The sequence below is a fragment of the Pantoea sp. X-Soil-MYKO-1289 genome, from assembly GCF_059730625.1.
In genome coordinates, this window is the sequence record NZ_AP036004.1 from 3,330,651 (window position 1) to 3,388,180 (window position 57,530).

50 protein-coding genes, 1 riboswitch and 1 other annotated feature (1 of these 52 only partly in view) are annotated in these 57,530 nt (G+C 59.5%); of the genes, 23 read left to right on the plus strand and 27 right to left on the minus strand.

The annotated features are described in order from the left end of the window. The 4 genes from sgrR to thiQ form a co-directional block, all read left to right on the plus strand. Positions 1-60, plus strand: the final stretch of a protein-coding gene (sgrR, locus tag AC6I7Z_RS15900) for an HTH-type transcriptional regulator SgrR (RefSeq protein ID WP_497814914.1). 1,602 nt of this gene lie to the left of the window's left edge; the window shows 60 of its 1,662 coding nt (coding positions 1,603-1,662); its start codon lies off the left edge, out of view; its stop codon occupies positions 58-60. Positions 61-95: 35 nt separating this feature from the next. Beyond that, positions 96-188, plus strand: a riboswitch (TPP riboswitch). Positions 189-232: 44 nt separating this feature from the next. Beyond that, the gene (thiB, locus tag AC6I7Z_RS15905) at positions 233-1,219 is read left to right on the plus strand and encodes a thiamine ABC transporter substrate binding subunit (RefSeq protein WP_497814915.1); all 987 of its coding nucleotides are present in this window, start codon (positions 233-235) and stop codon (positions 1,217-1,219) included. Next, a complete protein-coding gene (gene thiP, locus AC6I7Z_RS15910; protein WP_497814916.1) occupies positions 1,195-2,805 on the plus strand; it encodes a thiamine/thiamine pyrophosphate ABC transporter permease ThiP in 1,611 nt (536 codons plus the stop codon). The genes thiB and thiP overlap by 25 nt, the downstream gene beginning before the upstream one ends. After that, positions 2,789-3,511 (plus strand): thiamine ABC transporter ATP-binding protein ThiQ, encoded by a 723-nt coding sequence (thiQ, locus tag AC6I7Z_RS15915; RefSeq protein ID WP_497814917.1) that lies wholly within the window; start codon positions 2,789-2,791, stop codon positions 3,509-3,511. Before thiP ends, thiQ begins: the two co-directional genes overlap by 17 nt. Here thiQ and AC6I7Z_RS15920 read toward each other — a convergent pair. Beyond that, entirely contained in the window at positions 3,488-4,252 is a 765-nt protein-coding gene (locus AC6I7Z_RS15920; protein ID WP_096072562.1) for a DedA family protein, read from the minus strand. The two genes, thiQ and AC6I7Z_RS15920, sit on opposite strands and share 24 nt — an antisense overlap. A gap of 154 nt (positions 4,253-4,406) precedes the next feature. Between AC6I7Z_RS15920 and polB the strand changes: the two genes are divergently transcribed. The 3 genes from polB (at position 4,407) to rluA (ending at position 10,706) form a co-directional block, all read left to right on the plus strand. Beyond that, positions 4,407-6,767: a DNA polymerase II gene (gene polB, locus AC6I7Z_RS15925; RefSeq protein ID WP_497814918.1), complete on the plus strand. Its 2,361-nt coding sequence runs from the start codon at positions 4,407-4,409 to the stop codon at positions 6,765-6,767. A 156-nt stretch (positions 6,768-6,923) separates the two neighbouring features. Beyond that, positions 6,924-9,830, plus strand: a complete 2,907-nt coding sequence (gene rapA, locus AC6I7Z_RS15930; RefSeq protein ID WP_497814919.1) for an RNA polymerase-associated protein RapA — start codon at positions 6,924-6,926, stop codon at positions 9,828-9,830. Between the two features lie 222 nt (positions 9,831-10,052). After that, positions 10,053-10,706 carry a bifunctional tRNA pseudouridine(32) synthase/23S rRNA pseudouridine(746) synthase RluA gene (rluA, locus tag AC6I7Z_RS15935; protein ID WP_497815464.1) on the plus strand — a complete coding sequence of 218 codons (654 nt, stop codon included), beginning with the start codon at positions 10,053-10,055 and terminating at the stop codon, positions 10,704-10,706. Positions 10,707-10,719: 13 nt separating this feature from the next. On the opposite strand, the gene djlA is transcribed toward rluA, so the two are convergent. Beyond that, on the minus strand, positions 10,720-11,523 hold the full coding sequence (djlA, locus tag AC6I7Z_RS15940) for a co-chaperone DjlA (protein WP_033793462.1): 804 nt from the start codon (positions 11,521-11,523) through the stop codon (positions 10,720-10,722). Between the two features lie 182 nt (positions 11,524-11,705). Between djlA and lptD the strand changes: the two genes are divergently transcribed. The 6 genes from lptD to apaH are packed head-to-tail and all read left to right on the plus strand — an operon-like array spanning position 11,706 to position 18,525. Continuing rightward, on the plus strand, positions 11,706-14,084 hold the full coding sequence (gene lptD / locus AC6I7Z_RS15945; protein WP_497814920.1) for an LPS assembly protein LptD: 2,379 nt from the start codon (positions 11,706-11,708) through the stop codon (positions 14,082-14,084). Between the two features lie 55 nt (positions 14,085-14,139). After that, positions 14,140-15,435 (plus strand): peptidylprolyl isomerase SurA, encoded by a 1,296-nt coding sequence (gene surA / locus AC6I7Z_RS15950; protein ID WP_033749453.1) that lies wholly within the window; start codon positions 14,140-14,142, stop codon positions 15,433-15,435. After that, positions 15,425-16,417: a 4-hydroxythreonine-4-phosphate dehydrogenase PdxA gene (gene pdxA / locus AC6I7Z_RS15955; RefSeq protein WP_497814921.1), complete on the plus strand. Its 993-nt coding sequence runs from the start codon at positions 15,425-15,427 to the stop codon at positions 16,415-16,417. The genes surA and pdxA overlap by 11 nt, the downstream gene beginning before the upstream one ends. Further along, positions 16,410-17,231, plus strand: a complete 822-nt coding sequence (rsmA, locus tag AC6I7Z_RS15960; protein ID WP_497814922.1) for a 16S rRNA (adenine(1518)-N(6)/adenine(1519)-N(6))-dimethyltransferase RsmA — start codon at positions 16,410-16,412, stop codon at positions 17,229-17,231. The genes pdxA and rsmA overlap by 8 nt, the downstream gene beginning before the upstream one ends. 3 nt (positions 17,232-17,234) lie before the next feature. Further along, positions 17,235-17,612 (plus strand): Co2+/Mg2+ efflux facilitator ApaG/CorD, encoded by a 378-nt coding sequence (gene apaG, locus AC6I7Z_RS15965; RefSeq protein WP_497814923.1) that lies wholly within the window; start codon positions 17,235-17,237, stop codon positions 17,610-17,612. A 58-nt stretch (positions 17,613-17,670) separates the two neighbouring features. Then, a complete protein-coding gene (apaH, locus tag AC6I7Z_RS15970) occupies positions 17,671-18,525 on the plus strand; it encodes a bis(5'-nucleosyl)-tetraphosphatase (symmetrical) ApaH (protein WP_497814924.1) in 855 nt (284 codons plus the stop codon). Between the two features lie 220 nt (positions 18,526-18,745). Here the strand turns inward: apaH and folA are convergent, their stop codons facing one another. After that, complete coding sequence (gene folA / locus AC6I7Z_RS15975) at positions 18,746-19,225, minus strand: type 3 dihydrofolate reductase (RefSeq protein WP_033749447.1); 480 nt, start codon at positions 19,223-19,225, stop codon at positions 18,746-18,748. A gap of 264 nt (positions 19,226-19,489) precedes the next feature. Here folA and AC6I7Z_RS15980 point away from each other — a divergent pair, with 264 nt between their 5' ends. Continuing rightward, on the plus strand, positions 19,490-19,867 hold the full coding sequence (locus AC6I7Z_RS15980) for a DUF805 domain-containing protein (protein WP_497814925.1): 378 nt from the start codon (positions 19,490-19,492) through the stop codon (positions 19,865-19,867). Between the two features lie 40 nt (positions 19,868-19,907). On the opposite strand, the gene AC6I7Z_RS15985 is transcribed toward AC6I7Z_RS15980, so the two are convergent. From AC6I7Z_RS15985 to ribF, 9 genes are all read right to left on the minus strand, one after another. After that, positions 19,908-21,047 (minus strand): porin, encoded by a 1,140-nt coding sequence (locus tag AC6I7Z_RS15985; protein ID WP_033749446.1) that lies wholly within the window; start codon positions 21,045-21,047, stop codon positions 19,908-19,910. Positions 21,048-21,285: 238 nt separating this feature from the next. Beyond that, positions 21,286-24,510, minus strand: a complete 3,225-nt coding sequence (gene carB / locus AC6I7Z_RS15990; protein ID WP_497814926.1) for a carbamoyl-phosphate synthase large subunit — start codon at positions 24,508-24,510, stop codon at positions 21,286-21,288. Positions 24,511-24,524: 14 nt separating this feature from the next. Continuing rightward, positions 24,525-25,673 carry a glutamine-hydrolyzing carbamoyl-phosphate synthase small subunit gene (carA, locus tag AC6I7Z_RS15995; RefSeq protein WP_497814927.1) on the minus strand — a complete coding sequence of 383 codons (1,149 nt, stop codon included), beginning with the start codon at positions 25,671-25,673 and terminating at the stop codon, positions 24,525-24,527. 468 nt (positions 25,674-26,141) lie between these two features. Continuing rightward, positions 26,142-26,957, minus strand: a complete 816-nt coding sequence (dapB, locus tag AC6I7Z_RS16000; protein ID WP_497814928.1) for a 4-hydroxy-tetrahydrodipicolinate reductase — start codon at positions 26,955-26,957, stop codon at positions 26,142-26,144. Between the two features lie 213 nt (positions 26,958-27,170). Continuing rightward, on the minus strand, positions 27,171-28,124 hold the full coding sequence (gene ispH, locus AC6I7Z_RS16005) for a 4-hydroxy-3-methylbut-2-enyl diphosphate reductase (protein WP_276723683.1): 954 nt from the start codon (positions 28,122-28,124) through the stop codon (positions 27,171-27,173). Next, a complete protein-coding gene (gene fkpB, locus AC6I7Z_RS16010) occupies positions 28,105-28,575 on the minus strand; it encodes an FKBP-type peptidyl-prolyl cis-trans isomerase (protein WP_497814929.1) in 471 nt (156 codons plus the stop codon). Before fkpB ends, ispH begins: the two co-directional genes overlap by 20 nt. Before the next feature lie 3 nt (positions 28,576-28,578). Beyond that, positions 28,579-29,082 carry a signal peptidase II gene (gene lspA, locus AC6I7Z_RS16015; RefSeq protein ID WP_048782340.1) on the minus strand — a complete coding sequence of 168 codons (504 nt, stop codon included), beginning with the start codon at positions 29,080-29,082 and terminating at the stop codon, positions 28,579-28,581. Further along, on the minus strand, positions 29,082-31,901 hold the full coding sequence (ileS, locus tag AC6I7Z_RS16020; RefSeq protein ID WP_497814930.1) for an isoleucine--tRNA ligase: 2,820 nt from the start codon (positions 31,899-31,901) through the stop codon (positions 29,082-29,084). Before ileS ends, lspA begins: the two co-directional genes overlap by 1 nt. Positions 31,902-31,929: 28 nt before the next feature. After that, entirely contained in the window at positions 31,930-32,853 is a 924-nt protein-coding gene (gene ribF, locus AC6I7Z_RS16025) for a bifunctional riboflavin kinase/FAD synthetase (protein ID WP_497814931.1), read from the minus strand. Between the two features lie 317 nt (positions 32,854-33,170). Here ribF and rpsT point away from each other — a divergent pair, with 317 nt between their 5' ends. After that, the gene (gene rpsT / locus AC6I7Z_RS16030; protein ID WP_033749434.1) at positions 33,171-33,434 is read left to right on the plus strand and encodes a 30S ribosomal protein S20; all 264 of its coding nucleotides are present in this window, start codon (positions 33,171-33,173) and stop codon (positions 33,432-33,434) included. 118 nt (positions 33,435-33,552) lie between these two features. On the opposite strand, the gene nhaA is transcribed toward rpsT, so the two are convergent. The 3 genes from nhaA to dnaK all read right to left on the minus strand — a co-directional run bounded on the left by nhaA (position 33,553) and on the right by dnaK (position 38,057). Then, positions 33,553-34,725: a Na+/H+ antiporter NhaA gene (gene nhaA / locus AC6I7Z_RS16035; protein ID WP_497814932.1), complete on the minus strand. Its 1,173-nt coding sequence runs from the start codon at positions 34,723-34,725 to the stop codon at positions 33,553-33,555. Positions 34,726-34,900: 175 nt separating this feature from the next. After that, positions 34,901-36,046 (minus strand): molecular chaperone DnaJ, encoded by a 1,146-nt coding sequence (dnaJ, locus tag AC6I7Z_RS16040; protein ID WP_033749431.1) that lies wholly within the window; start codon positions 36,044-36,046, stop codon positions 34,901-34,903. 100 nt (positions 36,047-36,146) lie between these two features. Next, positions 36,147-38,057 carry a molecular chaperone DnaK gene (gene dnaK, locus AC6I7Z_RS16045; protein ID WP_033793446.1) on the minus strand — a complete coding sequence of 637 codons (1,911 nt, stop codon included), beginning with the start codon at positions 38,055-38,057 and terminating at the stop codon, positions 36,147-36,149. 548 nt (positions 38,058-38,605) lie between these two features. Here dnaK and AC6I7Z_RS16050 point away from each other — a divergent pair. Genes AC6I7Z_RS16050 through AC6I7Z_RS16060 form a run of 3 tightly spaced genes read left to right on the plus strand, consistent with a single transcriptional unit; the run spans position 38,606 to position 41,048 of the window. Then, positions 38,606-39,016, plus strand: a complete 411-nt coding sequence (locus AC6I7Z_RS16050) for a GNAT family N-acetyltransferase (protein WP_497814933.1) — start codon at positions 38,606-38,608, stop codon at positions 39,014-39,016. A 24-nt stretch (positions 39,017-39,040) separates the two neighbouring features. Next, positions 39,041-39,730 carry a helix-turn-helix transcriptional regulator gene (locus AC6I7Z_RS16055; protein ID WP_497814934.1) on the plus strand — a complete coding sequence of 230 codons (690 nt, stop codon included), beginning with the start codon at positions 39,041-39,043 and terminating at the stop codon, positions 39,728-39,730. Between the two features lie 19 nt (positions 39,731-39,749). Further along, positions 39,750-41,048, plus strand: a complete 1,299-nt coding sequence (locus AC6I7Z_RS16060) for a cytosine permease (RefSeq protein WP_497814935.1) — start codon at positions 39,750-39,752, stop codon at positions 41,046-41,048. A gap of 19 nt (positions 41,049-41,067) precedes the next feature. Here the strand turns inward: AC6I7Z_RS16060 and AC6I7Z_RS16065 are convergent, their stop codons facing one another. The 3 genes from AC6I7Z_RS16065 to tal form a co-directional block, all read right to left on the minus strand. Beyond that, positions 41,068-42,369 carry an MFS transporter gene (locus AC6I7Z_RS16065; RefSeq protein ID WP_497814936.1) on the minus strand — a complete coding sequence of 434 codons (1,302 nt, stop codon included), beginning with the start codon at positions 42,367-42,369 and terminating at the stop codon, positions 41,068-41,070. Positions 42,370-42,479: 110 nt separating this feature from the next. Continuing rightward, positions 42,480-43,067: a molybdopterin adenylyltransferase gene (mog, locus tag AC6I7Z_RS16070; protein WP_497814937.1), complete on the minus strand. Its 588-nt coding sequence runs from the start codon at positions 43,065-43,067 to the stop codon at positions 42,480-42,482. Positions 43,068-43,182: 115 nt separating this feature from the next. Then, a complete protein-coding gene (gene tal / locus AC6I7Z_RS16075; protein ID WP_033749420.1) occupies positions 43,183-44,136 on the minus strand; it encodes a transaldolase in 954 nt (317 codons plus the stop codon). A gap of 207 nt (positions 44,137-44,343) precedes the next feature. Here tal and yaaA point away from each other — a divergent pair, with 207 nt between their 5' ends. Beyond that, a complete protein-coding gene (yaaA, locus tag AC6I7Z_RS16080) occupies positions 44,344-45,120 on the plus strand; it encodes a peroxide stress protein YaaA (protein ID WP_497814938.1) in 777 nt (258 codons plus the stop codon). 41 nt (positions 45,121-45,161) lie between these two features. On the opposite strand, the gene thrC is transcribed toward yaaA, so the two are convergent. From thrC to thrL, 4 genes are all read right to left on the minus strand, one after another. Continuing rightward, positions 45,162-46,448, minus strand: a complete 1,287-nt coding sequence (gene thrC / locus AC6I7Z_RS16085; protein ID WP_497814939.1) for a threonine synthase — start codon at positions 46,446-46,448, stop codon at positions 45,162-45,164. A 3-nt stretch (positions 46,449-46,451) separates the two neighbouring features. Further along, complete coding sequence (gene thrB / locus AC6I7Z_RS16090) at positions 46,452-47,381, minus strand: homoserine kinase (RefSeq protein WP_497815465.1); 930 nt, start codon at positions 47,379-47,381, stop codon at positions 46,452-46,454. A 2-nt stretch (positions 47,382-47,383) separates the two neighbouring features. Next, positions 47,384-49,846 (minus strand): bifunctional aspartate kinase/homoserine dehydrogenase I, encoded by a 2,463-nt coding sequence (thrA, locus tag AC6I7Z_RS16095; protein ID WP_497814940.1) that lies wholly within the window; start codon positions 49,844-49,846, stop codon positions 47,384-47,386. Between the two features lie 25 nt (positions 49,847-49,871). Continuing rightward, positions 49,872-49,989 (minus strand) — a sequence feature (Thr leader region). After that, a complete protein-coding gene (gene thrL, locus AC6I7Z_RS16100; protein ID WP_071997498.1) occupies positions 49,928-49,999 on the minus strand; it encodes a thr operon leader peptide in 72 nt (23 codons plus the stop codon). (Overlaps the previous feature by 62 nt.) Here thrL and AC6I7Z_RS16105 point away from each other — a divergent pair. Next, positions 49,968-50,183: a hypothetical protein gene (locus AC6I7Z_RS16105; protein WP_497814941.1), complete on the plus strand. Its 216-nt coding sequence runs from the start codon at positions 49,968-49,970 to the stop codon at positions 50,181-50,183. The genes thrL and AC6I7Z_RS16105 overlap by 32 nt on opposite strands. An 11-nt stretch (positions 50,184-50,194) precedes the next feature. Here AC6I7Z_RS16105 and AC6I7Z_RS16110 read toward each other — a convergent pair whose 3' ends face one another. Beyond that, a complete protein-coding gene (locus AC6I7Z_RS16110; protein WP_497814942.1) occupies positions 50,195-50,890 on the minus strand; it encodes a tRNA/rRNA methyltransferase in 696 nt (231 codons plus the stop codon). Between the two features lie 609 nt (positions 50,891-51,499). Here AC6I7Z_RS16110 and arcA point away from each other — a divergent pair. After that, on the plus strand, positions 51,500-52,216 hold the full coding sequence (gene arcA / locus AC6I7Z_RS16115; protein ID WP_123798056.1) for a two-component system response regulator ArcA: 717 nt from the start codon (positions 51,500-51,502) through the stop codon (positions 52,214-52,216). Positions 52,217-52,350: 134 nt separating this feature from the next. Here arcA and creA read toward each other — a convergent pair whose 3' ends face one another. Beyond that, positions 52,351-52,827 (minus strand): protein CreA, encoded by a 477-nt coding sequence (creA, locus tag AC6I7Z_RS16120; RefSeq protein ID WP_033749411.1) that lies wholly within the window; start codon positions 52,825-52,827, stop codon positions 52,351-52,353. Positions 52,828-53,020: 193 nt separating this feature from the next. Between creA and robA the strand changes: the two genes are divergently transcribed. After that, on the plus strand, positions 53,021-53,899 hold the full coding sequence (robA, locus tag AC6I7Z_RS16125) for an MDR efflux pump AcrAB transcriptional activator RobA (protein WP_497814943.1): 879 nt from the start codon (positions 53,021-53,023) through the stop codon (positions 53,897-53,899). A 34-nt stretch (positions 53,900-53,933) separates the two neighbouring features. Here the strand turns inward: robA and gpmB are convergent, their stop codons facing one another. Further along, positions 53,934-54,581: a 2,3-diphosphoglycerate-dependent phosphoglycerate mutase GpmB gene (gene gpmB / locus AC6I7Z_RS16130; RefSeq protein ID WP_033749409.1), complete on the minus strand. Its 648-nt coding sequence runs from the start codon at positions 54,579-54,581 to the stop codon at positions 53,934-53,936. 51 nt (positions 54,582-54,632) lie between these two features. On the opposite strand from gpmB, the gene yjjX reads away from it, so the two are divergent. Further along, positions 54,633-55,151, plus strand: coding sequence for an inosine/xanthosine triphosphatase (yjjX, locus tag AC6I7Z_RS16135; RefSeq protein ID WP_497814944.1), 519 nt, complete (start codon positions 54,633-54,635; stop codon positions 55,149-55,151). Here the strand turns inward: yjjX and trpR are convergent. Both trpR and sltY read right to left on the minus strand, forming a co-directional pair. Further along, positions 55,126-55,473, minus strand: a complete 348-nt coding sequence (trpR, locus tag AC6I7Z_RS16140) for a trp operon repressor (protein WP_497814945.1) — start codon at positions 55,471-55,473, stop codon at positions 55,126-55,128. The genes yjjX and trpR overlap by 26 nt on opposite strands. A 45-nt stretch (positions 55,474-55,518) precedes the next feature. Then, positions 55,519-57,438 (minus strand): murein transglycosylase, encoded by a 1,920-nt coding sequence (gene sltY, locus AC6I7Z_RS16145; RefSeq protein WP_096072547.1) that lies wholly within the window; start codon positions 57,436-57,438, stop codon positions 55,519-55,521. Positions 57,439-57,530: the final 92 nt, after the last annotated feature.

Below are 57,530 nucleotides of genomic sequence, written 5' to 3' on the forward strand. Positions count from 1 at the left end.
CTCAATACGCTTGGCTGGTTCGACTTTAAATCCGCCTGGTTCGCGCCGCCGACGCTGTGACGCTTTCCCCCTGGCGGCGAAATGTCTAGAATGAGCCGTTCTCAACGGGGTGCCTGCGAAAGGCTGAGAAAAACCCGTCGAACCTGATTCGGTTAATACCGACGTAGGGATTTGAGAGGCTGCTACGCTCAGATCCTTTGCGACTCATAACAACTCTCCCCAGGAGCGCAAAGTGGTTAAACAGATTCTCCCTCTGCTGATGTTGCTGTCCGTGCCGGCGCTGGCGGCAAAACCTGCCCTGACCGTCTACACCTACGACTCCTTCTCCGCCGAATGGGGCCCCGGCCCGGCGGTGAAAAAAGCCTTTGAAGCGCAGTGCGGCTGCGAGCTGCGCTATGTGGCGCTGGAAGATGGCGTCTCGCTGCTGAACCGCGTGCGCATGGAAGGCAAGAACAGCAAGGCCGACGTGGTGCTCGGCCTCGACAATAATCTGCTGCAGGCGGCGCAGCAGACCGGCCTGTTCGCCAAAAGCGCGGTCGATCTCCATAACCTGACGCTGCCGGGCGGCTGGCAGGATCAAACCTTCGTGCCCTTCGACTACGGCTACTTCGCCTTCGTCTACGATAAAACGCGCCTTAAAAACCCGCCCACCAGCCTGAAAGAGCTGGTGGAAAGCCCGGAGAAATGGCGCGTAATCTATGAAGATCCGCGCACCAGCACGCCGGGTCTGGGCCTGCTGCTCTGGATGCAGAAAGTCTACGGCGACAGCGCGCCGCAGGCCTGGCAGAAGCTGGCGCAGAAAACCGTTACCGTCACTAAGGGCTGGAGCGAAGCTTACGGCCTGTTCCTGAAAGGCGAAGGCGATCTGGTGCTGAGCTATACCACTTCGCCCGCCTATCACCTGATCGAAGAGAAAAAAGAGAACTACGCCGCCGCGCCGTTTGCCGAAGGCCACTATTTGCAGGTCGAAGTCGCGGCGCAGCTCGCCGGCAGCAAGCAGCCGAAGCTGGCGCAGCAGTTTATGCAGTTTATGCTGACGCCCGCCTTCCAGAACGCCATTCCGACCGGCAACTGGATGTATCCGGTCATTAAAAGCGAGCTGCCGGCGGGTTTCCAGACGCTGAGCGTGCCGCAAACCGCGCTGCAGTATAGTCCGCAGCAAGTGGCGCAGCAGCGCGCAGAGTGGATTAACGCATGGCAACGCGCCGTCAGCCGCTAATCCCGCTGTGGATGGCGCCGGGCAGCGCCGCCGCGCTGCTGCTGTGCGGCGTGGCGCTGCTGGCGTTCGGCGCGCTCTGGGCCAGCGCGCCGGCGGGCGACTGGCGCGGGCTGCTGCATGACAGCTATCTGCGCCACGTGGTGCGCTTCTCATTCACCCAGGCGCTGCTCTCCGCCCTGCTGTCGCTGCTGCCCGCGATACCGCTGGCGCGCGCCCTCTACCGCAGGCGTTTTCCCGGCCGTCAGCTGCTGCTGCGCCTTTGCGCCATGACGCTGGTGCTGCCGGTGCTGGTGGCGGTCTTCGGCCTGCTGACGGTCTATGGCCGCGTCGGCTGGCTGGCGCAGCTCTGTCAGCTGTTCGGCATCGACTACCGCTTCTCGCCCTATGGGCTGCAGGGCATTCTGCTGGCGCACTGCTTTTTCAACCTGCCGCTGGCGACGCGCCTGATGCTGCAGACGCTGGAGAATATTCCTGGCGAACAGCGTCAGCTCGCCGCCCAGCTCGGGCTGCGCGGCTGGCACTTTTTCCGCCTGCTGGAGTGGCCCTGGCTGCGCCGACAGCTGCTGCCGACCGGCGCGCTGATTTTTATGCTCTGCTTCGCCAGCTTCGCGACCGTGCTCTCGCTGGGCGGCGGCCCACAGGCCACCACCATCGAGCTGGCCATCTTTCAGGCGCTGAGCTACGACTACGATCCCGGCCGCGCCGCGCTGCTGGCGCTGATCCAGCTTGCCTTCTGCCTGACGCTGGTGCTGCTGAGCCAGCGCTTCAGCAAGGCGATTCCGGCAGGCAGCGCGCAGCTGCGCAGCTGGCGCGATCCGCACGATTCGCGGCGCGCGCGCATCGGCGACGGCCTGCTTATCGCGCTGGCGCTGCTGCTGCTGCTGCCGCCGCTGCTGGCGGTGATCGTTGACGGGCTGCGCGGCGTCTCGGGCGGCGCGCTGGCCCAGCCGGCGCTGTGGCAGGCGACGCTGACCTCGCTGCGTATCGCCCTAGGCGCGGGCGCGCTCTGCGTCACGCTTACCCTGATGCTGCTGTGGAGCAGCCGCGAGCTGCGCCTGCGTCAGCGCCTGCTGCCTGCGCAGGTGATGGAGACCAGCGGCATGCTGATTCTGGCGATGCCGGGCATCGTGCTGGCGACCGGCTTCTTTTTACTCTTCAACGCCACCACCGGCCTGCCCGACTCGCCCGACGGACTGGTGATCTTCGCCAACGCGCTGCTCGCCATTCCCTATGCGCTGAAGGTGCTGGAAAACCCGATGCGCGACAGCGCAGAGCGCTATTCGCACCTGTGCGCGTCGCTGGGGATCGCGGGCTGGAACCGACTGCGGCTCATTGAGCTGCGCGCGCTGAAGCGCCCGCTGGCGCAGGCGCTGGCCTTCGCCTGCGTGCTCTCTGTCGGCGACTTCGGCGTGGTGGCGCTGTTCGGCAGCGCCGACTTCCGTACGCTGCCCTTTTATCTTTATCAGCAGACCGGCGCCTATCGCGGCGCGGACGGCGCGGTTACCGCTCTGCTGCTGTTAGCGATCTGCCTGCTGCTGTTTACCCTGATGGAAAAATTACCTGGCCGCCATGCTGACACTGACTAATCTGACCTACCTCTACCAGCATCTGCCGATGCGTTTCAGCTTCAACGCCGAACGCGGCGAGCGGCTGGCGGTGCTCGGCCCCAGCGGCGCGGGCAAAAGTACGCTGCTCAGCCTGATCGCCGGCTTTCTGCCGGTAAGTCAGGGCGCGCTGCGCATCGACGGCGCGGATCACGCCCATAGCGTGCCGTCGCAGCGTCCGGTGTCGATGCTGTTTCAGGAGAACAATCTGTTCCCGCACCTCAGCGTGCAGCAGAACATGGCGCTGGGTCTGCACCCGGGCCTGAAGCTGAACGCCGCGCAGCGGCGTCAGCTGGAGGAGATTGCCGATCAGGTGGGGTTAAGCGATCTGCTGACGCGCCTGCCGGGCCAGCTCTCCGGCGGCCAGCGCCAGCGCGCGGCGCTGGCGCGCTGTCTGCTGCGCGACCGGCCGGTGCTGCTGCTGGACGAGCCCTTCTCGGCGCTCGATCCGGCGCTGCGCAACGAGATGCTGCAGCTGGTGCGGCGCGTCTGCGAGGCGCGCGCGATTACCCTGTTGATGGTGTCGCACAGTCTGGAGGATGCGCAGCAGATTGCGCCGCGCAGCCTGGTGATCGTCGATGGCCGCGTCTACTGGGACGGCGCGACCGAGACGCTGCTGTCGGGCAGCACGCGCGAGGCCGACGTGCTCGGCGTCGCCCGCGCGTCAGGCAAAGAACACCTGCCATAACAGCTGGCGGAACAGCGGCATCATCGGATGGAACTGGATCGCCGCGAAGGCGGCGACCGCGATAACGATGCCCAGCGGCGCCAGCCAGCGCAGGCGCGCAGGCGGCAGATATGCCGTCGCCCAGTCGCGGCTTTTGCCGCTGCGCCACCAGCGCCAGCCGAGCCAGCAGCCCAGCCAGACCAGCAGCGCCACCAGCAGTAGCAGCCATTTAAACGCGCCGCTCTGCGCGTCCTTCGGCACGTCGATCGCCACGCCCGCCAGAATGCCCGGCAGCAGATAGAGCGGCGGCCACAGCACGCAGCCAATCAGGTTCGGCGGCAGAAACTTGCGCACCGGCAGCTCGAGCATGCCGGCCGCCAGCGGGATCAGCGGACGCGTCGGCCCGACGAACCGTCCGACCAGAATGGTAAACATGCTGTGCTGATGCAGCGCGTGCTCGGTTTTATCCAGCAGCCCTTTGTATTTCTGCAAATATTTCCAGCGGTGCAGCGGTCCCTGAAACTTCCAGCCGATGCCGTATGAGATCCAGTCGCCCAGCAGACACCCCACAAAGCCCGCCGCCCAGGCGGGATAAAGCCCAATCTGTCCGCTGCCGACCAGCGCGCCCAGGCTCGCCATCATCACGGTGCCCGGCAGCAGCAGGCCGACAAAGGCCAGCGATTCAAGAAAGGTCACCAGCGCAACGGCGATCAGCGCGTACTCCAGCGACTGCGTAAACAGATGTTGAATCCAGGCTTCCATAACCTTCCTTACTCACACTTTGGATGCTGGATTGTCCAGAGGCGGCGCGACAGCGTCAAGGTAAGAATTGTAGGGCGATATTGACAAAAGCGCGCCGCGCGCACTGGATAAATAACCATGTTATACTCTGGCTGTTTTTTCGTCTGGAGCCGATGTGAATACGCCCCGCGCAGGATTCCTGCTTACCCGCCACTGGCGCGACACCGCCCAGGGCATCGAAATCGTTTTCTGGCTGGCGACGGACAGCGGCCCGCAGCGTCTGGCGCTGCCGGCGCAGGAGTCAGTAGCCTTTATTCCGTGCGACTATCAGCCGCAGGTGGAAGCGCTGCTGCGCGACGAGCGTCAGGTGCGCCTGCAGCCGCTGGCGCTGAAGGATTTCCGCCGCCGCCCGGTCTTCGGCCTTTACTGCCGCCAGCATCGCCAGCTGCAGCGGCTGGAAAAGCTGCTGCGCGAACAGGGTATTCCTGTGTTTGAAGCGGATATCCGCCCGCCAGAGCGCTTCCTGATGGAGCGCTTTATCACCGCGCCGGTATGGTTCAGCGGCGAGCCGCAGGGCGACACGCTGGTCAACGCCCGCCTGAAGCCCCATCCCGACTATCGTCCGCCGCTGAAGTGGGTGTCGCTGGATATCGAAACCACCCAGCACGGCGAGCTTTACTGCATCGGCCTGGAGGGCTGCGGTCAGCGGCAGGTCTTTATGCTGGGGCCGCCCAACGGCGACGCCAGCGCGCTCGACTTCGAGCTGATCTATGTCGACACCCGCCCGCAGCTGCTGGAAGCGCTCAATGCCTGGTTCGCCGAGCACGATCCCGACGTGCTGATCGGCTGGAACGTGGTGCAGTTCGACCTGCGCGTGCTGCAAAAACACGCCGATCGCTACGCCATTCCGCTGCGTCTCGGGCGTGAGAGTACGCCGCTGGAGTGGCGCGAGCACGGCTTCAAGCCCGGCGTCTTTTCCGCCAGCGCGGCTGGCCGCCTGATTATCGACGGCATCGAAGCGCTGAAATCCGCCTTCTGGACCTTTCCCTCCTTTAGCCTGGAGGCGGTGTCGCAAACCCTGCTGGGCGAAGGCAAAGCGATCGATAATCCCTGGCACCGCATGGAAGAGATCAACTGGCGCTTCGCCAACGATAAGCCGGCGCTGGCGCGTTACAACCTTAAAGACTGCGAGCTGGTGACGCGCATTTTCCATAAAACCGCGATTATGCCGTTTCTGCTGGAGCGCGCCTCGGTCAACGGCCTGGCGGCGGATCGCCATGGCGGATCGGTGGCCGCCTTCAGCCATCTCTATATTCCGCGCATGCACCGCGCAGGCTTCGTCGCGCCCAATCTCGGCGAGATCGCGCCGGAAGCGAGCCCCGGCGGCTACGTGATGGATTCCCGCCCCGGCCTCTACGATTCGGTGCTGGTGCTCGATTACAAAAGCCTTTATCCGTCGATTATCCGCACCTTCCTGATCGATCCGGTTGGGCTGGTCGAAGGTCTGGCCCATCCTGATGACGCCGATTCGGTGCCCGGCTTCCGCGAAGCGCGCTTTTCGCGCCATACCCACTGCCTGCCCGCCATGGTCGAGCAGATCTGGCAGGGGCGCGAGGCGGCGAAAAAACAGGGCAATCAGCCGCTGTCGCAGGCGCTGAAAATCATTATGAACGCCTTTTACGGCGTGCTCGGCACCAGCGCCTGCCGCTTCTTCGATCCGCGGCTCGCCTCGTCGATTACGCTGCGCGGCCACGCCATTATGCAGCAGACGCGCGAGCAGATTGAGGCGCAGGGCTTTGATGTTATTTACGGCGATACCGATTCGACTTTCGTCTGGCTGAAGTCGCCCCACAGCGAAGCGGAAGCGGCCGCCATCGGCCGCAGGCTGGCGCAGCAGATCAACGCATGGTGGCGCGAACACCTGCAGCAGCAGTACGGCCTCGACAGCGCGCTGGAGCTGGAGTATGAAAACCACTTCAGCCGCTTTCTGATGCCGACCATTCGCGGCGCCGAACAGGGCAGCAAAAAGCGTTACGCCGGGCTGATCCGCGACGGCGCAAACGAGCGGCTGGTGTTCAAGGGACTGGAGTCGGTGCGCACCGACTGGACGCCGCTGGCGCAGCAGTTTCAGCAGGCGCTCTACGGCCATATTTTTCGCGGCGAGCCCTGGCAGGATTACGTGCGCGATACCGTGGCGCGGCTGCTGGCGGGCGAGCTGGACGACCTGCTGGTGTATAAAAAACGGCTGCGCCGCCCGCTGGCCGACTATGAACGCAACGTGCCGCCGCACGTGCGCGCCGCGCGGCTGGCGGATGAGCAGAACCGCAGGCTGAACCGTCCTTTGCAGTACCAAAACGGCGGCTCGATCCGCTACGTGATGGCCACCGCAGGCCCTGAGCCGCTGGAGGCGCGCGTCACGCCGCTGGATTACGATCACTACGTCAGCAAGCAGTTGCAGCCGGTGGCCGACGGCATTTTGCCTTTCGTCGACGGCGACTTTGCTACACTCATTACTGGGCAGCTGGGGCTTTTTTGACAGGTGACGAACGGCCTGCCTTCCAGTACCATAGCGCCCTTCCTGCATCTCACCGCTCTTAAAACCTGACCAGACCTCCCTTTGTCTGGGGAAAAGGTATTGCCTGTAGCGGGGAAACATCACCAAAAACACCTTAAAAATTCGAGCTAGAAAAATATGGTTTTTACATTAGGTCAGCGCTGGATTAGTGATACGGAAAGTGAACTGGGGCTCGGAACGGTCGTGGCGGCGGACGCCCGCATGGTTACGCTGCTGTTTCCGGCTACGGGCGAAAACCGCCTGTATGCCCGTAACGACTCTCCGGTGACTCGCGTTATCTTTAATCCGGGCGATACGGTGACCAGCCACGAAGGCTGGCAGATGCGCGTCGATGAAGTACGCAACGAAAATGACCTGATGACCTATATCGGCACGCGTCTTGATACCGATGAAAGCGAGGTGGTGCTGCGTGAAGTGATGCTCGACAGCAAGCTGGTGTTCAGCAAACCGCAGGATCGCCTGTTCGCCGGCCAGCTCGATCGTATGGATCGCTTCGCCCTGCGCTATCGCGCGCGCAAATATCAGAGCGCGCAGTATCGTCTGCCGGTCAGCGGTCTGCGCGGCATGCGCACCAACCTGATCCCGCACCAGCTGCATATCGCCCACGATGTGGGCCGCCGCCATGCGCCGCGCGTGCTGCTGGCGGATGAAGTGGGCCTCGGCAAAACCATCGAAGCCGGCATGATTATCCAGCAGCAGCTGCTGGCCGGACGCGCCGAGCGCGTGCTGATCATCGTGCCGGAAACCCTGCAGCATCAGTGGCTGGTCGAGATGCTGCGCCGCTTCAACCTCCACTTCTCGCTGTTCGACGACGACCGCTACGCCGAAGCGCAGCACGACAGCGACAACGCCTTCGAGACCGAACAGCTGATTATCTGCTCGCTCGATTTCGTGCGCCGCAACAAGCAGCGCCTTGAGCTGCTGGCGGAGGCCGAGTGGGATTTGATGGTGGTTGACGAAGCGCACCACCTCGCCTGGAGCGAAGGTGAACCAAGCCGCGAATATGCGGTTATCGAACAGCTGGCGGAGCAGATCCCCGGCGTGCTGCTGCTGACCGCGACGCCGGAACAGCTGGGAATGGAGAGCCACTTCGCCCGTCTGCGTCTGCTCGATCCCAATCGCTTCCACGACTTTGCGCAGTTTGTCGAAGAACAGCAGCACTTCCGTCCGGTCGCCGACGCGGTCTCCTCGCTGCTGGCCGACAATGCGATCTCGCAGGAAGAGATGAATATCATCAACGATCTGGTGGGCGAGCAGGATATCGAGCCGCTGCTGCAGGTCGCCAACAGCGAACGCGACGGCAAACTCGACGCGCGCAAAGAGCTGATCGCCATGCTGATGGATCGCCACGGCACCAGCCGCGTGCTGTTCCGCAACACGCGCAACGGCGTGAAGGGCTTTCCGAAACGCGAGCTGCATCAGATCCGCCTGCCGCTGCCGGCGCAGTATCAAACCGCCATCAAGGTCTCCGGTATTATGGGCGCGCGCAAAAGCGCGGAAGAGCGCGCACGCGACCTGCTCTATCCCGAACAAATTTACCAGGAGTTCGAAGGCGACAGCGGCACCTGGTGGAACTTCGATCCGCGCGTCGAGTGGCTGCTCGGCTACCTGACCAGCAACCGCAAAGAGAAAGTGCTGGTGATCTGCGCCAAGGCGGCCACCGCGCTGCAGCTGGAGCAGGTGCTGCGCGAGCGCGAAGGCATCCGCGCGGCGGTATTCCACGAAGGGCTGTCGATTATCGAACGCGACCGCGCCGCCGCCTGGTTCGCCTCGGAAGAGAACGGCGCGCAGGTGCTGCTCTGCTCCGAAATCGGTTCCGAAGGGCGCAACTTCCAGTTCGCCAGCCGTCTGGTGATGTTCGATCTGCCGTTTAACCCGGATCTGCTGGAGCAGCGTATCGGCCGTCTCGATCGTATCGGCCAGGCGCACGATATTCAGATCATGGTGCCCTGGCTGGAGAAAACCGCTCAGGCGGTGCTGCTGCGCTGGTATCATGAAGGGCTCGACGCCTTCGAGCATACCTGCCCGACCGGCCGCACCATTTACGACAGCGTGCATCAGCCGCTGATCAACTTCCTCGCCGCGCCGGAAAACAGCGAAGGCCTGGATGAATTTATCGCCGAGTGCCGCAAGCAGCACCAGTCGCTGAAATCGCAGCTGGAACAGGGCCGCGACCGTCTGCTGGAACTCAACTCCAACGGCGGCGAGGCGGCGCAGGCGCTGGCGGCGGAGATCGCCGCGCAGGATAACGACACCGAACTGGTGAACTTCGCGCTGAACCTGTTCGATATCGTCGGTATCAATCAGGAGGATCGCAGCGATAACCTGATCGTGCTGACGCCGTCCGACCATATGCTGGTGCCCGATTTCCCCGGCCTGCCGGAAGATGGCTGCACCATCACCTTTAACCGCGACCAGGCGCTGTCGCGCGAAGATACCCAGTTCATTACCTGGGAGCATCCGCTGATCCGCAACGGCCTGGATCTGATCCTCTCCGGCGACACCGGCAGCTGCGCGCTGTCGCTGCTGAAAAACAAGGCGCTGCCGGTCGGCACGCTGCTGGTAGAGATGATCTACGTGGTCGAAGCGCAAGCGCCTAAGCATCTGCAGCTGACGCGCTTCCTGCCGCCGACGCCGATCCGCATGCTGCTGGATCGCAACGGCACCAACCTGGCAGGCAAGGTGGAGTTTGAAAGCTTCAACCGCCAGCTTAACGCGGTGAACCGCCACACCGGCAGCAAGCTGGTCAACGCGGTGCAGCAGGATGTGCACGCGATCCTGGTGCAGGCGGAAGAGAAAGTGGTGCCGGAAGCGCAGGCGCTGATCGCCGCGGCGCGCGCCGAAGCGGACGAGAAGCTGGGTGCCGAGCTGTCGCGCCTTGAGGCGCTGAAGGCGGTGAACCCGAACATCCGCGAGGATGAGATCGAGGCGCTGGAGAGCAATCGTCAGCAGGTGCTGGAGAGTCTGAGCCAGGCGAACTGGCGTCTTGACGCGCTGCGTCTGATCGTGGTGACGCATCAGTAATCTATCGGGGCCGTCGGCCCCTTAGACTGCAACAAACTCAAAATGCGGGTGACATAGACCGAAGAGCAAAGCGTCCCGCGCAAGGGACTGCGCGGGCCGAGCTGTCAGGGATGACGCTTTTTGCGTCTTTGCGATCGGTCTATGTCACCTGCATCAGCACCTTGTTAACAATCTCTGGGGCCATACAGCTCCCTTTTACTTTAAAAAGAAAGCGAATAAATGATGGAACCCTATAATCCGCCGCGCGAACCCTGGCTGCACATCCTCTATCAGGATGCGCACATTATGTTGGTCAATAAGCCGAGCGGGCTGCTGTCGGTGTCTGGCCGTCTGGAAGAGCATAAAGACAGCGTGATGACGCGCGTGCAGCGCGACTATCCGCAGGCGGAATCGGTGCATCGCCTCGATATGGCCACCAGCGGCGTCATCGTGGTGGCGCTTACCAAGGCGGCTGAGCGCGAGCTAAAGCGCCAGTTTCGCGAGCGCGAGCCGTCAAAAAGCTACGTGGCGCGCGTCTGGGGCCATCCGGCTGCGGAAAAAGGGGTCATCGATCTGCCGCTAATCTGCGACTGGCCAAACCGGCCGAAACAGAAAGTGTGCTTTGAAACCGGCAAAGCGGCGCAGACCGAGTATGAAGTGCTGGCCTGTCTGGACGACAACAGCGCGCGCGTGGCGCTGAAGCCGATCACCGGCCGCTCGCACCAGCTGCGCGTGCACATGCTGGCGCTGGGCCATCCTATTTTAGGAGATAACTTCTACGCCCATCCGGAAGCAAAAGCCCGCGCGCCGCGCCTGCTGCTGCATGCCGAATCGCTGACCATCACGCATCCGGCCTTCGGCAACAGCATGACCTTCCGCCAGCCCGCTGATTTTTAAGCGGGCCAGGACGCTACTTAAAGCCTTTCTCGCGGCGAATCAGATCGTAAGCCGCCTGAATCTCCTGCGCCTTCTGCTTCGCCATCTCCATCATCTCCGGCGGCAAGCCTTTCGCCACCAGCTTGTCGGGATGATGCTCGCTCATCAGCTTGCGATAGGCGCGCTTAATGGTGGTGGCGTCGTCGCTGCTTTTCACCCCCAGCACGCTGCAGGCGTCCTCCAGCGTCGGCCCGCGCTGCGCCTGCTGATAGCCGCCGCCTTGCCCGCCGCCGAACTGCTGGCCGCCCTCCATCATGCGCAGGAACTGATCGAACTGAATGCGCGAGATGCCCAGCTCTTCGGCGATCACATAAAGCACCTGACGCTCGTTGGGATGCAGCGAGCCGTCGGCGAAAGCGGCCTGAATCTGAATTTCCAGAAACATCCGAATCAGATCGAAGCGGCCGAAACAGGCGCTGCGCAGCTCGCGCAGTTTGCTGCGCAGCGGGTAGTCGCCCTGCTTGCCTTCGCGGAAGGCGCGCTGCGCGGCGGTGCGCGCATCGCCGTGCAGCTGCATGCGATCCATTAATAAAGAAGCGATTTGAATATCGGCTTCGGTAACGCGCCCTTTCGATTTGGTAAGGTGGCCCATCACCTGAAACGTGGTGAGAAAAAACAGCGTCTGGCGGGTTTGGTTATTCGCGAACCAGGCCTGTCCTTTTGCGCCGCGAACCTTATCGATCAGATGGCCAATCGCCAGGCCGAACACAATGCCCCAAAAACCGGCGCCGGAAAGCAGCCCCAGCACCAGCCCAATAACTTTTCCCCAGTAGCGCATAAACTCCTCAATTCGCCATGCTTGCGGCTGAAAATTGCATTATCATACCTGTCATTTATCCCAGCGCCTAACGGCAACGCGGACAGACACGGATTAACACTGGCACAACGCCGGGCAGTACGTTAGTCTCTGAGCCGATTGTCGGCATGATGCCAGTTTTCATGGAATTCTCGATACCGCGTATGAATAAACGACTACCTACCCTGCTGGCCACCATGATTGGCGCAGCGATATCCAGTCAGTCTGCCCTGGCCGACGATCTTATGTCGCAGTGTATGCTGGGCGTGCCGAGCTATAACCGCCCGCTGGTCACTGGCCAGACGAACCAGCTGCCGGTCACGATTCATTCCGACGCGGCGAAGGGAAACTATCCGGACGACGCGGTATTCACCGGCAACGTGGATGTACAGCAGGGCAACAGCCGCCTGCAGTCGGATGAGATGCAGCTGCATCAGCGCCAGCAGGAAGGACAAACCACGCCGGTTCGCACCGTCGACGCGCTGGGTAATGTGCGCTATGACGACAATCAGGTCATCCTGAAAGGTCCGAAAGCCTGGTCTAACCTGAATACCAAAGACACCAACGTCTGGAACGGCAACTACCAGATGGTGGGTCGTCAGGGACGCGGCGACGCCGATCTGATGAAGCAGCGCGCCGATAACCGCTACACCATTCTGGAAAACGGCAGCTTCACCTCCTGTCTGCCCGGCTACAACAGCTGGAGCGTCGTGGGCTCGCAGGTTATCCAGGATCGCGAAGAAGAGGTGGCGGAGATCTGGAACGCCCGCTTTAAGCTGGGCGCGGTGCCGATCTTCTACAGTCCCTATCTGCAGCTGCCGATCGGCGATCGCCGCCGCTCCGGCTTCCTGATCCCGAACGCGAAATATGGCAGCAGCAAAGGGTTCGAATTTGTCCTGCCCTACTACTGGAACATCGCGCCGCAGGCGGACGCCACTATTACGCCGCACTACATGTCGAAGCGCGGCATGCAGCTGGAAAACGAATTCCGCTACCTGACGCAGTTAGGCGCCGGTCTGATGGAGTTCGACTATCTGCCGTCGGACAACCAGTACGATAAAGACAAAGCGGCGCGTAATATCGCGGAAGACAAAAGCAACGACCGCTGGCTCTTCTACTGGCGCCACGCCGGGGTCTACGATCAGCACTGGCGCTTCAACGCCGATTACACCAAAGTCAGCGATCCCTACTACTTTAACGATCTCGACTCGAAATATTACAGCTCCACCGACGGCTATGCGACGCAGAAGTTCAGCATCGGCTACGCCGACACTAACTGGGACGCCACGCTCTCCAGCCGTGACTTCCAGGTCTTTGGCGATACCAGCAACAGCAACGTCTATCGCGCGCAGCCGCAGCTCGATCTGAACTTCTACCAGAACGACATAGGTCCGTTCGACGGTCGCATTTACGCGCAGGCGGTGAAGTTCACCAACGTCAACAATAACTATCCTGAAGCGACCCGCCTGCACGTCGAGCCGACGCTTAACCTGCCGCTCTCCAACGGCTGGGCGAGCCTGGATACTGAGGCGAAGTTCCTTGCGACACACTATCAGCAGGATTCGCTGGACTACTACAACGCCAATCTGGCGGACGCGGCCAACAGCCAGAGCGGCCAGCTGAAAAGCACGGTGAATCGCACCATGCCGCAGTTCAAGGTCGACGGCCGTCTGGTATTCGACCGCGATATGGACTGGGCGGCAGGCTATACCCAGACGCTCGAGCCGCGCGTGCAGTATCTCTATATTCCATACCGCAACCAGAGCGATATCTATCCGTACGACTCGACGCTGCTGCAGACCGACTACACCGGCCTGTTCCGCGACCGCACCTATAGCGGCCTGGATCGCATCGCCTCCGCCAACGAGGTATCGACCGGCGTCACCACGCGTATTTATGATCAGGATCTGGTTGAACGTTTTAACGTTTCCGTGGGTCAAATCTACTCGTTTACTCCTGCGCGTACCGGCGTAAACCAGACCAACAAAGAAGATGACACCGGCAGCCTGATTTGGGCCGGCGACACCTACTGGAAAGTCAGCGATCGCTGGGGCGTGCGCGGCGGGTTGCAGTATGACACCCGTCTCGACAACGTCGCGCAGGGCAATACCGTGCTGGAGTATCGTCGCGACGCCGACCGCGTTCTGCAGCTGAGCTATCGCTACAGCAGCCCGGAATATGTGGCCAGCGCGCTGAACAACTCCGACCTGGTGAACAACCCGATCTATAAAAAGGGAATTTCACAGGTAGGCGGCACCGCCAGCTGGCCGATTGCGGACGCCTGGTCAGTGGTGGGCGCGTACTACTACGATACGCGCAACCAGAAACCGGCCTCGCAGCTGGTTGGCCTGCAGTACAGCTCCTGCTGTTACGCGATCCGCGTCGGTTACGAACGCAAGATCAACGGTTGGGAAAACAACGACAGTAAGTATGACAACCAAATCTCATTCAACATTGAGCTGCGTGGTTTAAGCTCCGGTTATGGCTTAGGCACCGACCAGATGCTGCGTCAGGGCATTATCCCTTACCAGCGCGCTTTCTGATGTTGCGATGTTTGACTGGTAATTCCCGCACTGCGGAAACAACTATGGAAAAAGTATGAAGAACTGGAGAATGCTGATTCTGGGTGTGGCGGTAGCCGCCAACACCGCGTTCGCAGCACCACAAGTGGTTGATAAAGTCGCTGCCGTTGTGAATAACGGCGTCGTTCTGGAGAGTGACGTAGACAATATGCTGCGCACCGTAAAAGCGCAGGCGCAGCAGGCCGGACAGCAGCTGCCGGACGACAAGACGTTGCGTCACCAGATCCTTGAACGTCAGATCATGGACAACATCATCCTGCAGATGGGCGAAAAAGCGGGCCTGCAGATCAGCGATCAGCAACTCGACCAGGCGATCGGCAATATCGCCGCGCAGAACCATATGAGCCTCGATCAGCTGCGCAGCCGCCTGGCCTACGACGGCGTCAACTACAGCGACTATCGCGGCCAGATCCGTAAAGAGATGCTGATTGCCGAAGTTCGCAACAATGAAGTGCGTCGTCGCGTCACTATCCTGCCGCAGGAAGTTGATACGCTGGCAACCCAGGTGGGCGCGCAAAACGCTCAGGGCACCGAGCTGAACGTCAGCCAGATTCTGCTGCCGCTGCCGGAAAACCCGACGCAGCAGCAGGTCGACGATCAGGAAGCGCTGGCTAAGCAGCTGGTAGGCGAACTGAAAGGCGGCGCGGACTTCGGCAAACTGGCCGTGACCTACTCCGCCGATCCGCAGGCGCTGAAAGGCGGCAACATGGGCTGGGGCAAAATCGAAGAGCTGCCGACCCTGTTCGCTCAGGCGCTCTCCTCGGCGAAAAAAGGCGATATCGTCGGCCCAATCCGCTCCGGCGTCGGCTTCCATATTCTGAAGGTCAACGATCTGCGCGGCGAGAGCAAAAATATCTCCGTCACCGAAGTGCACGCGCGCCATATCCTGATCAAACCGTCGCCGATCCTGACCGACGAGCAGGCGCGCGCGAAGCTGGAACAGATCGCCGCCGATATCCGCAGCGGTAAAACCAGCTTCGCGGCGGCAGCCAAACAGTTCTCCGACGATCCGGGCTCCGCCAACCAGGGCGGCGATCTGGGCTGGTCCTCGCCGGAAGCCTACGATCCGGCGTTCCGCGACGCCCTGCTGCAGCTGCAGAAAGGCCAGACCAGCCAGCCGGTTCACTCCTCTTTCGGCTGGCACCTGATTCAGCTGCTGGATACCCGTCAGGTCGACAAGACTGATGCGGCGCAGAAAGAGCGCGCCTATCGCCTGCTGTTCAACCGCAAGTTTGCCGAAGAAGCGCAGACCTGGATGCAGGAACAGCGCGCCAGCGCCTACGTGAAAATCCTGGACGGCAATGCCCAGTAATTATCGCGTCGTCATCACGCCCGGCGAACCCGCCGGGATTGGTCCCGATCTCGCCATTCAGCTGGCTCAGCAAAACTGGCCGGTTGAACTGGTGGTCTGCGCGTCGCCGCAGCTGCTGCATGCGCGCGCCGCTCAGCTCGGCTTGCCGCTGACGCTGCGCGACTATCAGCCCGGCCTCGCGGCGCAGCCGCAGCAGGCCGGATCGCTGACCATTCTGCCGATAGAGACCGCGCAGCCGGTTACGCCGGGCGAACTCCAGCCGGCCAACAGCGCCTATGTGCTGGCGACCCTGGCGCGCGCCTGCGACGGCTGCCTCAACGGCGAATTCGCCGCGCTGATCACCGGCCCGGTGCATAAAGGCGTGATTAACGATGCCGGCATTCCTTTTACCGGCCATACCGAATTCTTCGCCGATCGCGCCGGCGGTCATCGCGTCGTGATGATGCTGGCGACCGAAGAGCTGCGCGTGGCGCTGGCGACTACGCATCTGCCGCTGAAAGATGTCTCGGCGGCGATTACCCACGCCAGCCTGCGCGAAGTCATTACCATCCTGCATCGCGATCTACAGCAGAAGTTCGCCATCCCTCAGCCGCATATTTTTGTCTGCGGGCTTAATCCCCATGCGGGCGAGAGCGGCCATATGGGGCGCGAAGAGATCGATACGATTATTCCGGCGCTCGACTCCCTGCGCGAACAGGGCATTCGGCTGACCGGGCCGCTGCCGGCCGACACCCTCTTCCAGCCGAAATATCTGCAGCACGCCGATGCGGTGCTGGCGATGTATCACGATCAGGGTCTGCCGGTGCTAAAATTTCAGGGGTTTGGCCGCGCGGTGAATATCACCCTCGGCCTGCCCTTTATCCGTACCTCCGTCGACCACGGCACCGCGCTGGAGCTAGCCGGTCTGGGCCAGGCGGAGCCGGGCAGCTTTATTACGGCGCTTAACCTCGCCATCACTATGATCAAGAGCAGTAATGAATAATCGCGTCCATCAGGGGCACTACGCCCGTAAACGTTTCGGGCAGAACTTCCTGAACGATCAGTACATTATCGATAGCATTGTCTCCGCCATTCATCCGCAGCGCAGCGAAGCGCTGGTGGAGATCGGCCCAGGCCTCGGCGCGCTGACCGAACCGGTCGGCGAGCGTCTCGACGCCTTAACGGTGGTCGAGCTGGACCGCGATCTGGCTGCGCGTCTGCAGACGCATCCGTTCCTCGGCCCGAAGCTGACGATCTATCAGCAGGATGCGATGACCTTCGATTTCGCCGCGCTGGCGAAAGAGAAAGGCCAGCCGCTGCGCGTCTTCGGCAACCTGCCTTACAATATTTCGACCCCGCTGATGTTTCACCTTTTCAGCTATACTGGTTCGATTAAAGATATGCACTTCATGCTGCAGAAAGAGGTGGTTAACCGCCTCGTCGCCGGGCCAGGCAGCAAAGCCTACGGCCGCCTCAGCGTGATGGCGCAATACTATTGTCAGGTTATTCCGGTGCTTGAAGTGCCGCCGCACTCTTTTACGCCGCCGCCTAAAGTGGATTCGGCAGTGGTGCGCCTGGTGCCGTTTACGGAGCCGCCGCATCCGGTCAGCGATATTCGCGTACTGAGCCGCATCACGACCGAAGCCTTCGGTAAGCGCCGCAAAACCCTGCGCAACAGCCTCGGCTATCTGTTCACCGCCGGCGCGCTGGATGAGCTGGGCATCGATGCAGGACTACGCGCGGAAAACGTGTCGGTGGCGCAATACTGTCAGTTAGCCAACTGGCTGGCGACCCACAACGTTGAACCGCTGGAGTAACGCATGAGTGAATCGGCCCGGATGTCTGTTCAGGTACAAAGTCTCTATATCGCTTCTCAATCCTCGCCGGAAGAGGAGCGCTTCGTCTTTGCCTATACCATTACCATCCGCAATCTGGGTCGAAACGCCGTGCAGCTGGTGGGCCGCTACTGGCTTATCACTAACGGCAACGGGCGCGAAACCGAAGTTCAGGGCGAAGGCGTGGTTGGTGAACAGCCCGTGATTGCGCCCGGCAGCGAATTTCAGTACACCAGCGGCGCCGTAATCGAAACGCCGATGGGCACCATGCAGGGACACTATGTGATGCAGGATGAAGAGGGGGAAACCTTTCACATCGACATCCCGGTGTTCCGCCTTGCCGTAGAAACCCATATACACTGATCTTTTCACCCTTCGCCCGGCTCTGCCGGGCGCGGTCTTTTATTGCGGATAATTCTCTATGAGCACATATCTGATTGGCGACGTTCATGGTTGTTACGATGAGCTACGCGCTCTGCTGGAGCAGGTCGACTTTTCGCCTGAGCAGGATACGCTGTGGCTGACCGGCGACCTGGTCGCGCGCGGCCCGGGTTCGCTTGAGGTGCTGCGCTACGTAAAATCGCTCGGCGAGAGCGTCCGTATGGTGCTGGGCAATCACGATTTGCATCTGCTGGCGGTGTTCGCCGGCATCAGCCGCAACAAACCCAAGGATCGCCTGACGCCGCTGCTCGAAGCGGAGGACGCCGATGAGCTGCTCAACTGGCTGCGCCGTCAGCCGCTGTTGCAGGTCGACGAAGAGAAAAAGCTGGTAATGGCGCACGCCGGCATCACGCCGCAGTGGGATTTAGAGACGGCGCAGGCCTGCGCGCGCGAGCTGGAGGCGGTGCTCTCCAGCGACAGCTATCCCCTGTTTCTGGACGCCATGTACGGCGATATGCCGAATAACTGGACGCCGGAGCTGAGCGGCCTGGCGCGCCTGCGCTTTTCCGCCAACGCCCTGACGCGCATGCGCTTCTGCTTCCCCAACGGCCAGCTCGATATGATCTGCAAAGAGACGCCGGACTCCGCGCCGCCGCCGCTCAGGCCCTGGTTTACCATCCCCGGCAAGCTGCCTGAAGACTATACGCAGGTGTTCGGCCACTGGGCCTCGCTGGAGGGCAAAGGCACGCCGCGCGGCGTGATTGGCCTGGATACCGGCTGCTGCTGGGGCGGCGTGCTGACGCTGCTGCACTGGGAAAGCCAGCGCTACTATACGCAGGCTTCTAACCGCCAGCCGTCGATAAACGACAGCGTTCCGCCGCAGCAGTCCGCCTGAGAGAGACGCAAAAGAAAACGCCTTGTCGGTGGACAAGGCGTGAAATAGTGCCGACGCGGTAGACCGGGCTCGATGGCAAAGTCGCTCAAGGCATCCATGCTCGCTCGGCCCGCGCCATCCATGCCGCGAGACGCTTTGCTCTCCGATCCCTGTCTACCACTTGCAAAGGTTTTAATCATTTGCCAAATGCCCTTCAACAAGGCGTTTTGCTGATTAACGCTTAGCGGCGATCGAGGATTTCGAAGCAGTAGCTGTGGGAGTTCTGCTCGTCGGCGTCGTGAAACTCGCTAAAGGTTGACTGCCATTCGTCCGGTTCGTAATCCGGGAACTGGGTGTCCCCTTCTACCTCGGCGTCGATATGGGTGAGATAGAGACGATCGGCGCGCTTCAGCATCTGCTCATAGATCCGCCCGCCGCCAATCACCATTATCTCCGGCACGTCGCCGGCCGCTTTAATCGCCTCGTCCAGCGAGGTCACCCAGGTTACCCCTTCCGTCGCGCCCGGCTGACTGCTGACCACGATATTAAGGCGTCCCGGCAGCGGACGACCGATGGATTCAAAGGTCAGACGACCCATAATCACCGGCTTATTCAGGGTGTTACGTTTAAACCACGCCAAATCTGCAGGCAGGTTCCACGGCATGGCACCTTCCATACCAATGACGCGATCTGCTGCTAATGCCGCGATCAGACTAATCATGTTAAGAGACTCACAGATAAAAAATTCGCGCCATCATACGTAAAGGCGAAACTTTCGTCGATAGCGGGAAGAGTGTAATTACGTAAAGGGCTTTTGCCACCGCATTTTTATTACTCAGCAGAGTTTTACACCGCTTTTTTCCTGTGCGACGCCCTAAGCCGCCAGATAAAATAGGTTACCTGGCACAAGGGCGGGAATAGCGCGTTTCACCTTGAGCTGACGGGAACGACTGCGCTGATTTGATTAAAAAAAGGAACCCATAAAGTGAACCATTATCTGACGGTTTTAAAAATGTATGCGGTCGTTAACGGTCGCTGTCGTCGCAAAACCTTCTGGCTGTTTTTATTGTTCAGCACGCTGATTTCGCTGGCCTGCAGCGCAGTCGATGAACTGCTCGGACTGAAGGTTTTTTCTGATCAGGGCGTGCTTTCGCTCATCTACTCCGTTGCCGTCCTGATCCCCTCCATCGCCGTCGGCGTACGCCGCCTGCACGATCTCGATCGCTCTGGCTGGTGGCTGCTGATTATGTTGATTCCGCTGCTGGGCACGCTGCTGCTGCTGGTTTACTTCTGCCTGCGCGGCACCGTCGGCCCCAACCGCTTTGGCCCCGATCCGCTGGATGAAGCGGCGATCGCTCCCTAAAAAAAACGGCTCCCGAGGGAGCCGTTTTAGGTTTTGACGATTAGAAATCGTAGCGCAGACGCACCAGGTTCATATCGCCCAGGTTGTCGGTGCTGGAGGTGAAGACGTGTTCGTAGTCGACGCGGAAACCGTAGTCGAGGAACAGCGTAACGCCCACGCCGTTGTCGATGCGCTGGTAGTTGCGGCCGTTAACATACTCCAGACGATCGCCCATTACGTAAGGCTGCACCGCTTTCAGGCCGTACTGCTTAACCGGGATCTTGTAGCCGGCGAAGTATTCGAGGCCCCATGCGTCATCGGCGAAGTAGTCGTTGACGTTGCTGCGTTTGGTCAGCAGGAAGTTTTGATACCAGCCGCCGCCCGCAGAGAGCGTCCAGTTGCCCGGCTTCCAGCTTAATGCGGTGCCGTAGATATTCTGGTTGTAGTCGCCGCTGTCGCTATTGCCCGGATTACGCATCTCCGCGCGGGTATAGTTCCACGCCGTGCCCCAGGTCAGGTCGTCGGTGATATGGTAATCCACGCCCAGCGAACCGCCGCCTTTGCGCTTGTAGCGCAGGCCGTTGCCCGGCAGGTATTCGTTGTCGCTGAACAGGTAAGAGGCGTAGAGGTCGACCGCGCCAAAAGTATTTTTATACTTCAGCTGCTTGCGTGAACGATAGGAGCCGTCGTAGTCGCCGTTGATGCCGTTGCCCGGCGCCTGGCCTTTCATGTCGTAATCCCAGATATCAGTCTTCGCGCCGACAACGTCATAGAAAACGCTGTTCTGCTGGCCGAAATAGATCTCACCCCAGGTTTTACTTTTCAGGCCGGTATAGAGCTGGCGACGCGTGGTGTCGTTGGCGCCATCTTTATAATGGTTATCCCAGTCGAATACGGCGGGAATATTAACGCCCACCTCGTAGTAGCTGGCCCAGCTAATATCGTCGAACAGATAATAGTCAGCGGCGAAACGGAAGCGAGTGCCGCCGTCAAAGCCATTACGCTTGTAAGATTTATCGTTGACGCCGGTCTGGTGTTCGAACTGCGGACGAATACTGCCGCCCACGGTGAAGTTCAGTCGGCTCAGCGGATCGCCCGCCTGCGGATCTTGTTTAAGCAGAGTAATTTCAGCCTGGCTGGCAAAGGGCGCAGCCGCCATTAACGCAGCAATAGCGCTCAGTGTGAAAGCACGCATTTTCATTTTTTTATAAGTCCCTGATTGGCCCGGAAGAATAGGCGGCGAAATATTACGTTGAGCAGACAGGCTTTCGCTTTATAAATTTGTGCGGTTTTTAGGGTATTTAGCAGTAATAGCATTACGCGCTAATCCTAAAGACAAATGCGCAAAACTTTAATCGTTTTTAGTTATTTATTATCAAAGCTGGCGATAAAAAAATAAAAAAAACGGCCCCGGAGGGCCGTTTGATTATGCACGGAAATTAACCGTTAATCAGCGCGTGCATTTCCTGTACGGAAATGACTTTTTCCGTCGGATCCGCATTCAGCGACATCGCCGTGGCGAAACCGCCGTTCAGCGTGGTGTCGTAGTGCACTTTATACTGCAGCGCGCTGCGGCGAATCACACGCGAATCCTCAATCGCCTGACGACCGGCAGTGGTGTTGACGATATAGGTATATTCGCCGTTCTTCAGGCGATCCTGAATATGCGGACGACCTTCGTGCACCTTATTCACCAGACGCGGATTAATGCCCGCTTCACCCAGCACCACGGCGGTGCCGTGGGTGGCGTCCAGCTCAAAGCCGAACTTCAGCAGCTTGGCCGCCAGATCGACGATGCGCTTCTTATCGCCTTCGCGTACCGACAGCAGCGCGCGGCCGCTCTTCTTCATGTTGCTCTGAGCGCCCAGCATCGCTTTGGAGAAGGCTTCGGCAAAAGTACGGCCCACGCCCATCACTTCGCCGGTAGAGCGCATTTCCGGGCCGAGAATCGGATCCACGCCCTGGAACTTGTTAAACGGCAGCACGACCTCTTTCACCGAGTAGTACGGCGGGATCACCTCTTTAGTGACGCCCTGCTCGGCCAGCGTTTTGCCCGCCATGACGCGCGCCGCCACTTTCGCCAGCGGCACGCCGGTGGCTTTAGAGACGAACGGCACGGTACGCGCCGCGCGCGGGTTCACCTCAATCAGGTAAACCTCGTTGTCCTTCACCGCGAACTGCACGTTCATCAGGCCGCGCACGTTAAGTTCGAACGCCAGGCGCTCGACCTGCTGACGCATCACGTTCTGAATCTCCTGGCTCAGCGTGTAGGCCGGCAGCGAACAGGCGGAGTCGCCCGAGTGCACGCCCGCCTGCTCGATGTGCTCCATAATGCCGCCAATCAGCACGCGCTCGCCGTCGCAGATGGCGTCCACGTCCACCTCAACCGCGTCGTCGAGGAAGCGGTCCAGCAGCACCGGCGCATCGTTGGAGACGGAGACGGCGGTCTGGAAGTAGCGCTTGAGGTCGATCTCGTCGTAGACGATCTCCATTGCGCGGCCGCCCAGCACATAAGAAGGACGCACCACCAGCGGATAGCCGAGGCTGGCCGCTTTCTCCACCGCCTGCTCCAGCGTGGTGACGGTGGCGTTAGCCGGCTGCTTCAGGTTCAGGCGATCGACCGCCTGCTGGAAGCGCTCGCGGTCTTCGGCGCGGTCAATCGCGTCCGGGCTGGTGCCGATAACCGGCACGCCTGCCGCTTCCAGGGCGCGCGCCAGCTTCAGCGGCGTCTGACCGCCATACTGCACGATCACGCCTTTCGGCTGCTCGATGCGCACGATTTCCAGCACGTCTTCCAGCGTGACCGGCTCGAAGTAGAGACGGTCAGAGGTGTCGTAGTCGGTAGAAACCGTTTCCGGGTTGCAGTTCACCATAATGGTTTCGAAACCATCTTCGCGCAGCGCCAGCGCGGCGTGCACGCAGCAGTAGTCGAACTCAATGCCCTGGCCGATGCGGTTTGGCCCGCCGCCCAGCACCATAATCTTGTCGCGATCCTGATTCGGGTTCGCCTCGCACTCCTCTTCATAGGTGGAGTACATATAGGCGGTATCGGTGGCGAACTCGGCGGCGCAGGTGTCGACGCGCTTATAGACCGGATGCAGATTGTACTGCTGACGCAGCTTGCGGATCTCGCCTTCCGAGACGCCTGCCAGCGCCGCCAGACGCGCGTCGGCGAAGCCTTTGCGCTTCAGCGTACGCAGGAACGGCTGGCTCAGGCCGTTGACGCCTTCGCGCGCCACCTGCTCTTCCAGACGCACCAGCTCTTCGATCTGCACCAGGAACCAGCGATCGATATTGGTCAGGTTGAAAACGCCGTCGACCGACATCCCGGCGCGGAACGCATCGGCGATATACCAGATACGCTCGGCGCCTGCATCTTTCAGCTCGCGGCGAATGCGGGTCAGCGCATCGGCATCGTCAAGGTGCACTTTCGGGTCGAAGCCGTTGGCGCCCACTTCCAGACCGCGCAGCGCTTTCTGCATCGACTCCTGGAAGGTGCGGCCAATCGCCATCACTTCGCCGACCGATTTCATCTGGGTGGTCAGACGGTCGTTCGCGCCGGCGAATTTCTCGAAGTTAAAGCGCGGGATCTTGGTGACGACATAGTCGATAGAGGGTTCGAACGACGCCGGAGTCAGACCGCCGGTGATATCGTTCATCAGCTCGTCAAGCGTAAAGCCGACCGCCAGCTTGGCCGCCACTTTAGCGATCGGGAAGCCGGTCGCCTTGGAGGCGAGCGCCGAAGAGCGCGACACGCGCGGGTTCATTTCGATCACGATCAGACGGCCGTCCTTCGGGTTGACCGAGAACTGCACGTTGGAGCCGCCTGTTTCCACGCCGATTTCACGCAGCACCGCCAGCGAGGCGTTACGCATGATCTGATACTCTTTATCGGTCAGCGTCTGCGCCGGCGCGACGGTAATGGAGTCGCCGGTGTGAATGCCCATGGCGTCGAAGTTTTCGATAGAGCAGACGATGATGCAGTTGTCGTTCTTGTCGCGCACCACCTCCATCTCATACTCTTTCCAGCCAATCAGCGACTCATCGATCAGCAGCTCGTTGGTCGGCGAGAGGTCAAGGCCGCGTTCGCAGATCTCTTCAAACTCTTCACGGTTATAGGCGATGCCGCCGCCGGTGCCGCCCATGGTGAACGAGGGGCGAATAATGCAGGGGAAGCCAACATCTTCAGCCACGGCCAGCGCTTCTTCCATGGTATGGGCGATGCCTGAACGCGCCGTATCCAGTCCGATGCTTTTCATCGCCACGTCGAAACGGCGGCGATCTTCTGCTTTGTCAATCGCATCAGCCGTGGCGCCAATCATGGTGACGCCGAACTCTTCCAACACGCCCTGACGCTCCAGCTCCAGCGCGCAGTTCAGCGCGGTCTGTCCGCCCATGGTCGGCAGCACCGCATCCGGGCGCTCTTTTTCGATAATTTTGCGTACCACTTCCCAGTGAATCGGCTCGATATAGGTCGCATCAGCCATCTCCGGGTCGGTCATAATGGTCGCCGGGTTGGAGTTCACCAGAATGACGCGGTAGCCCTCTTCGCGCAGCGCCTTACACGCCTGCGCGCCAGAGTAGTCAAACTCACAGGCCTGGCCGATAACAATCGGGCCTGCGCCAAGGATCAGGATGGATTTTATATCTGTACGTTTCGGCATTTTCTGGCTCCTGATTACTTAGCTTTCGAACGGTAGGCTTCGATCAGCTCGATAAAGTGATCGAACAGCGGCGCAGCGTCGTGCGGGCCCGGGCTCGCTTCCGGATGTCCCTGGAAGCTGAACGCCGGTTTATCGGTGCGGTGAATGCCCTGCACCGTTTTGTCGAACAGCGAAATGTGCGTCACGCGCAGGTTCGCCGGCAGGGTGGCGTCATCAACGGCGAAGCCGTGGTTTTGCGCGGTGATCATGACGCGATTGTTGTCGAGATCCTGCACCGGATGGTTGCCGCCGTGGTGGCCAAGCTTCATCTTCACCGTTTTCGCGCCGCTCGCCAGCGCCAGCAGCTGATGGCCGAGGCAGATGCCGAACACCGGAACCTCGGTCTCGAGGAAGGCTTTGATCGCGCTGATGGCGTAATCGCACGGCTCCGGGTCGCCCGGTCCGTTAGAGAGGAAAATCCCGTCTGGGTTAAGCTTCAGCACCTCTTCGGCAGGCGTCTGCGCCGGCACCACCGTCAGGCGACAGCCGCGATCCACCAGCATGCGGAAGATATTGAATTTCACGCCGTAATCGTAGGCCACGACGTGATACGGCAGCGCTTCCGCGCTCTTCGCCTGCGGCAGGCCCTCGTTCAGCGTCCAGGAGCCCTGCTGCCAGCTATAGGTCTCCGCCGTTGTGACTTCTTTCGCCAGATCCATCCCTTTCAGCCCCGGGAACGCCTGCGCTTTCTGCAGCGCCAGCGCCGCATCCGGGTTGTCGCCCGCGATGATGCAGCCGTTTTGCGCCCCTTTTTCGCGCAGCAGGCGCGTCAGCTTGCGGGTGTCGATATCGGCGATGCCCACCACGTTGTTGCGCTGCAGATAAGCCGACAGGCTCTCTTCGCTGCGGAAGTTGCTGACAATCAGCGGCAGGTCGCGGATGACCAGGCCTTGCGCGTGAATTTGCGTGGATTCTGCGTCAGCGGCGTTGACGCCGACATTGCCGATATGGGGATAAGTGAGGGTGACGATCTGGCGGGAATAGGAGGGATCAGTGAGTATTTCTTGATAACCGGTCATTGACGTATTGAAAACGACCTCCCCCACTGCCGATCCCGTTGCCCCTATGGCCCGACCGTGGAATTGGGTTCCGTCTTCCAGAACCAAGAGCGCTGACTTAATCAAAACATCCTCCAGGGAATAAACAGTCACAATATTTGCATATTAATTCAAAATTTGGCCCTGAATCAAGGCAAAAACCGCCTGAGTGGTCGATTTTTGGCAAATTGCGCGCATTCTAATGATCGCACTCAGCCTTGTCTACCCTGAAGCGCGATTTTTTAGTGGTTTTCGAGTCACTGAAGGGTAAAACCAGGAATAAGTCGCAAAAAAGCGATATTACCGGCAGGAATAAACGGTTGCCTGAGAGAAATAAAATAAAAGCGGGCCGTGAAGACCACTATTTTTGACCAAATGGTCAAAAAAGGTCTTTTTTTAACCTCAACCACTATAAAAAACCCAACTTTCACACAACTCGTATCAAAAATAATGTAAAGACGTTATTTTCACAAAAAATAAAGGGCGATAATGCTATCGCCCTGTTCAATCAACCGGTTACTGATTGAAATAACCACATCACGATGGTACACAACATCACAACATCGACAAATCCAGCACGTCTCGCATATCGTAAAGGCCGGATTTCTTCTCTTTCAGCCACAATGCCGCCTTAACCGCGCCATTGGCGAAGGTCATACGGCTTGAAGCCTTGTGGGTAATCTCAACACGCTCGCCAGTATCCGCAAACATTGCCGTATGCTCGCCGACGATATCGCCCGCGCGCACCGTGGCAAAACCGATAGTCTGCGGCTTGCGCTCGCCGGTATGGCCTTCGCGCGCGTAGACGGCATGATCCTTTAAATCCCAGCTCATGGCGTCGGCAATCGCTTCGCCCATCGCCAGCGCCGTGCCGGAAGGCGCATCAACCTTATGACGATGGTGCGCTTCGACAATTTCGATATCGGCGTAGTCGCCCATCACCTTCGCCGCTTTCTCCAGCAGCTTAAGCACCAGATTTACGCCGACGCTGAAATTGGCGGCGAAGACGATGCTGATATCGGCGGCGGCGGCCTGAATCGCCGCTTTGCCCGCGTCGTCGAAGCCGGTGGTGCCGATCACCATCGCCTTGTTGTATTCGCGGCACAGCGCCAGATAGTGCAGCGTGCCTTCAGGACGGGTGAAATCCACCAGCACGTCAAAATCATCCATCACGCTGCGTAAATCGTCGGCGATAATCACGCCGTTTTTCCCCAGCCCGGCCAGTTCGCCGGCGTCGCTGCCAGTCAGCGAGGATCCTGGACGCACCAGCGCGGCGCCCAGCTCGACGCCCTCTGCCTGCTGCGTCGCCTCAATCAGATTGCGTCCCATGCGGCCGGACGCGCCTACGATGGCAATGCGGTAATTACTCATATTTATTCATTCCTGATACAAAACTATGCATGCAAAGCGCAATCAGGTTAACGGTCAGTTACCAGACGCGCCACTACTAAACCGGGATAATTAGAATTTCAGGGTAGCGCTTACCGATTATCAGTAAAAGCAATTCCGCTGGCTGGAACTCAACCCTTTCGCCCATAAAAAAGGCCGACTGTCGTCGGCCTTTCAGCAAGCTGAGGTGCTGGATTACTGCACGTTGCGCACTTCGACGCGCAGCTCTTTCGGCACTTCAAAAACAATGTTCTCTTCGCGGCCGATCAGCTCGATGGCCGCTTCGCCACCCATTTCGCGCAGGCGCTGGATCACCTGCTGCACCAGAATGTCGGGCGCCGATGCGCCAGCGGTTACGCCGATACACGCAATGCCTTTTACCCACTCCTCCTGGATGTCATCCGCGGAGTCGATCAGTTTCGCCAGCTTGCCGGCACGCTGCGCCAGCTCCGCCAGGCGATTGGAGTTTGAAGAGTTTTTCGAGCCGACCACCAGCACCACTTCCGCATCGCGCGCCAGCACGCGCACCGCTTCCTGACGGTTGGTGGTGGCATAGCAGATATCGTCTTTACGCGGCCCGATAATTGCTGGAAAGCGCGCGCGCAGCGCATCGATCACGTCAGAGGTATCATCGACCGACAGCGTGGTCTGCGTCATAAAGCAGAGATTGCTCTCATCCTTTACCTGCAGCTTAAAGACATCTTCCGGCGACTCCACCAGATACATGCCGCCGTTCGGGTTGCTGTACTGGCCCATGGTGCCTTCGACTTCCGGATGCCCGGCATGGCCGATCAGGATCGCTTCCACCCCTTTACGGCTGGCGCGCGCCACCTCCATATGCACCTTGGTCACCAGCGGACAGGTGGCGTCGAACAGCATAGTCAGGCTGCGCGCTTTCGCTTCGGCGCGCACCGCCTGCGATACGCCGTGCGCCGAGAAGATCAGAATGGCGTTATCCGGCACTTCGCTGATCTCTTCGATAAAGATTGCGCCGCGTTCGCGCAGGCTGTTCACCACGTAGCGGTTGTGCACCACTTCATGGCGCACATAGATCGGCGCGCCGTACATCTCCAGCGCGCGCTCGACAATGCTGATGGCGCGATCGACGCCGGCGCAGAAGCCGCGCGGGTTAGCCAGCAGGATTTGCATCGTTTGCCTCCAGTGCCGGATTGACTTCCAGCACGTCGATATCGAAGTGAACCTGATGACCGGCCAGCGGATGGTTGAAATCCACGGTGATGGAATCACCGGAGATTTCGCGGATCACGCCGGGCATTTCGCTGCCGCCCATGCCGGTAAAGAGCATGATGGCGCCGATTTCCGGCTCGCCCGCATTAATAAAGTCGCGGCGCGAGAAGTACTGGATCAGATCCGGGCTGACGGCGCCGAACGCCGCTTCCGGCGCCAGCGTAAAGGCGTGCTTATCGCCCGCCTTCAGTCCCAGCAGCTCCTGCTCCAGCGCGGCGGAAAGGCTGCCGTCGCCCAGGCGGAACAGCGCCGGTTTGCCGGACGCAGAGGTCGACTCCGCGACGGAGCCATCCTCAAGCTTCAGCGTGAAATGCAGCAGCACCGCGCTGTCGCGCTCTACAGAGACACTCATGTCTTACCCTTGTTTTGCCTGTTTGCCAGAGGGGCTGAGAAAGCCCTCCAGCACCACTAACGCGGCGCCGATACAGATGCCGCAGTCAGCGATATTAAAGGTGGCGAAGTGCCAGTCGCCGATATAGAAGTCGATAAAGTCGACAACGAATCCGTGATAAGCACGATCGAACAGGTTGCCCGCCGCGCCGCCGATAATCAGCGCGTAGGCGATATTAACGATTTTCTGGCTGGCGCGGCTGCGGTACATCATCACCAGCAGCGCCACCACGATAGCGATAGCGATGCCGGCGAAGAACCAGCGCTGCCAGCCGCCTTTATCCGCCAGGAAGCTGAACGCCGCGCCGTAGTTGTGCGCGTAGAACAGGTTGAGGAACGGCATCAGCGGCTGCGTTTCATGCAGCATCATGTTGTTCATCACCCACTGTTTGCTGGCGAAATCGACCAGGATCACCGCCAGCACCAGCCATACCCAGCGTAAGCCGGTTGAGAGAATAGGTTTACGCATCAGGCAAATTTACGCTCTTCGCCGTTGCCGGCCAGGTTGGTGTAACAGCGTCCGCACACGGCAAGATGCTCCGCGTTCTGGCCGACGTCCGTAGTGTAGTGCCAGCAGCGCGGGCATTTCTCGCCTTCCGCTTTATGCAGCGCGATTTTCAGACCTTTTACCAGCTCGCTCTGCTGCGCTTCTTCGCTCGCCAGCGCGTAGTCCGCCACCGTCGCGCCTGAGGTCAGCAGCACAAAGCGCAGCTCGTCGCCCAGCGCCTGCAGCTTCTCCGCCAGCGCCGCATCGGCATAGAGCGTCACGGTCGCTTCCAGCGCGCCGCCGATACGCTTGTCGCCGCGCGCCTGCTCGATCGCCTTGTTGACTTCGCCGCGCACCTTCAGCAGCTCCGCCCAGTAGGCGTCGTTCAGCGCCTCGTCCTGCGACAGGCCGAACAGGCCGCTATACCACTCCTCGGTGAAGACGTACTGCGCGCGTTTGCCCGGCAGATAGCCCCAGATTTCGTCGGCGGTAAAGGACATGATCGGCGCCATCCAGCGCACCAGCGCCTCGGCGATATGCCACAGCGCGCTCTGGCAGCTGCGACGCGCCAGGCTGTCGCGCTTCGCGGTGTACTGGCGATCCTTGATGATATCCAGATAGAACGAGCCCATCTCGATCGAGCAGAACTGCATCAGGCGCTGGATAACCTCGTGGAAATCGTAGTTTTCGTACGACGCGACGATGTCCGCCTGCGCCGCCTGCGCGCGGCCGACCGCCCAGCGATCCACCACCACCATCTCTTCCGGCGCCACCATATCGGTTTCCGGGTTGAAGCCGTTGAGGTTCGCCAGCAGGAAGCGCGCGGTGTTGCGGATACGACGATAGGCGTCGGCAGAGCGTTTCAGGATTTCGTCGGAGACCGCCATCTCGCCGGAGTAGTCGGTAGAGGCGACCCACAGACGCAGAATATCCGCGCCCAGTTTGTTCATCACGTCCTGCGGCGAAACGGTGTTGCCGATCGACTTGGACATCTTGCGGCCCTGACCATCGACGGTAAAGCCGTGGGTCAGCACCTGACGATAAGGCGCTTTGCCTTTCATCGCGGTCGAGATCATCAGCGAGGACATAAACCAGCCGCGATGCTGGTCGGAGCCTTCCAGATACATATCGGGCGCGTGGCCGCCGAATTCCGGACGGGCGTCAACCACCGCATAGCTGGTGGAGCCGGAGTCAAACCAGACGTCCAGCGTATCCGGCACCTTGACGTAATTGTCGGCGTCGTCGCCCATCAGATCGCGCGGATCGAGATCCCACCACGCCTGGATGCCGTCCTGCTCGACGCGCTGCGCGACTTTCTCCATCAGCGCCAGCGTATCGGGATGCAGCTGCTCGGTCTCTTTATGCACAAACAGCGCCATCGGCACGCCCCAGGTGCGCTGACGCGAGATGCACCAGTCCGGGCGATTGGCCACCATCGCTTCGATACGCGCCTGGCCCCAGTCCGGGATCCACTGCACGCCTTTGATCTCTTTCAGCGACTGCGCGCGCAGCCCTTTCTGATCCATGCTGATGAACCACTGCGGCGTGGCGCGGAAGATGATCGGCGTTTTGTGACGCCAGCAGTGCGGGTAGCTGTGCAGCAGTTTTTCCACATGCAGCAGCGCGCCCTTCTCTTTCAGCAGCTCAACGATGACGTCGTTGGCTTTGAAGACGTTCAGGCCGTCGAGGGTCGGATAGGTGCCCGGCAGATAGGTGCCGTCCGGGCCAACCGGGTTCGCCACTTCGATGCCATATTTCTGGCCGATGACATAGTCGTCCGGACCGTGGCCCGGCGCGGTGTGCACGGCGCCGGTACCGGCTTCGAGGGTCACGTGTTCGCCCAGCACCACCGGCGACTGAATGTTCACCAGGAAAGGATGCTGGAAGGTCAGACGCTCCAGCGCCGCGCCTTTGCATTCGCCCAGCACGGTCCACTCGGCGACGCCAGCGCGCTTCAGCACGCTCTCGACCAGCTCTTTCGCCAGGATCAGGGCGCGACCGTCGATCTGCACCAGCTGATAGTCGAATTCCGGATGCAGCGAGATAGCGCGGTTGGCCGGCATGGTCCAGGGCGTGGTGGTCCAGATCACCAGCGAGATCGGGCCGTTGACCGGCGCGTCGCCGAACTGCGCGCGCACCGCGTCGCGGTCTACCGCGTTAAACATAACGTCGATAGAGGGCGAGGTTTTGTCATAGTATTCGACTTCCGCTTCCGCCAGCGCCGAGCGGCAGTCCAGACACCAGTGCACCGGCTTCGCGCCTTTGTGCAAATGACCGTTGCCGATGATTTTGCCCAGCGCGCGGATGATATTGGCTTCGGTCTGGAAGTTCATCGTCAGGTAGGGACGATCCCAGTCGCCCAGCACGCCGAGACGGATAAAGTCCGCCTTCTGCCCTTCTACCTGCTCGGCGGCGTATTTGCGGCACGCTTCGCGGAATTCGGCCGGCGTGACCTTCTCGCCCGGCTTGCCGATCATCTGCTCGACCTTATGCTCGATCGGCAGACCGTGACAGTCCCAGCCCGGCACGTAAGGCGAGTCGAAGCCCGCCATGCCTTTCGACTTAACGATAATGTCTTTCAGAATCTTGTTAACTGAGTGACCAATATGGATGCTGCCGTTGGCATAGGGAGGGCCGTCATGCAGGATAAAGGTTTTTTTCCCTTTTTTGGCTTCGCGGATGATGCCGTACAGGTTGTCATCATACCAGCGCTGCAGCATTCCCGGCTCGCGTTTGGCAAGATCGCCACGCATCGGGAACCCCGTTTCGGGCAAATTCAGGGTAGATTTATAGTCACTCATCAGATTCTCGTTTCCGTATTTTGCGGGGTTAAAGCCCAAAGAAGTGCCGGGCGGTTACCACATCTTTCGCAATTTGTTCTTTCAACGCCTCCAGTGAGGCAAAGCGCTGCTCGTTACGTATCTTATGCTTCAGCACCACATCAATGTGCTTTCCATACAGATTGATATTGATGTCAAGCAGGTGAACTTCAAGCTGCTGGCGCAATCCTTTTACCGTCGGTCGCGTGCCGATATTGGCGACGCCGGGAACGGGCGCGCCCAGGCCGAGCACTTCCACCGCATACACGCCTTTCACCGGCGAGACGATGCGGCGTAAAGGGAGATTCGCGGTGGGAAAACCGATGGTGCGTCCCAGTGCATCGCCGTGCACGACGCGGCCAGAGATACTGAAAGGATGGCCCAGCAGCGTTTGCGCCAGCGCTAAGTCGTCATCGGCCAGCGCCTGACGCACGGCGGTGCTGCTGATGCGCTTGCCGCCGTCGCAGAAGGTTTCGGTGCTGACGACGTCAAAGCCGTACTCGGCACCCGCCTTCTGTAATAACAGGAAATCGCCCTGACGACCAGCGCCAAAGCGGAAATCATCCCCCACCGCCAGGTACTTGACGCCCAGCTTATCCACCAGCAGATCGGTGATGAAACACTGCGCCGACTGCGCAGCGAAGCGGCGGTCAAAGCGCACGCAGAGCACGCGATCGACGCCCGCCTCCGCCAGGAACCTCAGCTTCTCCCGCAGGCGCGTCAGGCGCGCAGGCGCTCTGTCTCCGGCAAACAGCTCAAGCGGCTGCGGCTCGAACAGCATCACCATCACCGGAAGCTGGCGTTTTCGTCCCTCTTCGCACAGGCGCGCCATCAGCGCCTGGTGGCCGCGATGCACGCCGTCGAAGTTACCAATGGTCAGGACGCAGCCGCGATGCTGCTCGTTTAGATTATGAATACCGCGGATAAACTTCATGGCTGACTCAAACCGGTGGAAATCGGCGGATTATACCCTTGAAACCGGCTAAGGTTAACCCGTAGCCACACCTTTCCTGCGCAGAAGGCGCCATTTATCGGGGCTCAGCGCATGCCGCCCGTTTATCCGAGAATTTTGTTGGGAAAGGCTGTATTCAACGAGGGGAAGCTGGTAGAATCTTGCGCCATCAATTACGTAACCGGGCGTGGTTTGTAAAACGACGCTTATTTGCACAAATCCATTGACAAAAGAAGGCTCAAAAGGCATAGTCCTCGGCCTTTGATTTGTCCATATAGAACACATTTGGGAGTTGGACCTTGGCTAATATCAAATCAGCTAAGAAACGCGCCGTAACATCTGAAAAACGTCGCAAGCATAACGCGAGCCGTCGTTCTATGATGCGTACTTTCGTTAAGAAAGTATACGCGGCGATCGCAGCTGGCGACAAAGCTGCTGCGCAGAACGCATTTAACGAAATGCAACCGATCGTGGACCGTCAGGCTGCTAAAGGTCTGATCCACAAAAACAAAGCTGCACGTCATAAAGCTAACCTGACTGCTCAGATCAACAAAATGGCGTAAGCCTTTGTTCATCGCTTTGTAAAAAGAACCGGCGCTTAGCCGGTTTTTTTTCGTCTTAAGCAAACGCCAGGCTCCAGGCAAGCGCCTGATCCAGACGCTGCCCGATGAAAGGCGACCGCTAAGCCGTTCGCTGCGCCAGACGCCGCCCCAGAATCACATAGCCCGCTACTGCAGAGAGAATCGACCCTAGCAAAATGCCCAGCTTCGCCAGCGTGATAAGCTGCGGATTGCTCTCGCCGTAGGCCAGCGAGGCGATAAAGATCGACATGGTAAAGCCGATGCCGCACAGCACGCCGACCGCGGCGATATCCGCCAGGCGGGTATTTTGCGGCAGCGTCGCCAGCCTGAACTTCACCGCCAGCCAGCAGAAAAGCGTAATGCCCACCGGCTTGCCAATCAGCAGTCCCGCGACAATCCCCAGCGGCAGCAGCGAGAAGATATCCCCTGCGTGAATGCCCTCCAGCGATACGCCCGCATTGGCGAAGGCGAACAGCGGCAGGATCAGCCAGCGCACCCAGGGATGAAGCGCATGCTCAAGATGAATCGCCGGTGAATGGCCCTCCTGCTTTTTCAGCGGGATCAGGAAGCCGACTACCACGCCCGCCAGCGTCGCATGCACGCCCGATTTCAGCACCGCGGTCCACAGCACCATGCCGACCAGCAGATAGAGGCCGGTATTGCGCACGTTCAGCAGATTCATCGCCGCCAGCACGACAATCGCCGCAGCGGCGACGCCCAGCGCGGCCATCGACAGATCGCTGGTGTAGAACAGCGCAATCACCACGATCGCGCCGAGATCGTCGATAATCGCCAGCGCCATCAGGAAGATTTTCAACGCCGGCGGCACGCGGCTGCCGAGCAGCGCGAGGATGCCCAGCGCGAAGGCGATATCGGTGGCGGTGGGAATCGCCCAGCCGCTGCGCGTAGCAGCATCTGCGCCGTTAAACGCCAGAAACAGCAGTCCGGGCACCAGCATGCCGCCCAGCGCGGCAATCAGCGGGAAAATCGCCTGTTCGCGCTTCGCCAGCGCGCCCATCACCATCTCGCGCTTTACCTCTAAGCCGACCATCAGGAAGAAGATCGCCATCAGCGCGTCATTGATCCACAGCAGCAGGTTCTTGCTGATATCAAGCGATCCAAAGCGGAACTCGACCGGTATAGCCAGCAGGTTTTGATAAGCCTGCTGGGTGCCAGCGTAGTTCGCCAGAAACATCGCCAGCGCAGCCGCCAGGATAAGCACGATGCCGCTTGTAGCATCATTCTGTAGCCATTTTTTAAGTTTAATATTCACATTATCTCCCGACTTATTACCTGTGCTATTCCAGAGCAGCGGCTATCATAACGGTTAACAAACCGTTGTTCGGTTATTAAAAGATCTCTTTACGGAACTTTAAGCTCTATGGGGAAAAAAAGAGCATAAAAAAAGCCAGCGACTGAGCGCTGGCTTCATGCTTACCGGATACGGATTAGCGAGTTAAATCGTCAAAGAACTTCTTCACGCCGTCGAAGAAGCTTTTCGAACGCGGGCTGTTGTTCTCGCCGGTCGGACCGCCGAAGCTCTCTTCCAGATCGCGCAGCAGCTTTTTCTGCTTCTCGTTCAGATTGACCGGCGTTTCCACCACGACGCGGCACAACAGATCACCAACCGCGCCGCCGCGTACCGACTTAACGCCTTTACCGCGCATGCGGAACAGCTTGCCGGTCTGGGTTTCAGCCGGGACTTTGAGCTTCACGCGTCCGTCCAGCGTCGGCACTTCGATCTCGCCGCCCAGCGCCGCCATGGCGAAGTTGATCGGCACTTCGCAGTAAAGGTTGTTGTCTTCACGCTCGAAGATCGGGTGTTTCTTCACCGATACCTGAACGTAGAGATCGCCGGCCGGCGCGCCCTGCTCGCCCGCTTCGCCTTCGCCGCTGAGACGAATGCGATCGCCAGTATCCACGCCTGCGGGAATTTTCACCGACAGGGTTTTCGATTTCTCGACGCGTCCATGACCATGGCAGGCGTTGCACGGATCTTTAATCACCGAGCCGCGGCCGTGACAGGTCGGACAGGCCTGCTGCACGGTAAAGAAGCCCTGACGCATCTGCACCTGGCCTGCGCCGTGGCAGGTCGGACAGGTTTGCGGCTGAGAACCCGCCTTCGCGCCGCTGCCGTGGCAGACGTCGCACTCCTGCAGCGTCGGGATGCGGATCTCTTTGGTCACGCCGCGCACCGCTTCTTCCAGCGTCAGCTCCATGTTGTAGCGTAAATCGGCGCCGCGCGCTGCGCGTTGACGACGACCGCCGCCAAAGATATCGCCGAAGACGTCGCCAAAGATATCGCTGAAGTCCGCGCCGCCGCCGCCAAAGCCGCCGCCGCCGAATCCACCGCCGCCCATGCCGCCCTGTTCAAAGGCCGCATGACCGTACTGATCGTATGCCGCGCGCTTCTGCGCGTCGGTCAGGATTTCGTAGGCTTCCTTGACCTCTTTGAATTTGGCTTCCGCTTCTTTGTCACCCGGATTGCGGTCGGGGTGAAATTTCATCGCCAGGCGTTTATACGCCTTTTTAATTTCACGTTCGTCTGCGGATTTGGAGACGCCTAAAATCTCGTAGTAGTCACTCTTCGCCATTTTTAGCCCTTAACATGCTCGCACGGGCGTGGAGAGATCTCCTACGCCCGTGCTGGTTTCAACGGCTGTCAGGCCAACCGTCGCGCCCGGTCAGGGGCAATTATTTTTTGTTGTCTTTCACTTCTTCGAATTCAGCGTCGACCACGTCGTCGTCTTTCTTCGCAGAAGCGTCGGCTGCGTCCGCGCCGCCTGCCTGCTGCTGCTGCGCCGCTTCCATCAGCTTGCTGGAAACCTGCATCAGCGCCTGCATTTTAGCGTCGATCGCCTCTTTGTCTTCGCCTTTCAGCGCGGTTTCCAGCTCGCTCAGCGCGGACTCGATTGGCGCTTTGTCGTCAGCGGAGAGTTTATCGCCCGCTTCTTCCAGCTGCTTGCGGGTGCTGTGCGCAATCTGGTCGCCCTGGTTGCGCGTCTGCACCAGCTCTTCGAACTTACGATCCGATTCAGCGTTCGCTTCTGCATCGCGAACCATTTTTTCGATTTCGTCCTCGTTCAGACCGGAAGAGGCTTTGATGGTGATCTTCTGCTCTTTACCGCTGTTCTTGTCTTTCGCTGAAACGTGCAGGATGCCGTCCGCATCGATATCGAAGGTGACTTCGATCTGCGGCATGCCGCGCGGCGCCGGCTGAATGCCGTCCAGGTTGAACTGGCCCAGCGATTTGTTATCGCTTGAACGCTTACGCTCGCCCTGCAGCACGTGAATGGTCACGGCAGACTGGTTGTCTTCAGCGGTTGAGAACACCTGGCTGTGCTTGGTCGGGATCGTGGTGTTCTTGCTGATCAGCGAGGTCATCACGCCGCCCATGGTTTCGATACCCAGCGACAGCGGGGTCACGTCCAGCAGCAGCACGTCTTTTACATCGCCCGCCAGCACGCCGCCCTGTACCGCAGCGCCGACAGCGACCGCTTCGTCCGGGTTAACGTCTTTACGCGGCTCTTTACCGAAGAACTCAGCCACTTTGGACTGCACCATCGGCATACGCGTCTGACCACCGACCAGGATCACGTCGTTGATGTCGGAGACAGAGAGTCCCGCATCCTGCAGCGCGACTTTCAGCGGCTCGATAGAGCGGCTGACCAGATCTTCTACCAGCGACTCGAGCTTCGCGCGGGTCACTTTGATGTTCAGGTGTTTCGGACCGGTCGCGTCCGCCGTGATATACGGCAGGTTAACGTCGGTCTGCTGCGCAGAAGAGAGCTCGATTTTCGCTTTCTCTGCCGCTTCTTTCAGGCGCTGCATCGCCAGCGGATCGTTGTGCAGATCGATGCCCTGATCTTTCTTGAATTCGGCAACCAGATAGTTGATCAGACGGCTGTCGAAGTCTTCGCCGCCCAGGTGGGTGTCACCGTTGGTCGCCAGCACTTCAAAGGTTTTTTCGCCGTCGACTTCATCGATTTCGATAATAGAGATATCGAAGGTACCGCCGCCCAGGTCGTAAACCGCGATGGTGCGGTTGCCCTGGCCTTTATCCAGACCGTAAGCCAGCGCGGCTGCGGTCGGTTCGTTGATAATGCGTTTTACTTCCAGACCTGCGATACGGCCGGCATCTTTGGTCGCCTGACGCTGCGCATCGTTGAAGTAGGCCGGAACGGTGATAACAGCTTCGGTCACCGGCTCGCCGAGGTAATCTTCAGCGGTCTTTTTCATTTTTTTCAGCACTTCCGCAGAGATCTGCGGCGGCGCCATTTTCTGACCTTTTACTTCCAGCCAGGCATCGCCATTGTCGGAAGAGGTGATTTTGTACGGCATGATTTTAATATCACGCTGCACTTCTTCGTCCTGGAAGCGACGGCCGATCAGACGCTTGATAGCGAACAGCGTATTCTGCGGGTTGGTCACCGCCTGACGTTTAGCCGGCTGGCCCACCAGAGTTTCGCCATCCTGCGTATAGGCAATAATTGAGGGCGTGGTGCGATCGCCTTCGGCATTCTCCAGCACGCGCGCTTTACCGCCGTCCATGATCGCAACACAAGAGTTGGTTGTACCCAGGTCAATACCAATAATCTTACCCATCTAAACGTCTCCCACTTAAATTCTTTGTCAATTTGGGTTGTGAACCCCTTAATGCGGGCGCTTTGTTGGCTTTCAACCGCCATTACTCGCTTTTTTTCCCGGGCTCACAACGCTCGATGACAACTAGATGGGGCCGCTTCGAAGCGCATCAAGGGTTAAAAGAAAATTTTTTTTCGCTGCCGGCTTGGCCGCGCCGTCCGCGCCTGGCGCTTTCGGCTGCGCAAAGAAAAAGGCCGCGCAACGCGCAGCCTGTTGAACGACATATTGATTTAGCGTGATGTGAAGCGTACGACTCAGCGAAGGAGTCGAAAAAAATATATTATCGTTATTATTACAAAGCTAACTGGTTTTCTCTTTTCCCTGATACCGGCGAATAGTCGCGATGCCATCTCATTAAATAACTGGGCCAATCATAATATTAAGGGGGTTAAATCACAGGGGGGATATTATCTCTTGCGTCCCGCCGAACCTCATGGTAGTAATGGAAATTCCGAGCATTTCATCTCCCCTCAGCTCATTTCCTGTTTTTATCATATGGACATTATTATATGGAAATAAAGGTCAGCCATATTGAGGATAGTCAGACTGAAGAATATATTATTCAACAGCTCTGGCAGCATAATAGCCGCTTCGCCGACGTGAATATGAAGCCGCTCAACGTTATATTGTATGATGATGAACAGCATATTCAGGGCGGACTGCTGGCGCACACCTGGTTCGGCACGCTGGATATCCACTATTTATGGATCGACGAGACGCATCGCAAACACGGCACCGGACGCGAGCTGATGCAAAAAGCCGAAGAAGAAGCGCGCCGCCGCGGCTGTCATATGGCGGTAGTGGATACCTTAAGCTTTCAGGCGCGCGGCTTCTACGAGAAGCTAGGCTACCGCGTCTACGGCGAACAGGATGGCTACGCGCAGCGCTTTGCCCGATATTATCTGGCAAAAAGATTATAATCCGCCCCTAATCAGCGAGGCGCTATGGGCAGCCCATATCGCAGTATCGACGATTTTCTTGCCGCCTTTGCCACCACCATGGATCTATTACCTACGCCATGGGGTTTTAAAGACGCGGCGTCACAACACCTCTATATGAATAGCGCGGCGCGCTTATATACCGCTACGCCTAAAAACTATTCTTTAGAGGGAAAAAAAGATAATGAGTTTCCCACCCCCTGGAGCGACTGCGCCGATGATTTTTGCGAGCATGACGAAAAAGCCAGAAAGCTGAAAGCGTGCGTCGCCGTTATAGAAACGCACTACTGGTATGGGAAAAACTACCTTACCCCTTTTATCAGCGAAAAATTCCCGGTCTTTGATAGCCGTAACGTTTTTCTGGGCTGTATCTGGAACGCGCGTCCGGTGGAAAGCATTACCGCGCTGACGTTTATTCATCCGCAAAAGAGTTCAGTGCTAAACACCCAGCTTGAACACCCTCTTTTTACGCCCGCCGAACTGGATGTGATTTTTCTGCTGCTCAGGCGATTCAGCGCCAAAGAGATCGCGCGGATTTACAACCTCAGCGTGAAAACCATCGGCAACCGCATCGCCTCCCTCTATCAAAAATCGGGCGTGCATTCGCTGCAGCAGTTCGAGCAGTACTGCCGCGCTGAGTCGCTGGAGAACTATCTGCCAGAGAAGCTGCTCAGCAAAGGCGTCTCTTTTATTTAAACCGGCAAGGAAAACCTGCGTGAGTAAATTTGATGACTACCCGTTGAGCCGGGTGCCTGCGGGCGAAAGGCTCTCGCTGCTTAGCGTCGCTATCGTGCATATGGGCATGCTGACCGCGCTCGATCAGTTTATGCTCGGCGCCGTGCTCGGCAACAGCATGACGCTCGGCGAAGCCTTTACCGCCATTACCCTGGCGAGCCTGCTGTTTGGCTTTCTGACTTTCGCGCTCGGCTACGCCGGGATGCGCGAAGGTCTGTCGGGCAGCCTGCTGGCGCGCTGGTGCGGCTTCGGCCGCCACGGCTCGGTTCTCATCGGCCTGCTGGTCGCCATCAGTCTGCTGGGCTGGTTTGGCATTCAGAATGCGGTTTTCGCCCGGTCGCTGAGCTACGCCCTGGACGGCAAGTTGAGCTTCGCGCAGTCCGCCTCCTTGTCGGGCGCGGTGCTGACGCTGCTGGTCGCCTTTGGCTTTAAGGCGCTGCGCTTTACCGCACGCGTGGCGGTTCCGCTGTTTATCGCGCTGGTCGGCTGGATCTTCTGGCACGCCTTTCACGGTCAGGCGGGCAGCGCTATTCCGCCGGTTGCGGCCACAGAGGCCATTACCGCGAGCGCCGCCATTACCATGGTGATCGGCGGCGCCATTCTCGCTAGTTTGATGACGCCAGATCTGACGCGCTTCTCACGCAGCGGCAAAGACGTTTTCGCCATCACGCTGCTGACCATTCTGGCGGGCGAGTACGGCGTTAACGGACTGGCCATTCTGATAGCGAAAGAGCTGCATACTTCTGACATCATCGCCATTATTACCCAGACGACCAGCACGCTGGGGCTGTTCGCGGTGGTCTTTTCGACCCTGCGCATCAACGACCTTAACCTTTACTCTTCGGCGCTGGGCATCGCCAACGCCACGGAAGGGCTGACCGGCTTTAAGCCGCGCTATAGCGTCATCACCCTGCTGCTCGGTTTTCTCGGCACGCTCTGCTCAGTGCTGGGCATTCTCGATCGCTTCGTGGATTTTCTGGAGCTGTTGGGCGTGATTTTCCCGCCGGTGCTGGGCGTGATGATTGTGGATTACTATCTGCTGAAGACCGATCGCCAGACGCTGGCGCAAAGCCGCGACAGCAACGCGCTGCCGGCGACCTCGCGGCTTATCGGCTGGCCTGCGCTAATCGCCAGCGTGGCAGGCAGCGCCACCGGACTGCTGGTTGAGCGCGGCGTGCCGGTTTTCAACTCGATTATCGTCGCCTGCCTTGTTTACCTGCTTACCGCGCCGCTGATGAAGCGCGCCGCGGCGACGCCGAAAGCGGCTGCCGTCGACTAATCCCTCCTGACGCGCCTGGCTATAGGCGCGTATCGCTCGCCAGCGCGCCCTGCCGTTCGACATGGTAAAGCCACACCCCGATCAGCAATCCGAGCAGCGCCAGCGCCAGCACATACCAGGCGGGCGCCAGCGGCGTCAGGCGCAGGATCAGCGTGACGAAGATGGGCGTCAGGCCACCAAAGATGGCATAGGCGACATTGTAGGAGAAAGAGATGCCGGTAAAACGCACCGGCGCCGGAAAGGCGCGCACCATCAGATATGGCACCACGCCCACCACGCCGACGCTCAGCCCCGCCAGCCCGTAGTTGAAGAAGAGGCCATCGCCATCCGGCGTCTGACTGGCGAAAAAATGCCAGCTGCAAACCGCCAGCAGCAGTGAGCCGCCCATCAGGGTTTTCGCCGCGCCCATCCAGTCCACCAGCCACCCGGCAATCACGCAGCCCGCCAGCAGCATGACCGTCGCCAGACAGTTGGCCTGCAAACTCAGCGCGGCGCCGATGGCGTGCTGTTTCTGCATCAGCGCAGGCGCCATTAAAATCACCACCACGATACAGGCGGAGAGCAGCCAGGTCAGCAGCATAGAGAGCAGCACGCCGCCTTTATAGTGAGTGAGCACCGTTTTTAACGGCAGCGTATCGGCCAGCGTTTTACGCTGCTGCATCTGCTGGAAAACCGGTGTCTCATGTAGCCAGCGACGCAGATACATCGCCAACAGCCCAAACAGCCCGCCGAGGAAAAAGGGAATACGCCAGCCGATGCTGGCGACCGTCTGCGGCGTCATGCTGCTGTTGATGGCGGTCGCTACCAGCGAACCGAGCAGGATGCCGGCCGTCAGTCCGGCGGTCAGGGTGCCGCAGGCGAAACCAATGCGCTTTTCTGGCACATGCTCCGCCACAAACACCCAGGCGCCCGGCACTTCGCCGCCAATCGCCGCGCCCTGCAGCAGGCGCAGCAGCAGCATCAGCAGCGGCGCGGCGATGCCTGCCGTATCGTAGGTTGGCAGCACGCCCATCGCCAGCGTCGGCAGCGCCATCAGCAGGATGCTCAGGCTGAACATTTTCTTGCGCCCCACCTTGTCGCCGAAATGCGCCATAATCAGGCCGCCGAGCGGGCGCGCCAGATAGCCGGCGGCGAAAATGGCAAAGGTCTGCAGCTGGCGCAGCCAGTCAGGAATATCAGGCGGGAAAAAGAGTTCGCCGATAACCGCGGCGAAAAAGACGAAAATGATAAAGTCGTAGAACTCCAGCGCGCCGCCGAGCGCGGCCAGCGACAGCGTTTTGTAATCTTGCTTTTTCAGGCGATGGGCAGCATGTGAATCCATAAGCGTACAGGTTCCAGAGGTAAAGTTGGATTTGTAAATTTACGCTTACTATACCGTCCATCTTTCACTACACCAGCGTCGCCAGAGGCTATGCCTGAAATGACGGATCTTTAGTTATTTATCTGCTTTATAGCGCTTTTGGGGCGAAAAGCTGCTACCACTTCGCTGTGCGTTTCGACATAAGGCCCTTCCAGCAGCTGTAAACAATAAGGTACAGCCGCGAAAATCCCTGGCACTTTCACCTTGCCGTCAGCCTCTTTCACCCCTTCCAGCGTCTCTTTAATCGATTTCGGCTGTCCCGGCAGGTTCAGCACCAGCGACTGTTTGCGGATCACGCCGACCTGGCGCGACAGAATGGCAGTAGGCACAAACTGCAGGCTAATCTGACGCATCTGTTCGCCAAAGCCGGGCATCTCGCGGTCGGCCACCGCCAGCGTGGCGTCGGGCGTGACGTCGCGGCGCGCCGGGCCGGTGCCGCCGGTGGTCAGTACCAGATGGCAGAAACGCTCGTCCACCAGCTCGCAGATCGCCTGTTCGATCAGCGGCTGCTCATCCGGGACCAGACGGGTTTCGGTGGTAAAAGGGGTCGCCAGCGCGCTGCTTAGCCAGGCTTCCAGCGCCGGAATGCCCTGATCCTGATATATGCCGTTCGCAGCGCGATCGGAAACGGAGATCAGGCCAATGCGTAAAGTATCCATGATGTTGTTACCCGGGTTGACCGCAAAGCGGTAAGACAAAAGAGGAATAGCAGAGAGGATAATAGAAAGTGAGGCAAAGAGAAAACCGTGGCGGCGAGGCCGCCACGGCAACAGATTACAGCAGGTCGGCAATCATTTTCTCAAGCTTGCCCTGGTCGACGGCGAAGTTGCGGATGCCTTCCGCCAGTTTCGCGACCGCCATCGGATCCTGGTTGTGCTGCCACAGGAACTCAGATTCGGTCATTTTCGCCGGACGCGCTTTGACGTCGCCGCTGTAGCTCAGCTTGCGCTCAACCGTGCCTTCGCTCTCCGCCAGCTCTTTCAGCAGCGCCGGAGAAATGGTCAGGCGATCGCAGCCCGCCAGTTCCAGAATCTCGCCGACGTTACGGAAGCTCGCGCCCATCACCACGGTTTCATAGCCGTGCTGCTTGTAGTAGCTGTAGATTTCAGAAACCGACACCACGCCCGGATCTTCGTGCGGCGCGTACTCTTTCTTGTCGGTGTTGTTTTTGTACCAGTCGAGGATACGGCCCACGAACGGCGAAATCAGGAACACGCCCGCTTCGGCGCAGGCGCGCGCCTGTGCGAAGGAGAAGAGCAGCGTCAGGTTACAGTTGATGCCCTCTTTTTCCAGCTGCTCCGCCGCGCGGATGCCCTGCCAGGTCGACGCCAGCTTGATCAGGATACGGTCGTTGCTGATGCCCGCGTCGTTGTAGAGTTTGATCAGGCTTCGCGCTTTGGCGATGCTGCCTTCGGTGTCGTAGGAGAGACGCGCGTCGACTTCGGTCGAGATGCGGCCCGGGATCAGCTTGAGGATTTCCAGACCAATGTTGACGGCCAGTTTGTCCGACACCAGCGAGATCAGCTCATCTTTGCTGCCGTTCTGCTCGCGCGCCCAGCTAATCGCTTCGTCGATCAGCTTGCGGTATTCAGGGATCTGCGCGGCGTTGAGGATCAGAGAAGGGTTGGTGGTGGCGTCCTGCGGCTGATAGAGCTTCATGGCTGCGATATCGCCGGTGTCGGCGACAACGGTGGTGAGTTGACGCAAGGAGGTCAGTTTGTCCGTCATGTCTGTTGTCTCTTATGTAATGTCAGGGTGAAAAAGGCTGTTGCGATAATATCATGCGGCAACCGAGGCGCAAGGTCGCCAGATGCCGTTTACGATAGCGCGAACGAATGGCTGCGATTTGCCTGTCGCTGCGGCTTTTTTGTTACACTCGGCGGCCTGACAAGTGACATTTCCCTGTAGCGACAAAGGATAACCGAGGAAGCGACTATGTTAATGGTGATCTCACCCGCCAAAACGCTCGACTTTAGCAGCCCGCTGGCGACCCGGCGCTATACCCAGCCTGCGCTGTTAGAAAAATCACAACAGCTGATTGAGGTGGCGCGCGATCTCTCACCGGCGCAGATCGCTTCGCTTATGGGCATCAGCGACAAGCTGGCGCTCCTGAATGCCGAACGCTTCAACAGCTGGCAGCCCGACTTTACGCCGGAGAATGCGCGCCAGGCGATTCTGGCGTTCAAAGGCGACGTTTACACCGGCCTGCAGGCGGAGAGCTTCAGCGAGGCAGATTTCGACTTTGCCCAGCAGCATCTGCGCATGCTCTCCGGCCTGTACGGCGTGCTGCGTCCGCTCGACCTGATGCAGCCCTATCGTCTCGAGATGGGGATTAAGCTGGCCAGTCCGGCAGGCAAAGATCTCTACAGCTTCTGGGGCGATCTGCTGACGCAGCATATCAACGCCGCGCTGCAGGAACAGGGCGACGAGGTGCTTATTAATCTGGCGTCGGACGAGTATTTCCGGGCGATCAAGCCGAAGCAGCTGCAGGGCCGCCTGGTGAAACCGGTATTCCTCGATGAAAAGAACGGCGCCTTTAAGGTCATCAGCTTTTACGCTAAAAAGGCGCGCGGCCTGATGAGCCGCTACGTTATTCAGCATCGCCTGACCGATCCCGAAGCGCTGAAGGCGTTTGATGTCGACGGCTATTTCTATGATGAGGCAAGCAGCAGCGAGAACGAGCTGGTGTTTAAGCGTTACGAGCAGAAATAAAAAAAGGGCGGCCAGGAGGCCGCCCTTTTTACAGGCGTCAGTCAGGCCTTAAGTAAAAACGCGCGCAGCGGCGCGAAATCCGCCTGCATCGCGTGCGACAGCAGCGGCAGGCCGGCGCGATCCGCCAGCGCCTGCGGCAGCGGCAGCGCCTGGCCGAGGATCGCCTCTACGCTTTCCTTGAATTTCGCCGGGTGCGCCGTGCCGAGGAACAGGCCGAACTCCCCTTCCTGCAGCTGATCGCGCAGCAGACGATAGGCGATGGCTGCGTGCGGCTCGGAGATATAGCCGATTTCCGCCAGCTCGCGCATCGTCGCCTCGGTGGTCTCATCGCTCACTGCGCCGTAGGCAAGATCGGTCAGGCGCCAGGTTTTGCGGCGGAACAGCTCCTCTACGCGCGGCCAGTTATTCGGCTGGCTGACATCCATGGCGTTCGACAGCGTGGCGACCGTGGCGTTCGGCGTCCAGCTGCCGTCCTGCAGGAAGCGCGGCACGGTGTCGTTGGCGTTGGTGGCGGCGATAAAACGCTTGATCGGCAGGCCGAGCGATTTCGCCAGCAGGCCGGCGGTGAGATCGCCGAAGTTGCCGCTCGGCACCGACACCACCAGCTGATTGCGTTTCTCCTGCGGCAGCTGCGCCACCGCTTCGAAGTAGTAGCAGATCTGCGCCAGCAGGCGGCTGATATTGATGGAGTTCGCGGAGTTCAGGCCGATCGCCTTTTTCAGCTCCTCGTCGTCGAATGCCTGCTTCACCAGCGCCTGACAGGCGTCAAAGTCGCCGTCGATAGCGATAGTTTCGATATTGCCGCCCAGCGTGCAGAACAGCTTCTCCTGCAGCGGGCTGATTTTGCCCTGCGGGTAGAGAATCACCACGCGGACGTTTTCCATGCCGTAAAAGGCGTGCGCCACCGCCGCGCCGGTATCGCCGGAGGTCGCGGTCAGGATAGTGATCTGCTCGTCCGCGCCCGAGACGTAAGAGAGCATCTGCGCCATAAAGCGGCCGCCGAAATCTTTAAACGCCAGCGTCGGGCCGTGGAACAGCTCCAGGCAGGAGATATCGTCGCTGACTTTCGCCACCGGCGCGGGAAACGCAAAGGCGGTTTTAACGCGTTCGGCCAGCTGATGCGGCGCGATTTCATCGCCAATATAGGCAGAGAGAATTTTGCTGCTGCGGCTGACGAAATCCATCTCCAGCATCGCGTCGATGTCGGTCAGCTCGAATTCCGGCAGTTCAAGCGGGAAGAAGAGCCCCTGCTGCGATCCCAGGCCCTGTTTCACCGCCTGCGAAAAGCTCACCTGCTCGTTATGATCCTTAAGGTTATAGAGTTTCATGCGTTATCCCAGTTTACGTGCGCCAGCCGTATCAAGACGGCAAATATGGACGAAGCCTTCATCATTCTGCAGATAGTGCTGGCGCAGCCAGTCCGCCATCCGCTGCGCCGTTTCCATCTGATTGCAAACGGCGAAAAGCGTCGGGCCGGAACCCGAAATGCCGCACGCCAGCGCGCCGATGTCAACGGCGGCCTGACGCGCCTCGGCAAAGCCCGGCAGCAGTTTGGTGCGGTAAGGTTCGGCGATCACATCCTGCATCAGTTTAGCGGCCAGCAGCGGCTGCCCGCTATGACAGGCGTGAATAAAGCCCGCCAGCAGACGGCCGTGTTTGATCACATCCTGTTTGCGATACTGCGCGGGCAGAATGGCGCGCGCTTCGGCGGTAGAGACTTTAATGCCCGGATAGGCCATCACCCACAGCCAGTCGTCGAAGCCCGGCACCGCCTGGCTGATGATGCCGTTCTCCTCCAGCATCAGCTGGATGCCGCCGAGAAAGCATGGCGCGACGTTGTCATAATGCACGCTGCCGGAAATGCGCCCCTCCAGCTCGCCCATCAGCGTCAGCAGCTGAGTGTCGCTGAGCGGCTTGCCGCAAAACTCGTTCATCGCCATTAAGCCAGCTACCACCGAGCAGGCGCTGGAGCCGAGGCCAGAGCCGATCGGCATATTTTTCTCCAGCGTCATCGCCACCGGCACCTCTTCGCCGATCGCTTCGCAGAAGCGCTGCCAGCACTGATAAACAATATTCTCTTTGGGATCGTCCGGCAGCTTGCTGACAAAGCGTCCGCTGTTCTGCAACGAAAAGCGCGGCGCCGCTTCTACCGTGACGCAGTCGCCCAGCAGCGCGCCATCCACCGGCGACACCGCCGCGCCCAGCACGTCGAAGCCGACGCTGACGTTGCCAATCGAGGCCGGTGCGTAAATTTTTACCATCATCAAACTCCCAACTTCCACGACAGGGTGCGCAGCAGATCGGCGAAGACGCCCGCCGCGGTCACATCATTTCCCGCGCCGTATCCGCGCAGCACCAGCGGGATCGGCTGATAATAACGGCTGTAAAACGCCAGGGCGTTCTCGCCGTTTTTCACTTTATAGAGCGGATCGTTGCTGTCGACCGCGTCAATCTTCACTTTGCAGACGCCGCCCTCTTCGATCGCGCCGACGAAGCGTAACACTTTTCCTTCATCACGCGCTGCGGCGACGCGCGCGGCGAAGGCGCCGTCCAGCTCCGGCAGACGCTGCATAAAGGTTTCGACGTCGGCGATCTCGTTCAGGCTGGCGGGCAGCAGCGGCTCAATCTCGATATCGCTCAGCTCCAGCTTATGGCCCGCCTCGCGCGCCAGGATCAGCAGCTTGCGCGCCACGTCCATGCCTGAGAGGTCGTCGCGCGGATCGGGCTCGGTAAAGCCCATTTCGCGCGCCAGCATCGTCGCCTCAGAGAGCGACACGCCCTCGTCCAGCTTGCCGAAAATAAAGGAGAGCGACCCCGAGAGGATACCGGAAAACTTAATCAGCTCGTCGCCGGCGTTTAACAGATTTTGCAGGTTTTCAATCACCGGCAGTCCCGCGCCGACGTTGGTGTCGTAGAGGAATTTACGACGCGATTTCGCAGCGGCAGCGCGCATCTGCTGATAGTAATTCCAGGAGGAGGTGTTGGCCTTTTTGTTCGGTGTTACCACGTGGAAACCGTCGCCGAGGAAGTCGGCATAGAGATCGGCCACCGCCTGGCTGGAGGTGCAGTCGACGATCACCGGATTCAGCAGGTGATACTCTTTCACCAGTCGTGTAAGGCGGTCAGGATTAAACGGCTCTTTGGCTTCGCTCAGCGCGCCTTTCCAGTCGCTCAGGTCGATGCCGTGCACGTTAGTCAGCAGCGCGCGCGAGTTGGCGATGCCGCAGACGCGCAGATCGATATGCTTCTGTTTCAGCCACGCCTGCTGGCGATAGAGCTGATCCAGCAGCGCGCCGCCGACGCCGCCGACGCCAACCACAAAGACTTCAATCACCTGATCGGTGGCGAACAGCATCTGGTGCACCACGCGCACGCCGGTGGTGGCGTCATCGTTGTTCACCACTACCGAGATCGAGCGCTCTGACGAGCCCTGCGCGATGGCGACGATATTGATATTGGCGCGCGCCAGCGCGGAGAAGAATTTCGCGGAGATGCCGCGCAGGGTACGCATCCCGTCGCCGACCACGGAAATCACCGCCAGCTGCTCCATCACACCCAGCGGATCGAGCAGGCCATCTTTCAGCTCCAGATAGAACTCCTCCTCCAGCACGCGGCGCGCCCGCGCCTGCTCGTTCTGCGGCACGCAGAAGCTGATGCTGTATTCAGAAGAGGACTGGGTAATCAGCACCACTGAAATCCCGGTGCGCGACATGGCGGCGAAGACGCGCGCCGCCATGCCGACCATGCCCTTCATGCCCGGCCCGGAGACGTTGAACATCGCCATATTATTCAGATTGGTGATGCCCTTGACCGGGTTTTCGTCCTGCTCGCCTTCGCCGCCGATGAGCGTGCCAGGCGCCTGCGGGTTGGCGGTGTTTTTAATCAGGCACGGGATCTGGAACTGCGCGATAGGCGCGATGGTGCGCGGATGCAGCACTTTCGCGCCGAAATAGGAGAGCTCCATCGCCTCCTGGTAGGACATCGACTTCAGCAGGCGCGCGTCGGGCACCTGACGCGGATCGCAAGTGTAGACGCCATCGACATCGGTCCAGATTTCGCAGCAGTCGGCGCGCAGACAGGCGGCCAGCACCGCGGCGGAGTAGTCGGAGCCGTTACGGCCCAGCACCACCAGCTCGCCTTTCTCGTTGCCTGCGGTAAAGCCGGCCATCAGGATCATATTTCGCGGCGGGATCTGGCTGGCGGCGATGCGGCGCGTCGATTCGGCGATATCGACGGTGGATTCGAGATAGTGGCCGACGGCCAGCAGCTTCTCCACCGGATCGATCACGGTGACGCCGTGGCCGCGCGCCAGCAGCAGCGCCTCCATGATGGCGATGGAGAGCTTCTCGCCGCGGCAGATAATAGCGGCGTTGACGCTGTCGGGACACTGCCCCAGCAGGCTGATGCCGTGCAGCACCTGCTTCAGCTGGGCGAACTCCAGGTCGACGCGGGTTTTCTGCCCGTCATAGTCGAAGCCCGGCTGCTGCTGCGCCAGCCCCTGCAGCAGCTCGTCGAAAATGCGCTCGGCGTCGCTGATATTGGGCAGCGCGTCCTGGCCGCTGATGGTCTTCTCGATCATCGCCACCAGATGGTTGGTAATCTTCGCAGGTGCAGAGAGTACGGTGGCAACCTGTCCCTGCTGCGCATTACTTTCCAGAATGTCAGCGACGCGAAGAAAACGTTCCGCGTTCGCTACCGAGGTCCCACCGAATTTCAGCACTCGCATGTTAAAGCTCTCCTGAATTTTTGCCGAAAAAAAAGCCCGCACTGTTCAGGTGCGGGCTTTTTTCTGTTTTTCCTGTATGCGTCAGCCCGCACCGTTACCTGTGGTAATGGTGGTTGTAATAATGGTGATGTTCAGGCTGGTTGAGTTACGCATTGAGATTTTTTCTGTCTGTCTTTTAGAGTCTGTCTGCCTTCCAGAAGTAAAGCAAAGCGCCGATCAAGTCAACGAATTTGTCCGGCGGCGACTTTTTCGCCGCTGCGCACTGCTGCCTGCCGAGCCGGAAATCGCCTGCAGAATCGTTTGCCTGCTGCGCGCTTTTTGCGATCAGCCGCTGTGAAAGGCGCTTTTTCAGGAAGATTTATCTATAAGTTTTTTTTCTACATCATGCAGAAGACGGTGCAGCATGGCGCTGTCGCGCTGCTCCAGCAGGCCGATACGCTGATCGATCCAGTCGGCCATTTTGCGATCGTCGCCTACCTCCAGCGTCTGCAGCAGCCGTTCAAAACGGTGGCGCAGCGCCTCCAGCTGCTGCGGATCCGCCTGCACCGCCGCGGGCGGCGCCACGCGATTAAGCGAGGAGAGCTGATAGCAGTACACCATGACCGCCTGACCGAGGTTGAGCGAAGGATAATCCTGCGCCATCGCGATGCCGGTCAGCAGATCGACCTGATCCAGCTCTTCATTCGTCAGCCCGCTATCCTCGCGCCCGAAGACCAGCGCCATGCTGCTCACCCACTGACGCTTCTCCAGCAGCTGCGCTTCGACCTGCTGCGGCGTGGCGTAGTAGCGAAATTTAGCGCGGCTGCGCGCCGTGGTGGCGACGGAGAAGTCGATATCGGCCAGCGCGTCGCTCAGGGTGTCGAAGGTGCGCAGGCTATCGAGAATGTCGCCTGCGCCGTGCGCGACTCGCCGCGCGGCAGGATCCTGCCAGGCGTCGCTGGCGACGATGCGCAATTCGCGAAAGCCCATGGTTTTCATTGCCCGCGCCGCTGCGCCAATATTTTCCGCCCGGGCGGGCGAAACCAGAATAAGGGGGAAACGCATGATTATTCCATTTGTGTTTAGAAATCGCGCCGTATAGTAGCATGCGCAGTTGTTAAAGCCGGAATGTCGGGGGGTGGAGAAATAATTTGTTAAGGATGTTAAAACCTTATAAATAACCTTCACAGCCTTCAATGCAATCGTACCTGGCAATAACCAGGATTAAGCGCTGAAAAATGATTCTAATCAGCAGCGTAATCGCGAGGCCGCCACAATTGTCATTTGCGTATACATAATGTGTATATGTAGCGTAATTGATATTTTTTGTGAGCTAAGCTTGCATTACAAGAGAAGTTTTTCACACAAGTGTTAACGTGCTACAATTGCATTTGATATAAGTCAACGAAGCGTTGTTTTTATGCTTATCGGTTGTTGTTGGTGCTGTTAGGTTGCTGTTAATACGGTTAGGATATGCGCCAAAAGATTCTCTCCTGGGGCAAGCAATATTCATTCTGACTGGCTGAGCTAACACTGTTGTTGACGTTGATAGATGGTGTATCAAGAACATAATTTCGTACAACGGTTAAGCGCCACACATCGCGCTTTTTAGCGAGCCTGAATACCCGCGTACGCCCTGTTTTCGATTTGTTGGCAAATTTTAGGTAGCGAAACATGCAGACCCCACACATTCTTATCGTTGAAGACGAACTGGTCACGCGTAACACCCTCAAGAGCATTTTTGAGGCGGAAGGTTATGTCGTGTATGAGGCAACCGACGGCGCTGAAATGCATCAGGTATTGACCGATAACGACGTCAATCTGGTGATCATGGATATCAACCTGCCAGGTAAAAACGGCCTGTTGCTGGCGCGCGAGCTGCGTGAGCAGGCAAACGTGGCGCTGATGTTCCTGACCGGTCGTGATAATGAAGTGGACAAAATCCTTGGTCTGGAGATTGGCGCGGATGACTACATCACCAAACCGTTCAACCCGCGTGAGCTGACTATCCGCGCACGCAATCTGCTGTCGCGCACCATGAATCTGGCGATGCCGAACGAAGAGCGCCGTCAGGTGGAAAGCTATAAGTTCAACGGCTGGGAGCTGGATATCAACAGCCGCTCGCTGATCAGTCCTAACGGCGAACAGTATAAGCTGCCGCGCAGCGAGTTTCGCGCCATGCTGCACTTCTGCGAAAACCCGGGCAAAATTCAGACCCGCGCCGATCTGCTGAAGAAGATGACCGGCCGCGAGCTGAAGCCGCACGACCGCACCGTCGACGTCACCATTCGCCGCATCCGCAAGCACTTTGAATCTACGCCGGATACGCCGGAGATCATCGCCACCATCCACGGCGAAGGCTACCGTTTCTGCGGCGACCTGCAGGAATAAAAAACCTGCCGGAATCGAGGGTTGGCTGGCATTGTGCCAGCCTGGCCCGCGCGGACAGGCACCTCATCCCTGAGGTGCGCCCGTAAACGGGTCAACGCGTTGCGTTGTTCAAAAATGCCCCGAAGGGCGTTTTTTTATTCCCGCCAGGGCATAATCGGCACCGCGCTCAGCGCATTCTTCGGCGATCCCTCAACCACCCTGTCAGAGTAACTCAGGTAGATCAGCGCATGGCGCTTCTGATCGAAGAAACGCACCACCTGCAGCTTTTTAAACACCAGCGAGGTGCGCTTCTTGAATACTACCTCGCCCTGCGCCTTGCCCTGCGCGATGGCGTCGCTTAGCTCAACCGGCCCGACCTGCTGGCAGGAGATCGCCGCATCGGCGGTATCTTCGGCCAACCCCAGGCCGCCCTTAATGCCGCCGGTTTTCGCCCGACTGATATAACAGGTTACATTTTTTACATCCGGATCGTCGAACGCCTCCACCACGATCTTATGATCGGGCCCAAACATCTTGAATACCGTATCTACCGAGCCGATCTCTTCGGCCAGAACCGGCGACGCCAGCAGCAGCGTGGCGAATGAAGCAGCGAAAAAGCGAGATATTGTCATAGCGTTACCATTGCAAACCTAATAGACGAGCATGTAATGTACTGGCAATTGTCCGCGTTGACCAAACCAGAACCGGTTTTATCCCACATTGACATGGCACAATCTCCCAACAAAACGGCCCACGCCTGATGTGCAATTAGTGCTATTATTCGGCGACTGCGTTAGTCGCACCCAGAGAGTATGAGGATGTTTTATGGACCAAGCCGGTATCATTCGAGATTTGCTTGTCTGGCTGGAGAGCCATCTGGATCAGCCCCTTTCACTGGACAACGTTGCCCTGAAAGCGGGTTATTCTAAATGGCATTTACAACGGATGTTCAAAGATGTAACGGGCCATGCGATCGGCGCTTATATCCGCGCTCGCCGCCTGTCTAAAGCGGCCGTGGCGTTGCGCCTTACCAGTCGCCCGATTCTGGACATCGCTCTGCAATACCGTTTCGATTCCCAGCAGACCTTTACCCGCGCCTTTAAAAAGCAGTTTAACCAGACGCCCGCATGGTATCGCCGCTCCTCGGAATGGAATTCGTTCGGCATTCGTCCGCCGATTCGCCTCGACGATAACAGCATGCCGGAGTCGACCTTCGTCACTCTGCCGGAAACCGTGCTGGTCGGGCAAACGCAAACCTATAGCTGCACCCTGGAGCAGATCTCCAGCTACCGCGACGAGATGCGCATCCACTTCTGGAAGCAGTTCTTGCTGGAAACCGACACCGTTCCGCCAGTGCTTTACGGCCTGCATCAGGTGCGCGCCAGCCAGGAGAAGGACGACGAGCAGGAGATTCTTTACACCACCGCCGTGCCGTCCGATCAGGCGATTAACCTGCACTCCGGCCAGAGCGTGCTGCTGGAAGCGGGCGACTACGTGCAGTTCACCTATAACGGCCCGCGCAACGAGCTGCAGGAATTTATCCTGCTGCTCTACGGCACCTGCATGCCGACGCTCGGCCTGACGCGCCGTCAGGGTCAGGATATCGAACGCTTCTACACCCATGGCGGCAAGAAGCGCCCCGAGCCACCGAAAGAGATCCGCTGCGAATATCTCATCCCGATTCGCCGCCAGCAGGCGAGCTGACCGTTAAGATGCCGTCATTACGACGGCATTTTTTTTAGCGCTGCAGCTCATCCAGCGCGGGCGCGTCAAGGTGCGAAATATCGCCCGCCGTTTCCACCACCCAGCCTTCCGCCAGCCAGGCGCTCTGCTGGTGATCGACGCGCGAGATAGAGCAGTTGCGCAGGCGCAGGCGGCGCTCCGCATGGGCCGGCAGGCCAAGAATGGTGCTGATTAGCACGCCGAGCGCCATACCGTGGCTCACCAGCAGCGGTCGGCTGCCGGCGGGCAGCGCCAGACAGGCGTTCAGCGCCTCATGCATGCGCGCCGCCATCTCCGCCATCGATTCGCCCTGCGGGATGCGGCCGTCTACGGTGCCGTCCACCAGCGCGCTGCGCCAGCGCTCTTCCTCTTCGGTTAGCCCGTCCAGCGGACGCTTCTCCAGCACGCCCATATTCAGCTCGCGCAGGCGCGGCTCCAGCGTCACCGTACAGCCGCAGGCGTCGGCGATGATCTCGGCGGTGCGCTGGGTGCGGCCCAGATCGCTGGCGATAACATGGGTAATGCCAAGATGTTTTACGCGCTCGCCCACCTGGTGGGCCTGTTGCTCTCCTTTCTCCGTCAGCGGACTGTCGGATTGTCCCTGAATGCGGCGCTGCGCATTCCATACCGTTTCACCGTGACGAACAAGATAGACCTGTAGCATGCTGAGTTTCCGTTATACTGCGACAAATTTGCCTAAAGGGTTCAATAGATTATGTACCAGGTTATCGCAGCCACCATCAATCCGGCAAAAATTCGCGCAATCTCTCAGGCGTTCAACGACGTTTTCGGCGAAGGATCCTGCCATATTCGCGGGGTCGAGGTCGATAGCGGCGTCGCGGCGCAGCCCCTGAGCGATGCGGAAACGCGAACCGGCGCACGCCAGCGCGTCGCCAATGCGCGTCAGGTCGCGCCGGAAGCGGATTTTTGGGTGGCGATTGAGGCCGGTATCGAAGCGGATTGCGCCTTTGCCTGGATGGTGGTCGAGAACGCCGATCGGCGCGGCGAGTCGCGTTCCGCCAGCTTTACGCTGCCGCCGGTAGTGATGGCGGGCCTGGCCGCCGGACGCGAGCTGGGCGACGAGATGGCGCAGCTGACCGGCGTAGAGAATATCAAACACAAAGGCGGCGCTATCGGCGCCCTTACGCACGGCCTGCTGACGCGCTCCAGCGTCTATCATCAGGCGCTTATTCTGGCGCTCTGCCCTTTTACTCATCCGCTTTATCAGCGCTAAGGTCGCCGCGTCCCAGCTGCGCCTCCAGCCAGCGCCGCAGCTCAGGCGGCGCCTCTTTCAGGCTGTTCGACCCGCGCGTAATGGTGGCGATGCCGACGCCCAGCTCGTTTTTCAGCTCGCGCTGGCTCATCGCGCCGTTCATCAGCTCTTCGACGATGCGCAGGCGCGTGCCGAGCGCTTCGCGCTCGTCCGGCGTCAGCATCAGCTGCAGCAAAGGCAGCGCCACGTCATCGGCGTAAGCCTGCTGCATCAGGGCGATAAAGCGCCGCCAGTTATCTTCAGAAAGGGAATGTTGCGCCGACCGGGCGGGAGATTGCGTCATCAAACAGGCTTCCGTACTCACTAACGAGTACGGAAGCATAGCACGCTAGTAGCGGCGGTTCCACTCGCTGTCCGACAGCACCTTATCCGGTTCGCCCATAAAGTGGCGGTAGTAGGCGTCGTAGGCCAGCACGTTTTTCACGTAGCCGCGCGTTTCAGAGAAGGGAATGGTCTCGATAAAGGCGACCGCATCGAGATTGCCCGCGCTGACGTTCTGCCAGCTGCGCACGCGCCCCGGCCCCGCATTGTAGGCCGCCGAGGCGAAAATGCGGTTCTGCCCGAACTGCTGATAGACATACTCCAGATACTGGGTGCCGATCTGAATATTGGTCTGCGGATCGAGCAGCTGGTTGCTGTTCATATAGCCGGGAATGTTATACATCTTCACGGTGTGCGCCGCCGTCGCCGGCATCACCTGCATCAGGCCGCTGGCGCCGACCGGCGAACGCGCTTTCGGGTTCCAGGCGCTCTCCTGACGCGAGATCGCCATGGCGTAGCTTGGCGCGATGCCTTTGTCGCGGGTATTGCTCTTATAGAAGCTCTCCCACGCCAGCGGGAAGCGCTCTTTCAGGCTGTCCCACATCTTCGCCGTGATGGTCGCCTGCACGCTGAGATCCCACCAGTCCTGCTCGTTGGCGTAGCGCGCCAGCATCTGCTGCTGCGTGTGGTTTTTGCTGGCGATGAGATTGGCCCACTCGCTGCGCGCCAGGTTATCCAGCCCCCAGTACATCAGCTCGCGCACGCGCGCCAGCTCCGGTCCCTGCACCGTCGCGCTGTCGGGCTTCGGCGCCTCGTCGATCTGCAGCGGATATTTCACGCCCAGCCGCTGCGCCGCCACCATCGGGTAGAAGCCGCGCGCCTGCATCAGCTTATGCAGGATCTCGTCCGCCTCCTCTTTGCGCCCCTGCGAATAGAGCAGATCGGCCTGCCAGTACTGCCATTCGTCTTTCTCTTTCGCCTCGAGCGGCAGACGCGCGATCCAGGTATTCAGGCCGCGGCGATCGTTTTGCGACAGCGCCAGACGCACGCGGCGTTCGATCAGCGCCGTAGACTGGCTGTTCATCACCACGGCATCGCGCCAGCGCGCCTGCTCCGAGGTTAAATCGCTGCCCATCATGCGCCAGACCACGATCTCTTTCAGCGCCTGCTCGTCGTCCGCTTCCATCTTCTGGCCGCGCACCAGCAGTGGGATCATGCTGCGCGCATTCTCCATATCGGCGCGCGCGACGCGGGTAAAGGCGTAAATCGTCGCCTGACGGGTAAAATCGGTCGGCCCGACGCTCTGCGCGAAGTTCACCACCGTCTGCGGATCGTTCTGCAAGGCGAGCACGCCAGTGGCGATGGTCTGATAATCTTCCGGCAGGCTTTTCGCCAGGAAGCTCACCAGGCTGTCGTTGCCCGCCTTCATCGCGAGGCGAATACGTTCCAGCACGGTAATCGGCGACATCTGGCCGGAGGATTGCCAGACCGAGAAGAGGCGGTCGCAGTCGTTCGGCAGCGCGGTGCCGCGCAGCCAGATCGCCTTCGCGCCCTCAAAGGCCTGCTGCTGCGCGCCCGTCGCCCATTTGGCGTAGAGCCAGTTGCAGCGCGCCTGTACCGGCGTCGGCGCTTCCGGGCTGAAGCTGAGAATACCCTGCCAGTCCTGGCGATGCGCCAGCACGTTGACGAAGCGGGTTTTCAGCGAGCGCGCCGGCGGCAGCGTCGGATATTGCTGGATAAAGTTGTTAACGGCGAGCGGCGTTTCCTGATCGAGATCCTGCGCCAGCAGGCGGTACTGCAGGTAAGGGTATAACGGATAATCCCGCAGCGTCGGCAGCAGCTGCTCTACCGTCGCCATCTGGTTGCTGTCCCACGCCTGTTTAATCTGTTGATAACGTTCTCGCTGCTGATCCAGTGAGTCTGCCCACGCGCTGCTGGCCGCTCCGGCCAGACAGATCCCTATCATCCAGTTACGCCACTTCTCCACGAAAATCTCCTCTGTTGCTGCTCTCCGGCTGCGTGCCAGGCATTCTTCATGCTAACCAGGGGAAACGGCTCTTGCCATGTTCTTCACAAAAT

What these genes read in the sequence shown, in the direction of transcription:
- thiP (WP_497814916.1), top strand. Translation starts at nt 1,195, where the DNA reads ATGGCAACGCGCCGTCAGCCGCTAATCCCGCTGTGGATGGCGCCGGGC.
- thiQ (WP_497814917.1), top strand. Translation starts at nt 2,789, where the DNA reads ATGCTGACACTGACTAATCTGACCTACCTCTACCAGCATCTGCCGATG.
- AC6I7Z_RS15920 (WP_096072562.1), bottom strand. Translation starts at nt 4,252, where the DNA reads ATGGAAGCCTGGATTCAACATCTGTTTACGCAGTCGCTGGAGTACGCG.
- rapA (WP_497814919.1), top strand. Translation starts at nt 6,924, where the DNA reads ATGGTTTTTACATTAGGTCAGCGCTGGATTAGTGATACGGAAAGTGAA.
- rluA (WP_497815464.1), top strand. Translation starts at nt 10,053, where the DNA reads ATGGAACCCTATAATCCGCCGCGCGAACCCTGGCTGCACATCCTCTAT.
- djlA (WP_033793462.1), bottom strand. Translation starts at nt 11,523, where the DNA reads ATGCGCTACTGGGGAAAAGTTATTGGGCTGGTGCTGGGGCTGCTTTCC.
- lptD (WP_497814920.1), top strand. Translation starts at nt 11,706, where the DNA reads ATGAATAAACGACTACCTACCCTGCTGGCCACCATGATTGGCGCAGCG.
- surA (WP_033749453.1), top strand. Translation starts at nt 14,140, where the DNA reads ATGAAGAACTGGAGAATGCTGATTCTGGGTGTGGCGGTAGCCGCCAAC.
- pdxA (WP_497814921.1), top strand. Translation starts at nt 15,425, where the DNA reads ATGCCCAGTAATTATCGCGTCGTCATCACGCCCGGCGAACCCGCCGGG.
- rsmA (WP_497814922.1), top strand. Translation starts at nt 16,410, where the DNA reads ATGAATAATCGCGTCCATCAGGGGCACTACGCCCGTAAACGTTTCGGG.
- apaG (WP_497814923.1), top strand. Translation starts at nt 17,235, where the DNA reads ATGAGTGAATCGGCCCGGATGTCTGTTCAGGTACAAAGTCTCTATATC.
- apaH (WP_497814924.1), top strand. Translation starts at nt 17,671, where the DNA reads ATGAGCACATATCTGATTGGCGACGTTCATGGTTGTTACGATGAGCTA.
- folA (WP_033749447.1), bottom strand. Translation starts at nt 19,225, where the DNA reads ATGATTAGTCTGATCGCGGCATTAGCAGCAGATCGCGTCATTGGTATG.
- AC6I7Z_RS15985 (WP_033749446.1), bottom strand. Translation starts at nt 21,047, where the DNA reads ATGAAAATGCGTGCTTTCACACTGAGCGCTATTGCTGCGTTAATGGCG.
- carB (WP_497814926.1), bottom strand. Translation starts at nt 24,510, where the DNA reads ATGCCGAAACGTACAGATATAAAATCCATCCTGATCCTTGGCGCAGGC.
- dapB (WP_497814928.1), bottom strand. Translation starts at nt 26,957, where the DNA reads ATGAGTAATTACCGCATTGCCATCGTAGGCGCGTCCGGCCGCATGGGA.
- ispH (WP_276723683.1), bottom strand. Translation starts at nt 28,124, where the DNA reads ATGCAAATCCTGCTGGCTAACCCGCGCGGCTTCTGCGCCGGCGTCGAT.
- fkpB (WP_497814929.1), bottom strand. Translation starts at nt 28,575, where the DNA reads ATGAGTGTCTCTGTAGAGCGCGACAGCGCGGTGCTGCTGCATTTCACG.
- lspA (WP_048782340.1), bottom strand. Translation starts at nt 29,082, where the DNA reads ATGCGTAAACCTATTCTCTCAACCGGCTTACGCTGGGTATGGCTGGTG.
- ileS (WP_497814930.1), bottom strand. Translation starts at nt 31,901, where the DNA reads ATGAGTGACTATAAATCTACCCTGAATTTGCCCGAAACGGGGTTCCCG.
- ribF (WP_497814931.1), bottom strand. Translation starts at nt 32,853, where the DNA reads ATGAAGTTTATCCGCGGTATTCATAATCTAAACGAGCAGCATCGCGGC.
- dnaJ (WP_033749431.1), bottom strand. Translation starts at nt 36,046, where the DNA reads ATGGCGAAGAGTGACTACTACGAGATTTTAGGCGTCTCCAAATCCGCA.
- dnaK (WP_033793446.1), bottom strand. Translation starts at nt 38,057, where the DNA reads ATGGGTAAGATTATTGGTATTGACCTGGGTACAACCAACTCTTGTGTT.
- AC6I7Z_RS16050 (WP_497814933.1), top strand. Translation starts at nt 38,606, where the DNA reads ATGGAAATAAAGGTCAGCCATATTGAGGATAGTCAGACTGAAGAATAT.
- AC6I7Z_RS16055 (WP_497814934.1), top strand. Translation starts at nt 39,041, where the DNA reads ATGGGCAGCCCATATCGCAGTATCGACGATTTTCTTGCCGCCTTTGCC.
- AC6I7Z_RS16065 (WP_497814936.1), bottom strand. Translation starts at nt 42,369, where the DNA reads ATGGATTCACATGCTGCCCATCGCCTGAAAAAGCAAGATTACAAAACG.
- mog (WP_497814937.1), bottom strand. Translation starts at nt 43,067, where the DNA reads ATGGATACTTTACGCATTGGCCTGATCTCCGTTTCCGATCGCGCTGCG.
- tal (WP_033749420.1), bottom strand. Translation starts at nt 44,136, where the DNA reads ATGACGGACAAACTGACCTCCTTGCGTCAACTCACCACCGTTGTCGCC.
- yaaA (WP_497814938.1), top strand. Translation starts at nt 44,344, where the DNA reads ATGTTAATGGTGATCTCACCCGCCAAAACGCTCGACTTTAGCAGCCCG.
- thrC (WP_497814939.1), bottom strand. Translation starts at nt 46,448, where the DNA reads ATGAAACTCTATAACCTTAAGGATCATAACGAGCAGGTGAGCTTTTCG.
- thrB (WP_497815465.1), bottom strand. Translation starts at nt 47,381, where the DNA reads ATGGTAAAAATTTACGCACCGGCCTCGATTGGCAACGTCAGCGTCGGC.
- thrA (WP_497814940.1), bottom strand. Translation starts at nt 49,846, where the DNA reads ATGCGAGTGCTGAAATTCGGTGGGACCTCGGTAGCGAACGCGGAACGT.
- AC6I7Z_RS16105 (WP_497814941.1), top strand. Translation starts at nt 49,968, where the DNA reads ATGGTGATGTTCAGGCTGGTTGAGTTACGCATTGAGATTTTTTCTGTC.
- AC6I7Z_RS16110 (WP_497814942.1), bottom strand. Translation starts at nt 50,890, where the DNA reads ATGCGTTTCCCCCTTATTCTGGTTTCGCCCGCCCGGGCGGAAAATATT.
- arcA (WP_123798056.1), top strand. Translation starts at nt 51,500, where the DNA reads ATGCAGACCCCACACATTCTTATCGTTGAAGACGAACTGGTCACGCGT.
- creA (WP_033749411.1), bottom strand. Translation starts at nt 52,827, where the DNA reads ATGACAATATCTCGCTTTTTCGCTGCTTCATTCGCCACGCTGCTGCTG.
- robA (WP_497814943.1), top strand. Translation starts at nt 53,021, where the DNA reads ATGGACCAAGCCGGTATCATTCGAGATTTGCTTGTCTGGCTGGAGAGC.
- gpmB (WP_033749409.1), bottom strand. Translation starts at nt 54,581, where the DNA reads ATGCTACAGGTCTATCTTGTTCGTCACGGTGAAACGGTATGGAATGCG.
- yjjX (WP_497814944.1), top strand. Translation starts at nt 54,633, where the DNA reads ATGTACCAGGTTATCGCAGCCACCATCAATCCGGCAAAAATTCGCGCA.
- trpR (WP_497814945.1), bottom strand. Translation starts at nt 55,473, where the DNA reads ATGACGCAATCTCCCGCCCGGTCGGCGCAACATTCCCTTTCTGAAGAT.